This window comes from Rossellomorea orangium (genome assembly GCF_019334305.1).
Taxonomy (GTDB): domain Bacteria; phylum Bacillota; class Bacilli; order Bacillales; family Bacillaceae_B; genus Rossellomorea.
On record NZ_JAHWGH010000012.1, the window covers coordinates 57,672 to 115,342 of the forward strand.

64 protein-coding genes, 2 pseudogenes, 2 riboswitches and 1 other annotated feature (2 of these 69 cut by a window edge) are annotated in these 57,671 nt (G+C 43.2%); of the genes and pseudogenes, 55 read left to right on the forward strand and 11 right to left on the reverse strand.

Going from position 1 to position 57,671, the window contains the following annotated elements; translation table 11 throughout:
- The 9 genes from KYJ26_RS06700 to KYJ26_RS06740 all read left to right on the forward strand — a co-directional run.
- On the forward strand, positions 1-551 hold the 3' portion of the coding sequence (locus KYJ26_RS06700) for an ABC transporter ATP-binding protein (RefSeq protein WP_219166514.1). 223 nt of this gene lie to the left of the window's left edge; 551 of the gene's 774 nt are visible here — the last part of the coding sequence; the start codon falls outside the window, past its left edge; the stop codon is at positions 549-551.
- Complete coding sequence (locus KYJ26_RS06705) at positions 541-1,290, forward strand: ABC transporter permease (RefSeq protein ID WP_219166515.1); 750 nt, start codon at positions 541-543, stop codon at positions 1,288-1,290. The genes KYJ26_RS06700 and KYJ26_RS06705 overlap by 11 nt, the downstream gene beginning before the upstream one ends.
- A gap of 196 nt (positions 1,291-1,486) precedes the next feature.
- Positions 1,487-2,023 carry a DinB family protein gene (locus tag KYJ26_RS06710; protein ID WP_219166516.1) on the forward strand — a complete coding sequence of 179 codons (537 nt, stop codon included), beginning with the start codon at positions 1,487-1,489 and terminating at the stop codon, positions 2,021-2,023.
- Positions 2,024-2,091: 68 nt separating this feature from the next.
- Positions 2,092-2,616, forward strand: coding sequence for an RDD family protein (locus KYJ26_RS06715; protein WP_219166517.1), 525 nt, complete (start codon positions 2,092-2,094; stop codon positions 2,614-2,616).
- A 224-nt stretch (positions 2,617-2,840) separates the two neighbouring features.
- Positions 2,841-3,305, forward strand: coding sequence for a DUF3291 domain-containing protein (locus KYJ26_RS06720; protein ID WP_219166518.1), 465 nt, complete (start codon positions 2,841-2,843; stop codon positions 3,303-3,305).
- A gap of 25 nt (positions 3,306-3,330) precedes the next feature.
- Entirely contained in the window at positions 3,331-3,678 is a 348-nt protein-coding gene (locus KYJ26_RS06725) for a YciI family protein (RefSeq protein ID WP_219166519.1), read from the forward strand.
- 30 nt (positions 3,679-3,708) lie between these two features.
- The gene (locus KYJ26_RS06730; RefSeq protein ID WP_219166520.1) at positions 3,709-4,257 is read left to right on the forward strand and encodes a dihydrofolate reductase family protein; all 549 of its coding nucleotides are present in this window, start codon (positions 3,709-3,711) and stop codon (positions 4,255-4,257) included.
- Positions 4,258-4,286: 29 nt separating this feature from the next.
- Positions 4,287-4,634: a VOC family protein gene (locus tag KYJ26_RS06735; RefSeq protein ID WP_219166521.1), complete on the forward strand. Its 348-nt coding sequence runs from the start codon at positions 4,287-4,289 to the stop codon at positions 4,632-4,634.
- A gap of 37 nt (positions 4,635-4,671) precedes the next feature.
- Positions 4,672-5,748, forward strand: a complete 1,077-nt coding sequence (locus tag KYJ26_RS06740) for a DUF3626 domain-containing protein (RefSeq protein ID WP_219166522.1) — start codon at positions 4,672-4,674, stop codon at positions 5,746-5,748.
- Between the two features lie 327 nt (positions 5,749-6,075).
- Here the strand turns inward: KYJ26_RS06740 and KYJ26_RS06745 are convergent, their stop codons facing one another.
- Positions 6,076-6,228 (reverse strand): hypothetical protein, encoded by a 153-nt coding sequence (locus KYJ26_RS06745; RefSeq protein WP_219166523.1) that lies wholly within the window; start codon positions 6,226-6,228, stop codon positions 6,076-6,078.
- 319 nt (positions 6,229-6,547) lie between these two features.
- On the opposite strand from KYJ26_RS06745, the gene KYJ26_RS23915 reads away from it, so the two are divergent.
- The 6 genes from KYJ26_RS23915 (at position 6,548) to KYJ26_RS06775 (ending at position 12,725) form a co-directional block, all read left to right on the forward strand.
- On the forward strand, positions 6,548-6,637 hold the full coding sequence (locus KYJ26_RS23915) for a putative holin-like toxin (RefSeq protein ID WP_219927342.1): 90 nt from the start codon (positions 6,548-6,550) through the stop codon (positions 6,635-6,637).
- 271 nt (positions 6,638-6,908) lie between these two features.
- Positions 6,909-7,166: a binding site (T-box leader), on the forward strand.
- A gap of 49 nt (positions 7,167-7,215) precedes the next feature.
- Positions 7,216-10,308: an isoleucine--tRNA ligase gene (gene ileS, locus KYJ26_RS06755; protein WP_219166525.1), complete on the forward strand. Its 3,093-nt coding sequence runs from the start codon at positions 7,216-7,218 to the stop codon at positions 10,306-10,308.
- Between the two features lie 110 nt (positions 10,309-10,418).
- The gene (locus KYJ26_RS06760; protein ID WP_219166526.1) at positions 10,419-11,102 is read left to right on the forward strand and encodes an HAD family hydrolase; all 684 of its coding nucleotides are present in this window, start codon (positions 10,419-10,421) and stop codon (positions 11,100-11,102) included.
- Positions 11,103-11,117: 15 nt separating this feature from the next.
- Complete coding sequence (locus KYJ26_RS06765; RefSeq protein ID WP_219166527.1) at positions 11,118-11,558, forward strand: GNAT family N-acetyltransferase; 441 nt, start codon at positions 11,118-11,120, stop codon at positions 11,556-11,558.
- An 18-nt stretch (positions 11,559-11,576) separates the two neighbouring features.
- A complete protein-coding gene (locus KYJ26_RS06770) occupies positions 11,577-12,254 on the forward strand; it encodes a CPBP family intramembrane glutamic endopeptidase (protein WP_219166528.1) in 678 nt (225 codons plus the stop codon).
- 21 nt (positions 12,255-12,275) lie between these two features.
- Positions 12,276-12,725 (forward strand): hypothetical protein, encoded by a 450-nt coding sequence (locus KYJ26_RS06775; RefSeq protein ID WP_219166529.1) that lies wholly within the window; start codon positions 12,276-12,278, stop codon positions 12,723-12,725.
- Positions 12,726-12,759: 34 nt separating this feature from the next.
- Here KYJ26_RS06775 and KYJ26_RS06780 read toward each other — a convergent pair whose 3' ends face one another.
- Positions 12,760-13,119, reverse strand: coding sequence for a GIY-YIG nuclease family protein (locus tag KYJ26_RS06780; protein ID WP_219166530.1), 360 nt, complete (start codon positions 13,117-13,119; stop codon positions 12,760-12,762).
- 16 nt (positions 13,120-13,135) lie between these two features.
- Positions 13,136-13,882 (reverse strand): DUF2087 domain-containing protein, encoded by a 747-nt coding sequence (locus KYJ26_RS06785; protein ID WP_219166531.1) that lies wholly within the window; start codon positions 13,880-13,882, stop codon positions 13,136-13,138.
- Between the two features lie 154 nt (positions 13,883-14,036).
- On the opposite strand from KYJ26_RS06785, the gene KYJ26_RS06790 reads away from it, so the two are divergent.
- The 14 genes from KYJ26_RS06790 (at position 14,037) to nhaC (ending at position 29,234) form a co-directional block, all read left to right on the forward strand.
- The gene (locus KYJ26_RS06790; protein ID WP_219166532.1) at positions 14,037-14,855 is read left to right on the forward strand and encodes a nucleotidyltransferase domain-containing protein; all 819 of its coding nucleotides are present in this window, start codon (positions 14,037-14,039) and stop codon (positions 14,853-14,855) included.
- Positions 14,856-15,385: 530 nt separating this feature from the next.
- Positions 15,386-16,576 (forward strand): sensor histidine kinase, encoded by a 1,191-nt coding sequence (locus KYJ26_RS06795; RefSeq protein ID WP_219166533.1) that lies wholly within the window; start codon positions 15,386-15,388, stop codon positions 16,574-16,576.
- Positions 16,576-17,232, forward strand: coding sequence for a response regulator (locus KYJ26_RS06800; RefSeq protein WP_219166534.1), 657 nt, complete (start codon positions 16,576-16,578; stop codon positions 17,230-17,232). Before KYJ26_RS06795 ends, KYJ26_RS06800 begins: the two co-directional genes overlap by 1 nt.
- 147 nt (positions 17,233-17,379) lie before the next feature.
- Positions 17,380-18,312: an ABC transporter ATP-binding protein gene (locus KYJ26_RS06805; RefSeq protein WP_219166535.1), complete on the forward strand. Its 933-nt coding sequence runs from the start codon at positions 17,380-17,382 to the stop codon at positions 18,310-18,312.
- 12 nt (positions 18,313-18,324) lie between these two features.
- Positions 18,325-19,539, forward strand: a complete 1,215-nt coding sequence (locus tag KYJ26_RS06810; protein WP_219166536.1) for an ABC transporter permease — start codon at positions 18,325-18,327, stop codon at positions 19,537-19,539.
- Between the two features lie 13 nt (positions 19,540-19,552).
- Complete coding sequence (locus KYJ26_RS06815) at positions 19,553-20,710, forward strand: ABC transporter permease (RefSeq protein WP_219166537.1); 1,158 nt, start codon at positions 19,553-19,555, stop codon at positions 20,708-20,710.
- 391 nt (positions 20,711-21,101) lie between these two features.
- The gene (locus tag KYJ26_RS06820) at positions 21,102-21,620 is read left to right on the forward strand and encodes a hypothetical protein (RefSeq protein ID WP_219166538.1); all 519 of its coding nucleotides are present in this window, start codon (positions 21,102-21,104) and stop codon (positions 21,618-21,620) included.
- A 309-nt stretch (positions 21,621-21,929) separates the two neighbouring features.
- Positions 21,930-22,541 (forward strand): CPBP family intramembrane glutamic endopeptidase, encoded by a 612-nt coding sequence (locus KYJ26_RS24280; RefSeq protein WP_219166539.1) that lies wholly within the window; start codon positions 21,930-21,932, stop codon positions 22,539-22,541.
- Between the two features lie 132 nt (positions 22,542-22,673).
- Positions 22,674-24,590 (forward strand): S9 family peptidase, encoded by a 1,917-nt coding sequence (locus KYJ26_RS06830; RefSeq protein WP_219166540.1) that lies wholly within the window; start codon positions 22,674-22,676, stop codon positions 24,588-24,590.
- Positions 24,587-25,399 carry a sugar nucleotide-binding protein gene (locus KYJ26_RS06835; RefSeq protein ID WP_219166541.1) on the forward strand — a complete coding sequence of 271 codons (813 nt, stop codon included), beginning with the start codon at positions 24,587-24,589 and terminating at the stop codon, positions 25,397-25,399. The genes KYJ26_RS06830 and KYJ26_RS06835 overlap by 4 nt, the downstream gene beginning before the upstream one ends.
- Before the next feature lie 30 nt (positions 25,400-25,429).
- A complete protein-coding gene (locus KYJ26_RS06840; protein ID WP_219166542.1) occupies positions 25,430-25,957 on the forward strand; it encodes a P-loop nucleotide/nucleoside kinase family protein in 528 nt (175 codons plus the stop codon).
- 40 nt (positions 25,958-25,997) lie between these two features.
- On the forward strand, positions 25,998-26,483 hold the full coding sequence (locus tag KYJ26_RS06845) for a class I SAM-dependent methyltransferase (RefSeq protein WP_219166543.1): 486 nt from the start codon (positions 25,998-26,000) through the stop codon (positions 26,481-26,483).
- A 108-nt stretch (positions 26,484-26,591) separates the two neighbouring features.
- Positions 26,592-27,686 carry an amidohydrolase gene (locus tag KYJ26_RS06850; protein WP_219166544.1) on the forward strand — a complete coding sequence of 365 codons (1,095 nt, stop codon included), beginning with the start codon at positions 26,592-26,594 and terminating at the stop codon, positions 27,684-27,686.
- Positions 27,687-27,815: 129 nt separating this feature from the next.
- Positions 27,816-29,234 carry a Na+/H+ antiporter NhaC gene (nhaC, locus tag KYJ26_RS06855; RefSeq protein WP_219166545.1) on the forward strand — a complete coding sequence of 473 codons (1,419 nt, stop codon included), beginning with the start codon at positions 27,816-27,818 and terminating at the stop codon, positions 29,232-29,234.
- A 5-nt stretch (positions 29,235-29,239) separates the two neighbouring features.
- Here nhaC and KYJ26_RS06860 read toward each other — a convergent pair whose 3' ends face one another.
- Positions 29,240-30,505, reverse strand: a complete 1,266-nt coding sequence (locus KYJ26_RS06860) for a transcriptional regulator (RefSeq protein ID WP_219166546.1) — start codon at positions 30,503-30,505, stop codon at positions 29,240-29,242.
- Between the two features lie 88 nt (positions 30,506-30,593).
- On the opposite strand from KYJ26_RS06860, the gene KYJ26_RS06865 reads away from it, so the two are divergent.
- From KYJ26_RS06865 to KYJ26_RS06880, 4 genes are all read left to right on the forward strand, one after another.
- Positions 30,594-31,703: a mandelate racemase/muconate lactonizing enzyme family protein gene (locus KYJ26_RS06865; protein ID WP_219166547.1), complete on the forward strand. Its 1,110-nt coding sequence runs from the start codon at positions 30,594-30,596 to the stop codon at positions 31,701-31,703.
- Between the two features lie 13 nt (positions 31,704-31,716).
- Positions 31,717-32,415, forward strand: a complete 699-nt coding sequence (locus KYJ26_RS06870) for an N-acetyltransferase (protein ID WP_219166548.1) — start codon at positions 31,717-31,719, stop codon at positions 32,413-32,415.
- A gap of 209 nt (positions 32,416-32,624) precedes the next feature.
- Positions 32,625-33,107 (forward strand): hypothetical protein, encoded by a 483-nt coding sequence (locus KYJ26_RS06875; RefSeq protein WP_219166549.1) that lies wholly within the window; start codon positions 32,625-32,627, stop codon positions 33,105-33,107.
- Positions 33,100-33,651 carry a hypothetical protein gene (locus KYJ26_RS06880; RefSeq protein WP_219166550.1) on the forward strand — a complete coding sequence of 184 codons (552 nt, stop codon included), beginning with the start codon at positions 33,100-33,102 and terminating at the stop codon, positions 33,649-33,651. The genes KYJ26_RS06875 and KYJ26_RS06880 overlap by 8 nt, the downstream gene beginning before the upstream one ends.
- A gap of 16 nt (positions 33,652-33,667) precedes the next feature.
- Here KYJ26_RS06880 and KYJ26_RS06885 read toward each other — a convergent pair whose 3' ends face one another.
- Complete coding sequence (locus KYJ26_RS06885) at positions 33,668-34,594, reverse strand: DMT family transporter (RefSeq protein ID WP_219166551.1); 927 nt, start codon at positions 34,592-34,594, stop codon at positions 33,668-33,670.
- A gap of 212 nt (positions 34,595-34,806) precedes the next feature.
- Here KYJ26_RS06885 and KYJ26_RS06890 point away from each other — a divergent pair, with 212 nt between their 5' ends.
- Positions 34,807-35,286 (forward strand): Lrp/AsnC family transcriptional regulator, encoded by a 480-nt coding sequence (locus KYJ26_RS06890; protein WP_219166552.1) that lies wholly within the window; start codon positions 34,807-34,809, stop codon positions 35,284-35,286.
- A gap of 147 nt (positions 35,287-35,433) precedes the next feature.
- On the opposite strand, the gene KYJ26_RS06895 is transcribed toward KYJ26_RS06890, so the two are convergent.
- The 3 genes from KYJ26_RS06895 to KYJ26_RS06905 form a co-directional block, all read right to left on the reverse strand.
- Entirely contained in the window at positions 35,434-35,898 is a 465-nt protein-coding gene (locus tag KYJ26_RS06895; RefSeq protein ID WP_219166553.1) for a GNAT family N-acetyltransferase, read from the reverse strand.
- 512 nt (positions 35,899-36,410) lie between these two features.
- The gene (locus KYJ26_RS06900; RefSeq protein WP_219166554.1) at positions 36,411-36,875 is read right to left on the reverse strand and encodes a phage tail protein; all 465 of its coding nucleotides are present in this window, start codon (positions 36,873-36,875) and stop codon (positions 36,411-36,413) included.
- 14 nt (positions 36,876-36,889) lie between these two features.
- Positions 36,890-37,372, reverse strand: a complete 483-nt coding sequence (locus KYJ26_RS06905; RefSeq protein WP_219166555.1) for a GyrI-like domain-containing protein — start codon at positions 37,370-37,372, stop codon at positions 36,890-36,892.
- A gap of 101 nt (positions 37,373-37,473) precedes the next feature.
- Between KYJ26_RS06905 and KYJ26_RS06910 the strand changes: the two genes are divergently transcribed.
- From KYJ26_RS06910 to KYJ26_RS24345, 4 genes and pseudogenes are all read left to right on the forward strand, one after another.
- Positions 37,474-38,445, forward strand: a complete 972-nt coding sequence (locus KYJ26_RS06910) for a helix-turn-helix transcriptional regulator (protein WP_219166556.1) — start codon at positions 37,474-37,476, stop codon at positions 38,443-38,445.
- 116 nt (positions 38,446-38,561) lie between these two features.
- Positions 38,562-39,089: an AAA family ATPase gene (locus tag KYJ26_RS06915; protein ID WP_219166557.1), complete on the forward strand. Its 528-nt coding sequence runs from the start codon at positions 38,562-38,564 to the stop codon at positions 39,087-39,089.
- A gap of 67 nt (positions 39,090-39,156) precedes the next feature.
- Positions 39,157-39,241, forward strand: a riboswitch (cyclic di-GMP riboswitch).
- 62 nt (positions 39,242-39,303) lie between these two features.
- A pseudogene (locus KYJ26_RS24340) lies at positions 39,304-39,693 on the forward strand (PAS domain-containing protein); the annotation flags it as partial.
- Between the two features lie 66 nt (positions 39,694-39,759).
- Positions 39,760-40,134, forward strand: a complete 375-nt coding sequence (locus KYJ26_RS24345) for a methyl-accepting chemotaxis protein (protein WP_374939760.1) — start codon at positions 39,760-39,762, stop codon at positions 40,132-40,134.
- 302 nt (positions 40,135-40,436) lie between these two features.
- Here the strand turns inward: KYJ26_RS24345 and KYJ26_RS06925 are convergent, their stop codons facing one another.
- On the reverse strand, positions 40,437-40,727 hold the full coding sequence (locus tag KYJ26_RS06925) for a 3-isopropylmalate dehydrogenase (RefSeq protein ID WP_219166559.1): 291 nt from the start codon (positions 40,725-40,727) through the stop codon (positions 40,437-40,439).
- Between the two features lie 28 nt (positions 40,728-40,755).
- The gene (locus tag KYJ26_RS06930) at positions 40,756-40,971 is read right to left on the reverse strand and encodes a hypothetical protein (protein ID WP_219166560.1); all 216 of its coding nucleotides are present in this window, start codon (positions 40,969-40,971) and stop codon (positions 40,756-40,758) included.
- A gap of 169 nt (positions 40,972-41,140) precedes the next feature.
- On the opposite strand from KYJ26_RS06930, the gene KYJ26_RS06935 reads away from it, so the two are divergent.
- From KYJ26_RS06935 to KYJ26_RS06955, 5 genes are all read left to right on the forward strand, one after another.
- A complete protein-coding gene (locus KYJ26_RS06935; protein ID WP_219166561.1) occupies positions 41,141-42,058 on the forward strand; it encodes a proline dehydrogenase family protein in 918 nt (305 codons plus the stop codon).
- 39 nt (positions 42,059-42,097) lie between these two features.
- Positions 42,098-43,729: an L-glutamate gamma-semialdehyde dehydrogenase gene (pruA, locus tag KYJ26_RS06940; protein WP_219166562.1), complete on the forward strand. Its 1,632-nt coding sequence runs from the start codon at positions 42,098-42,100 to the stop codon at positions 43,727-43,729.
- A 106-nt stretch (positions 43,730-43,835) separates the two neighbouring features.
- Entirely contained in the window at positions 43,836-45,107 is a 1,272-nt protein-coding gene (locus KYJ26_RS06945) for a PucR family transcriptional regulator (RefSeq protein WP_219166563.1), read from the forward strand.
- Positions 45,108-45,251: 144 nt separating this feature from the next.
- Positions 45,252-46,727: an amidase family protein gene (locus tag KYJ26_RS06950; RefSeq protein WP_219166901.1), complete on the forward strand. Its 1,476-nt coding sequence runs from the start codon at positions 45,252-45,254 to the stop codon at positions 46,725-46,727.
- A gap of 529 nt (positions 46,728-47,256) precedes the next feature.
- Entirely contained in the window at positions 47,257-47,760 is a 504-nt protein-coding gene (locus KYJ26_RS06955) for an MgtC/SapB family protein (RefSeq protein WP_219166902.1), read from the forward strand.
- Between the two features lie 148 nt (positions 47,761-47,908).
- Here the strand turns inward: KYJ26_RS06955 and KYJ26_RS06960 are convergent, their stop codons facing one another.
- Entirely contained in the window at positions 47,909-48,430 is a 522-nt protein-coding gene (locus KYJ26_RS06960; protein ID WP_219166564.1) for a hypothetical protein, read from the reverse strand.
- Positions 48,431-48,716: 286 nt separating this feature from the next.
- Positions 48,717-48,821: riboswitch (SAM riboswitch) on the forward strand.
- 111 nt (positions 48,822-48,932) lie between these two features.
- On the opposite strand from KYJ26_RS06960, the gene KYJ26_RS06965 reads away from it, so the two are divergent.
- The 12 genes and pseudogenes from KYJ26_RS06965 to KYJ26_RS07025 all read left to right on the forward strand — a co-directional run.
- A complete protein-coding gene (locus KYJ26_RS06965; protein WP_219166565.1) occupies positions 48,933-49,958 on the forward strand; it encodes a methionine ABC transporter ATP-binding protein in 1,026 nt (341 codons plus the stop codon).
- On the forward strand, positions 49,948-50,610 hold the full coding sequence (locus tag KYJ26_RS06970; RefSeq protein WP_219166566.1) for a methionine ABC transporter permease: 663 nt from the start codon (positions 49,948-49,950) through the stop codon (positions 50,608-50,610). The genes KYJ26_RS06965 and KYJ26_RS06970 overlap by 11 nt, the downstream gene beginning before the upstream one ends.
- 11 nt (positions 50,611-50,621) lie before the next feature.
- Entirely contained in the window at positions 50,622-51,458 is an 837-nt protein-coding gene (locus KYJ26_RS06975) for a MetQ/NlpA family ABC transporter substrate-binding protein (RefSeq protein WP_219166567.1), read from the forward strand.
- Positions 51,459-51,470: 12 nt separating this feature from the next.
- Complete coding sequence (locus KYJ26_RS06980) at positions 51,471-52,667, forward strand: M20 family metallopeptidase (protein ID WP_219166568.1); 1,197 nt, start codon at positions 51,471-51,473, stop codon at positions 52,665-52,667.
- A 130-nt stretch (positions 52,668-52,797) separates the two neighbouring features.
- Complete coding sequence (locus KYJ26_RS06985; RefSeq protein WP_219166569.1) at positions 52,798-53,238, forward strand: hypothetical protein; 441 nt, start codon at positions 52,798-52,800, stop codon at positions 53,236-53,238.
- Positions 53,239-53,574: 336 nt separating this feature from the next.
- The gene (locus KYJ26_RS06990) at positions 53,575-54,381 is read left to right on the forward strand and encodes an aldo/keto reductase (protein WP_219166570.1); all 807 of its coding nucleotides are present in this window, start codon (positions 53,575-53,577) and stop codon (positions 54,379-54,381) included.
- Between the two features lie 41 nt (positions 54,382-54,422).
- A pseudogene (locus tag KYJ26_RS06995) lies at positions 54,423-54,629 on the forward strand (2-thiouracil desulfurase family protein); the annotation flags it as partial.
- A 282-nt stretch (positions 54,630-54,911) separates the two neighbouring features.
- Positions 54,912-55,241, forward strand: a complete 330-nt coding sequence (locus tag KYJ26_RS07005) for a DUF6678 family protein (protein WP_219166571.1) — start codon at positions 54,912-54,914, stop codon at positions 55,239-55,241.
- A gap of 30 nt (positions 55,242-55,271) precedes the next feature.
- Complete coding sequence (locus KYJ26_RS07010) at positions 55,272-55,520, forward strand: hypothetical protein (RefSeq protein ID WP_257474915.1); 249 nt, start codon at positions 55,272-55,274, stop codon at positions 55,518-55,520.
- Positions 55,521-55,661: 141 nt separating this feature from the next.
- A complete protein-coding gene (locus tag KYJ26_RS07015) occupies positions 55,662-55,844 on the forward strand; it encodes a PspC domain-containing protein (RefSeq protein WP_219166572.1) in 183 nt (60 codons plus the stop codon).
- 358 nt (positions 55,845-56,202) lie between these two features.
- Positions 56,203-57,165, forward strand: a complete 963-nt coding sequence (locus tag KYJ26_RS07020; RefSeq protein WP_219166573.1) for a helix-turn-helix transcriptional regulator — start codon at positions 56,203-56,205, stop codon at positions 57,163-57,165.
- Positions 57,166-57,385: 220 nt separating this feature from the next.
- Positions 57,386-57,671: the 5' portion of a sigma-70 family RNA polymerase sigma factor gene (locus KYJ26_RS07025; protein WP_219166574.1), read on the forward strand. 245 nt of this gene lie beyond the right edge of the window; 286 of the gene's 531 nt are visible here — the first part of the coding sequence; its start codon is at positions 57,386-57,388; the stop codon falls past the right edge of the window.

The following is a 57,671-nucleotide window of genomic DNA, read 5'->3' on the forward strand; positions in this document are numbered from 1 at the left end:
AGGTTCGCCGGAGCATCAGTTTGACGGGACAGTTTGCTGCACTGGACGGTATCCAGACAGGGAGGGAAAATTTGATCATGATGGCGAAGTTACGGGGAGTGTCCAATCCGTCTCGAATCGCAGATGATCTCTTAACGCGATTCAGTCTAACGGACGCGGCCCATAGACGAGCGGATACGTATTCAGGCGGGATGAAGCGCCGGCTTGATATCGCTATGAGCTTGATTGGGGCGCCTCCAGTCATCTTCCTTGATGAGCCCACGACAGGGCTGGACCCGGAAGCCCGGATGGAAGTCTGGGAAACCGTCAAGGAGCTAGCTGTTGGCGGAACGACCATCTTGCTGACAACCCAGTACCTGGAGGAAGCGGAACAGCTGGCGGACCGTATCGCCATCCTCCATGGAGGGAAAATCATTACGACAGGTACTCTTACTGAACTGAAGGAAATGTTCCCGCCTGCTGAAGTGGAGTATATCGAGAAGCAGCCGACGCTAGAGGAAATCTTCCTCGCGTTCATTGGCAAAAAAGGAGGAAATGAAAATGAACAGTAACACAGGGGTATTATTTGGACGCTTGATGCGCGGTATATTACGGAGTCCTGATACGATCATCACGGTTGCCGTTACTCCGATTATGATGCTATTGTTGTTCGTTTATGTATTTGGCGGTGCCATCGAGACAGGGACGGACAGCTACGTGAATTACCTGTTACCCGGAATTTTGCTCATTACGATTGCGTCAGGTGTCGCTTATACCTCGCACCGGCTCTTTACGGATGTGAAGAGCGGGCTGATGGCGCGTTTTAGTACGATGCCGATCAAGCGCTCCTCGATATTATGGGCACACGTACTGACTTCCCTTGTATCAAATCTGCTTGCCGTCATTGTGGTCATTCTCGTTGCGCTGTTGATGGGATTTCGTTCAGGTGCTGATATGTTGGAGTGGCTCGCGGTCATCGGGGTACTGGTATTGTTTACGCTGGCCCTGACATGGCTTGCGGTTATTCCGGGATTGACTGCAGACTCGATGGAAGGGGCGACGGCTTATTCATACCCATTGATTTTCCTGCCGTTTATCAGCTCGGCCTTTGTTCCAACGGAAACGATGCCAACCATTGTGCGTGTGTTTGCTGAAAATCAGCCCGTGACTTCGATCGTGAATGCGATTCGTGCCCTTTTATATGGTGGGACGGTCGGCAGTGAGATTTGGATTTCCCTTGCCTGGTGCGTTGGTATCATGGGCTTCGCTTATTTAATTGCCAGTAAGATTTTTAAACGCCAGTTAGGATAGGGGCAACAGAATAATCATGAACCGATCCGTACTATGAATCGGCTATGGTGAATCAAGAGTCTGTTGATTAATAATAGAAATTAATGGATAATAAAAACTGAATGTTCAGAATTATGATGTTGTTTGGTGAGCAAATGACTACAAAGGGTCGCGATGTAAGCTATTTGTATAATCTTAACCAGAGGTGAAAAAGCACATGAAACTGGGACTGATGGATACTTTTCGCATGGAATTTGATTTTTGCTGGAACACGGAGGCATGGTTTTTACCCCTGGAACCGGCCCTTGAAGGTTTAAGTTCCCTAGATGCAAGCTGGCAACCTCCGGGGGGAGGGAATAGCATTTGGCAAACGGTGAACCATCTTAATTATTACAACTCTCTACTCGTTAGGCAGGTCAATGATTTAAGGTCTGGAAAACGGGTATCTCATAAAAAAACTTCATTTGGAGATATCGGTAGACCAGCAGATCCTATATGGAAGTCAATCCTTGAGGAGAACACCTTTGGAGATACAGGGGACAGTGCAGATTCAGAGAATTGGAAAGAAGTCCTTGCAGAAACACATCTGATTTGTGAAAATGTGCATAAATCATTATCAAAAGTTGATGAGAGTCAAATTCAAGAGGAGCTCGTTGGGATTCTGGCCCGTCAAGTTTTGCACAATGCTTACCATATAGGGCAAATTGTACTCTTACGCAAACAACAAGGATCGTGGCCAAAGGAGCGGGATTAGTTGGTGATGAAAGGACTGCCTAATAGAGGCATAGAAGAAAAGCTGGATATTTGAAGGAGGGTTGTCATTTGGATATTATCTTCAGTTTCATCATTTTGTTGATCATGGTATATTTTCTCCGTCTTCAGATTCGATCGGAATATGAGTTGGAATCTATCAGGACGTTTCATCATCATGATGATACTTTTATTAGGGCAGGTCTGATAAGGAAGTTGTTGTCGAGTGGAATCGATTTGATTCCACTGTTTTGTTTATATTCCATACTCGATCATCTTGGAATTTCTACACCAGTAAAGCTACTATCTACTTTGTGCTTCGTTATAGCCTACTATATTTTATTCATCAACATTTTTACACAAACCCCTGGTCATAAACTATTGAAAATAAAAGTGATTTCACTGAAAAAAGATCAAAACCTTACCATGAACCAAATTGTAAAGAGAATTTTTTTTCATATTGTGTTGTTTCCAATGATGATTTTTCAAATACCTTTTCTTAGAAGTCAAAAGAAGCCGTTCTTGGCAGACAAATTCTCAAATACGGAATTAGTACAAATAGAAAGTGGTCTTGGTGAAAAGTGGGTCAATCGATGAAACGATCGTATTCTCTATTCATCGAAATGAATGCTAGAGAGTTTGGTATTTCAGATAGTAGCCACGGACTTTTATGTGTGCTTTTGGTTGTATTGTGGTGAATTGTTAATGTTTCATAGTATTTTTCGCTGAATGGAGGAAGAATCTTGATTGAAATGGAATACCTTTAGTATGGTATTTTACATGAATTTAACGGAGTAAAGACTGTAATTGGAGAGATGTGTATGGCATTTGTTTCAATTTATACGGTTGGAAGGTTAATTCATCCTTATGACCACCCGGTATCTCGTGAGTTTTATGAAATGGGATATAAAGTGATGCGTCAGGCTACTTTATCAGGACATCTTATTGAAGAGTTTTCATCAGATGGAGTCACTTTACCTGTAGAAGTGGAAGGTAAGGGATACCCGGTCCTGACACTAACGGTATGGAAAAACCTGCAATCCTTATATCGCTTTACATATGCGGGGAAGCACAGTCAGGCACTGCGGAACCGGAACAAATGGATGGAGCCTGAAGATGGGAAGCATTCTTCGTATGTAGTCTGGTGGACAGAGAAGGTGAAGGATGTCTCATGGAAGGAAGCTTCCAATAGATACGATTATTATATTGAACATAAAGCTACTGCTTATGCGTTTGACTTAAAGCAAGCATTTGATGAGGATGGAAAGCCGTGTATTCTGAAGTGAAGATAACCGGAAGGAGGAAGTATTTATGCTGTTTATGATGATCGTCAAAGCCTCAAAAAACTCGGAAGCTGGAAATCTACCAAGTCCTGAGCTTATGGAGGCCATGTCCACCTACAATGAGGAATTGGTTTCAGCAGGCGTCCGGGTGACGGCGAAGGGACTTCATCCAAGCTCAAACGGTATCCGCGTTTCATATCCGGATCCAGGGGCAGAGCCGGTTGTAACCGAAGGACCTTTTGAAGTTGACGGGTTAGTGGCAGGGTTCTTCCTCATCGATGTTAAGTCGAGGGAAGAAGCCATCGAGTGGGACATGCGCGTGCCCGATCCTCAAGGGTATGGGGAAGGCGAGGTAGAATTGCGTCAGGTGTTCTAAGTAAACGATTTATGATGGGAGGAAAGAAAAATGGGCGAACTGATTTATCATGTGGCCGTCTCTCTAGACCATTTTATCGCAGATCAAGCATTGATAGACGGGGATATCGAACGCTCTCTTTTTCTATTTGATGGCGATCATGTAGCCGATTTCATGGAAGACTTGAAGGACTATGATGCCGTATTAATGGGCAGGAAAACATATGAGTTCGGATTCCTGCTAGGGGCAAAGCCTGGTGAACCCGGCTATAAGGGAATCAAGCATTACATATTTTCAAAGTCCCTTCAATTTGACTCTAACGAAGAAGTAGAACTCATAAAAGAAGATGCCGTCCCATTTATTCAGAAACTAAAGCAGCAAGAAAAGGGCAAAATCTGGCTCTGCGGCGGTGGGGAGCTGGCTGGGACGTTGCTCGAACACCAACTCTTAGACCGCTTAGTCCTAAAGGTCAATCCCATCCTAGTCGGGAAGGGCACTCCATTATTCGGAAGCGAAGAGCCGAGTGTAAACCTGAAGTTATTGAACGTGAAATCATATTCCAGTGGCGTCATCAAATCGGAATATACGTTTAGTTATTAAATGAAAAATAGAATAGGAGAGAACATATCATGATCAAAGGTTTCGGAGGAATCTTCTGGAGAACCAAAAATCTGGATGAGATAAAGAAGTGGTACAGCGAAGTGTTAAAGCTTGGGATAGAAGGCTGGAATGGGACCATTATTAAACCTGATCCAGAAAATGAAACGATCTTTTCTTTCTTTAAGGAAGATGACCCATACTTCCCGACAGAACAGCAGGTTATGTTGAATTTCCAAGTACACGATCTTAATGAAACCATCGAGCATCTGAATCAAATCGGAGTACCCCTTGTAAAAGAAAAAGAGGTCAGTGAATTCGGTCAGTTTATTTGGATTAAAGATCCTGAAGGCAGACTGATCGAGCTTTGGGAGAAATAATGGGTTGGAGTCATACGGTTAGGAGAGTCGGATTTTTATGGGATTAAAACCGTCACAGCGTCAGGCAATCGATTATTTTACCGCCTTTGCCTTAAAGCATAGAGCGGAAGCGAGGTCTACCATCCAGCATGTCCTGCACATGTCCAATATTTCAGCTGAAGTGTTTGATCAGGTCGTTCACCATATGAAAACATACGCACAGATCGGTCTACATTTTCATCCGGATCGACCTGTGTCCGGAACCAAGATTGTGGCAGAATCACTCCTGGAACACGGGGAATATAAAAGTCAGTTCGAAACATTCATATCGAATGGGAAAGTGTCCCCTAATTCAGGTGGTGACCGCGATCTGTGGGAGGAGAATATGTTTGGGGGAGCCTATCAATCGGAAGGTACGTTGATGAGTGAACGGCCAAAGTACGGGGCATTGAACCTGATGTTACATCCGGACGGACCTTCCCCACGGTTCGGCTCATGCTATTTTCTGCTATCCCCTGACGTCTCATCCCGTTCTACCTTCACATACCTGGACTCTCATCAAAACCCTCATGAGAAGGGAACATATCAAGAATTTGATATGATTATGGCTGCGCTTTTGGAAGAAATGTTTTTAAGAGATTTTGCATTGGGAGAGAAGGATCTGACACCGACGAGGTTTATTCAGCACGTATTGAAAGATCTTGAGCATGGCAGGAAGGAACGAGTGGCCCATCGAAATCTCAATCATTATATCGAATCCCAGATTCATGGGCCGATTTCATTGGAAAAAGATGTAGAAGTACTTGTTGCCGATCCATCTTATAAGGATAAAACAGTCGGTAAAACACTGGAACAAATGTGTTCCAAGTATACCATCGAACTTCAATGGCATATGGGTTTTAACCTTCATGTGGATGATGTCCCTTCTGATTTCAGAGGGCCATCCATGCCTTCTTTGGCCAGGAGGATTTCTCAAAAAAATAAGATTGATGCGCACACAATCGGGTTGGCGGCCCTTGATGTGAAGAAGAATCCGGGAGACTGGAAAGACTGGGGAACATATGAAGACGTACTGCAGGAATTAAAGCTTTTGTGGCATGTCCTGGTGAAGTACGGAGAGCCAAATGAGAAGTAATTGAGGTGGTTTCGGGTGAAAAAAACATTCGTGACTGCAATAGCGTTAAGTATGATGTTGATCTGTGTTCTATCAAATGAATACTCTTTTCATCAAGCCAAACAGTCTTGTATAAAAAATGATAAAACGCCAACGGTAGAAAAGTCCTTTCTATCTTTTCGTTGGAGTGTCTCCTGTAAATAAACAGGTCTGACTTTCATACTGAGAGTCAGACCTGTTTTATAGAACATATGAATACAGTCCGTCCGAACCCAGTTCTCTGCCGGACGGGTTATGATCGTACACTGAGATGGATGACCTCCGTAAATAGTGCTTTTTAAATCATTTTCACTTCGCTTTAATCAACCTGATTTCTTCCGCTTTCGCCAACACACATTGCTTGTCTTCCGAACTCAATTCTACATATTCAGAATCATAGATCCAGAATATGGTGTACAACTCATCTTCATATTCTACAATATCGCCGAGATTATATTTCATTTTCTCTCCTTGAAGGAGATCGATCCATTCTCAGTGAACGGAGTATATTTTACCATTACTTTAGAACTAAAAATGTTTCCTGGGGCTCAATGAGAGGCAATTTAGATTGAATTTCTCTATAAAATCATGCCTGTACGCTGAGATTCACAATAAATTATTCTTCTAAGAATGTATGAAGTATACCCCCTCCAAATTTTCAGACTGGTCCATTCGGAAGGGAGTAAACGCACGTTTGCCTATGATATAATGGAAGTACACAACATAATACGGAAGATGGGGTAGCGGCTCACACTCCCAAGTGAAGGGAGGTGATACGCTAGTGATTGCTGTAGGAGATGTATTACAAATCATGATTGCCTTTGGAACATTGATTGTAGCAATTGTCGCGGTTACACAAAAAAAGAAGTAACCATCGTCCCCACCGCTCATGAGGATCATTGATGATTACTTCTGTTTCGATTGACTCTAAGTGAGCCGCTGCACATTCCATGCAGTTTATGTTGTGGAGGAGTCCTGATTGCCGTCAGGCTCCTTTTTTAGTGTACTTAACTATCTTTATTATATACATAATGTGATTCGTTAGTAAAGAATAGTGAATAAATGGATCACTTACAGCCCAAAATAAAATAAAGTATTGACAAAATTAACCTGTATCGTATAGATTATTTGTAACATAACACTTACATTCCATGACGAGAACGAGTAGGTATGAAGTCTGTTCTACAGAGAGTTGGCAATTCGGTGGAAGTCAACGTTCAGATCATATTGAATATCCTCTCCGAGAAGCAAAGCTGAAGGTACTTTAAGCTTTGACGGGTTTCCGCCGTTACAAGGAACGCGTATGATTGTACGTTGCATGAGCGCTGTTAAAGTAAACTTGAAATCCAGTTTGCGGACAGAATCAGGGTGGTATCGCGGGTTATAAACTCGTCCCTAACTTAGGTTAGGGGCGGGTTTTTTTATTTATATAAAAGAAGGTGTGATGACATGGAGAAGGTAAATGTAAACGAAAAGTCGGTCGAAAGGGAGCAGCGGATCCAGGATTACTGGCATTCGAATCATATTTTTGAAAAATCAGTGGCAAATCGTGAAGGGGAAAAGACATTCGTCTTCTACGAAGGTCCCCCGACAGCCAATGGTCTTCCGCATGCCGGGCATGTTCTCGGACGTGTAATCAAAGATTTCGTCGCCAGGTATCAAACGATGCGTGGATATCAAGTGAAACGAAAGGCAGGCTGGGATACCCATGGCCTCCCTGTGGAACTGGGCGTCGAAAAGAAAATCGGCGTCTCAGGTAAACAGGAAATCGAGGAATACGGCGTAGAGAAATTCATTGATGAATGTAAAAAGAGTGTGTTCGATTATGAGAGGCAGTGGCGTACGTTCACCGAAGCCATCGGATACTGGGTGGATATGGATGATCCTTATGTGACCCTTGAAAATGACTATATCGAAAGCGTCTGGCACATCCTTTCGAACATCCATAAGAAAGGGTTGCTCTATCAGGGACACCGGGTCGTCCCTTACTGCCCGAGCTGCCAAACGTCCCTCAGCTCCCATGAGGTAGCTCAAGGATATAAAGATGTAAAAGATCTTTCCGCAACGGCCAAATTCAAAGTGGTAGGAAAAGAGGATGAGTACTTTCTAGGTTGGACGACGACACCGTGGACGCTTCCGTCAAATGTGGCACTTGCCGTCCATGAAGATGTGGATTACGTGAAAGCGAGACGTGGAGAAGAGACGTTTATCCTTGCGAAAAACCTTGTGAACGAGGTGTTGGGAGAAGAAGTTGAAGTGGTCAGTGAGCATAAAGGACGCGAATTTGTTGGCGTTTCGTATCAGCCGCCTTTCGACAATCTTACGCTTGAGCGCGGCCATGAAGTCATTTCGGCAGGGTTTGTAACAGACGACAGCGGAACCGGTATCGTTCATCTGGCTCCCGCTCACGGGGAAGATGACTATAATGCCATCCAAGAAAGCGGATTGGATTTTGTGAATATCGTCGATGAAAAAGGCTGTTACACCAGTGATTTCAAGCCTCTCCAAGGGGGATTCACTAAGGACAGTGATGTGAAGATCATCAAGATGCTGGCAGACTGTAACCTTCTTTTCTCAAAAGAAAAATATGAACATAGCTATCCGCACTGCTGGCGCTGTGACTCACCGCTCATCTACTACGCGATGGAAGGGTGGTTCATCAAGACAACGGCTATAAAAGACACGATCATCAAGAACAACCAATCCGTCGAGTGGTACCCGGATCACATGAAAGAGGGCCGCTTCGGGAAGTTCCTCGACAATATGGTCGATTGGAACCTGGGAAGGAACCGCTACTGGGGAACGCCTCTGAACGTCTGGGTGTGCGGGGATTGTGACCATCAGTTCGTCCCGGGGAGCGTTGCCGAGCTGAAAGAGCATGCGAAAAGCGGGTGGGATGACAACCTCGAGCTTCATAAACCGTATGTCGACGAAGTGACCGTGGAATGTCCGTCCTGCTCACATGAAATGAAAAGGACGAAAGAAGTGATCGATGTCTGGTTCGACAGCGGCTCGATGCCGTTTGCCCAGTATCATTATCCATTTGAAAATAAAGAGTTATTCCAGCAGCAATTTCCAGCGGATGTGATCGCGGAAGGAGTGGACCAGACGAGGGGATGGTTCTACAGCTTGTTGACGGTATCCTCTCTCTTTACCGGCAAAGCTCCTTATAAGCGTGTCTTATCACTTGGGCATATCCTCGATGAAGACGGACGGAAGATGTCCAAGAGTAAAGGGAATGTCATGAATCCAATGGAACTCGTGGAGAAATTCGGAGCCGATGCCCTCAGATGGGCTTTGCTCGCAGACAGCGCTCCCTGGAATAATAAACGCTTCTCGGAAAACGTCGTCAGCCAGGCAAAATCGAAGCTTGTAGACACACTGAATAACGTTCACTCCTTTTACACCCTGTATGCGGTGATCGATGGATTCGATCCTGAAAAGCACGAAGCCGGAACGCCTTCCCTGCTTGATCAGTGGGTGGTATCACGATTGAATTCGGTGACCAGACTTGTCACGGAACATTTAGATGGGTATGACTTTACGGCAGGAGCAAGAGAGTTATCCATCCTGGTGGATCAGGTGAGTAACTGGTATATCCGGAGGTCCCGTGAACGCTTCTGGAGTGAAGGATTGAATGAAGATAAATTGGCGGCGTATCACACGTTACATCGGGTATTGGTCAGTGTTAGCCGGCTGCTTGCACCTTTCACGCCATTCATCGCAGAAGATATCCATATGAACCTGACGGGTGAAAGTGTGCATCTGGCTGATTTCCCGAAAGCTGAACATGAGGAGGTCAACCGAGTCCTTGAACTTGAAATGGACCATGTGTTACAAGTTGTCGAGCTTGCCCGGTCCGCCCGGAATATGACAAGCATCAAAACGAAGCAGCCACTATCCGAGCTGACGGTGGTTGGGGCCAAACAAGATACAGAACCTCTACGGAAATATGAATACATCATCAAAGAGGAAATCAACGTGAAGAACGTTCAACTACAGGACACCGCAGGAGATTCTGTACAGTATGAAGTGAAGCTGAATTTCCCGACTGCCGGTCCGAAACTCGGTAAACTCGTGGGTGTCGCTCAGAAGCATTTACAAACGTTATCTTCCGAAGAAGCGAAGAAGGCTGTGGAACAAGGGTATGTTGAATTTGAATCTCCAAACGGGGAAAAGGTTTCGGTTGAGAAGGATGACCTGATCGTTCATCAAAAGACCCATCAAGGGTTTGAGATGGCATCAAACGCTCAGTTCAGCGTATTCCTCGATACAACCATCACAGAAGATCTGCGAAAAGAAGGGAAAGCCCGGGAGCTGGTCCGTGCCGTTCAGCAATACCGTAAAGAGTTGAATCTGCCGGTGGAACAGCGAGTGCATTTGGTGTTGGATGTGGATGAATCGATGAAAGAGGTTGTGGATCAATTTGAAGGTTTACTGCAGGGCAGTCTCTTGATCAAGAACCTAACGTTTGAGAAACGAGAAAGCATGAAGACCGTCGATCTGGATGGAGATCGTTTAGGGATATATGTAGAAGCATAATGTGACGAAGGGCTTACCCAAACGAGGGTGAGCCCTTTTTCTGGGGAAATTTATCTTGAGTAAATGAATCTAATTTGAAATAATTGGTAGTAAGAAAGGTGTGATGACGTATGAAGGAATACAAAGCCATGCTATTTGATTTAGACGATACCTTACTCGATCGAAATCAGGCAGTGGATAACCTATTTATTATTTTATTGGAAGAGTGTTATGGGAATGTGGAGGAAACGTTGAAAGCGGAAATGCTTCGGAAGTTCAAGGAGTACGACAAGAAATCCTATGGCATTAGTGATAAAACAGCTGTCATTGAGTCGTTTTATAATGAATTTCCACCGTTGTACCGGTTAACACAGATTCAAGACTTCTGGAATCATCACTTTCCACAATGTTTTTCAATCAGTGAGCATACCCTCGATCTGTTGAAAGACATCCAGGAGCATATGAAGGTAGCCATCATCACAAACGGCACGATACATAGACAAAAAGCGAAAATCATGAATACCAGTTTACAAGAATATTTTAATGTCATTGTGATTTCCGAGGAAGTGGCGCTGGAGAAACCGGATCCGCGCATATTCGAATACACGCTGAATAAGCTTCAAGTACAGCCGGAAGACGCATTATTCGTCGGGGATAATCTGGAGAAGGATGTTAAAGGGCCTCAGGGTGCAGGTCTCAAGGGGATATGGTTCAATCCAAATGGAGTGGAAAATGATTCTGATATAAAACCAGATGACGAGATTCAATCGTTGGATGAATTGGTACATTATCTGACTCCTAAACAAGTAACTTGATGAGGAGGCGCCATTTTGAGTATTCATTACAGTCAGTTTCGTTCCTTACCAGAAAATCAGGTCGTAAATGGGTTGGTGACATTACATCAATCCATATTTGGAGCTTCGGACGATTTGATCACCAACATGGCCAGTAAGCCTGAAATATTAATAGATATGGCGATGGACGATTCCACTGTCATTGGATATAAAATAGGCTACGAACTGGACCCACACACCTTTTACAGCTGGTTGGGAGGTGTGGATCCGGAATATCGAAAACAGGGCATTGCCGCAGAGTTGATGAAACGGCAGCATCACACATTGAAGGAACTCCGGTATACGGTGGTGCAAACCAAAACCATGAATAAATGGCGCAGTATGCTGATTCTCAATATCAAGAATGGTTTTGATGTCATGGATACGTATACGAATGAGAAAGGCTTACATAAGATCATTCTGGAAAAAAAGTTATAGCAGAGCGGGGGAGTTTTCTTGCAAAATAGCTTATCCACAAATGAACCGATTGTTGTGAAGGAAGAAGGATCGGCCATTACATTAAAAACTCTATGTATCTATTTGCTCCTACTGGCGGTGCCCGGTTTCTTCATAAATAAGTTGCCTCTTTCGGGTGTTGCGTATGAAGGAGTCAAGGGATTCATATGGTTTACGTATTTTATGGTGGTGACCCTTAGTTACAAGGAAATCAGAACCTTCATCAGTCCATTCTTGAACGTCAAAGCCTTCAAGAAGCCGGTAACCTGGCTATGGATTTTTCTATCCTTCATGCTTCCTTACACGTTGTTGCACCTTTGCCTTTACTTCGAAGTGTTACTCGATAAATATTATATTTTCTACTTCAACAACCATATGTTTCATGCAGGCAGCTGGGGGCAGACCATTGATGGAGCAATCCTTACGCCAATCTCTGAAGAAATCCTGTTCAGGGGTATTTTGCTGACGCTCCTATTAAGGATGATAAAACCGTTCTGGGCAATCACCATCACGTCCCTATTGTTTGGACTGATCCACCCTTCGGACATTTGGGTGTTTACAATATTGGGTGGCTTCCTTTTAACGATAACCGCTTATAAAACCAAATCCATCCTGCCCGCGATGGTCGCTCATTCACTCTGGAATTTATATATGGTGCAGCTATTCCTTTATTTTTAGATGACAGGAGGGAAGCGATTCATGAAAAAAGTAAGTATTGTACTGGGTGTGATCCTTTTCCTCGCCATACTGGCCAATCTCCATACGATCATTGCTTCAGCCAAATGGTATTCGTTTGAACACAACAAAATCGTTTCAACTGAAACAAAGATCATAACGTACGATGACATATTGGAGAGGTTATACCACCAGAGAAAAATGGCATCAGAATTAGAGGACTCGATTGTTTATTCAAGGATTGGGGATGAAGTACGAAAAGGGGCTGATGACGCTTCTGATTACGAAATAGTATTATCTCATAACGATCACCTTGCTTCTTTGAAAGTGAAACTGCCCATCACCACGTACAAAGACGCCGATAAGACCATTGAGTTTATATCTGGGAAAGGGGAAGTGTTAGAAATATTGGAGGACGGTCAGTGGAAGGAGTTTAATGGTTCAGTGCAGGAGTTAATGAAAAAAGCCAATTAAAAACGCTCAGAAAATACTCTGAGCGTTTTGGTGTTCATCTTGCCTGCTTCTGATTATACCCCTGTTCCCCATAAGGCTGCATTTTCTCCAGCCATTTTTCCTCCAACTCTGATAGAGCTTCTTTCTCAGTAACGAATGGGTCATCATTCTTTTTCAGTTTCTCCAGCAGTTCAAAGGTAAAAGCGTCCTTCCCGAATTGGTTCCATTCGGTTTGTAACGATTTGCTGGTGGTGAATCCGTTGTTTTCAAGCATGAATTTGATCCCGTTCAGGGTCTTCAGGTTTTTCGTGCTGCTGATGTAGATTTTATTGTTTCGCTTGTTTTTGATTTGAAAGACACCGGCTTCAACCGGTGTTTCTTTGTATTGTTGTTTTAACTCCCGTTTTCGGTCCATGGTTTAGACCTCCCGTTTATTTTTTTACCCAATACTGGCTTCCGTCGGATTTCCGGTCGAGTAAGCCGTATTCAATGAGATATCTTCTGATGAGGGCATAATCTTCATAAATGCCTTTTAGCACCTGATTTAATTCTTTTTCGTCGTACACATGATCTTTCTTCAGCTGTTTAGATATCTCACGAAGGACGACCAGCCTTTGTTTTTCCTTAGGCGGAAATTTCGTCAATGTCCCATCGGAGACGAATTTCTTCAGTATTTGATTCTGTTCGTCCTGAGTAACATTGTATCGTTCGTCTATCATAGTGGCGGTTTGATGAACGGGTACGAATGTCGGGGCGTTCTCATCTTTTTCTTTCAGTAATTCCATCATGGTCAGGAACGTCTTCGCCTGGCGCTCCTTTTCTTTTAACGCAAACCGGTGATGGCGAATCGTGGACGCACTGCCGATCTCCAATTCTTCTTGAATATCTTTGTCATTTTTCCCTTGGAAAAAGAGAGTCAATAACCGTTTTTGGTGATCGGTCAGACCGGTAAGCTTTTTATCCATTCCGATTAGATAGTCGAATACAGATATGTGGGTACGTTCAATATGAACACCCATATATTTTTCGGCGAGGTAAAATTGGTCATTGTAAGGATAGACCATGCCCTTTTCAATGGTCTCTCCGCATATAAGACAAATAAGGCAATCTTCTTGTTCAATATAGCCCCTCTTCATCTCTTCCAGAGAGGCGCTCCAAAACAGGTTGGAAAGTTCCATTTCAATTCACTTCCTATTTTTAAACATAATCATTATTTGTTTGTTATTTTATAAACATATTATAATTATGTTTGTTGTTTGTCAAATGTGTTCTTTGTCGAAAATAAATGGAGAGCGTAGAATGTACATTCAATTTTAATGGAGGACATCACACATGAAAAAGCATATCATCGACGTCATCAAACAAATCGAAATCGATTATGACGTAAAAGTATTATTCGCCTGCGAATCTGGAAGCAGGGCGTGGGGATTTCCTTCAAAGGACAGTGACTATGACGTCCGTTTCATTTATATACATAAGCCAGAGTGGTATTTGTCCATTGATCAGAAGAGGGATGTGATGGAGATTCCTGCGAAGCATTCCATCTCCATACCGGTTGATCCGTTGTTGGATATGAGCGGATGGGAGCTGACGAAGGCACTGAGATTACTCAGGAAATCAAACCCGTCTATTCTCGAGTGGTTTGCCTCACCCATTGTGTATGATCAATCCTTTTCTGTTGTTGATCGAATGAAGGAACTGGAACAAAAGTTATTTTCACCGGTCGCAAGTCTACATCATTATGTAAATATGGCAAAGGGCAACTTTCGCCATCATGAAGAAGGCGGGATCAAGGACTATTTGAATGTGCTTCGTCCCTTGCTGGCTGCTCTGTGGATCGAGAAATATCATGCGAGCCCTCAGCTCGAATTTCAGAAACTGGTTGAAGACCTGCTCCCGCCGGGTGAAGTGAAAGATGTAGTCGCTTTGTTGGTAAAACGGAAGATAGCGGGGGAGGAGAAGAACCTTGAGCCATGGCCTGGTGTGATGAATGGATATGTTTCTGAAACGATCCAGCATTTAGAAACGTATGTGAAGTCGCTTAAGATCGATCGTCCTGACCCGACGGAGGAGTTGGACAGATTGTTCAGAAATGTGTTGAGAGAGGTATGGAATGAAGAGTGGGCGGATTTTGTTGGTGGTACCTGCTGATTGTCGTATGATTATGGACTGTTTGTTGGGAAAATCAGGTACGAAGTGATCTAAATTACGTTAAGAGCCAAGAGTTTCAAGCAGGATATGGGCTTGTGGCTCTTTTTTAATCGACTTTGTACCTTCAGTAGAGGACGGATGGCGATTAATTGCGTCATTTTCGGGCATGATTGCGTCATGTTTTAATTAATTGCGTCATTTTCCAGATAATTGCGTCATTATTTTATTTATTGCGTCTTTTTCCAATTAGTACCATTAACCCACGTCCCATAACTACAGATTTCGCCCTGCCACCTTTTCATTGCCCCTATTAAGCCAATACATAAGAAAAAATACCAATGTAATGTCACTGCTTAAGCATAGAATGAACGTCAAACAATGAATGGAAAGTACCATCCATTCACAAAAAACTCTCCCCTTATTGGACTAAGTCACAATCAAAATGGTTTAACTCAATCCTTACCAAACCACCAAACTAAGCTTATAATGGAAATATATTCTACACTCATATTTAAGATAGGAGTGCTCGCATGAAGTTTACATTCTTAAGCATTCTCCGCCTGGTCATGTTCACCATGATCAGTTACATTTATTATTCTTCTGTGTCTACACCTACAACGTCTCAAATCATCTATGTAATCATAGCGGTAATTGGATTCATACTGAATCATTTTCTATTGGTATCCACCCGGAATCAAACCTATTATCCTCTTGCCATTGATTTCATCCTGATTACGGGCTTTGTGTTTTTTTACCCTGGATCGTCTCTGTATTTAATCTTGTTCGGGGTAAATGCAGTGACACTGTTTTTGTCTGCTAAAGATAACCGGATTCTTTGGGGTTTCAGCTTAGCCTTTTTCATCATTTGGTTTGGGTCTATGTACTATACGTATCAGGTAACGGGAACCTTTTCACTTTTGGAAAATCTCATCAATTTCAGCTTAATCGTATTCGAAGCTGTGGTTGGAAGGCTCATACATAAACTGTTCCATGCACGGGCCAAAATTGAAACCCAGTACGGGGAACTGCAGGAAACGCATACGGCGTTAACCGCGGCTCATGAGCAATTGCATCACTACTCAAAACAGGTGGAAGAGCTGACGCTGATTCGTGAACGGAACAGGATATCAGGTGAAATCCATGATACGGTCGGCCATAAGATGACAGCGCTCCTCGTTCAGCTTCAGGTGGCGAAAGAGCTGATGGAATCCAGGCCGGAAAATAGTAAAGAGAAAATCGAACTCTGTGAGGGTCTGGCGAGGGAAACACTTCAGGAAATCCGCCTGTCTGTGAGGACGCTAAAGGATCATGATCAGCCGAAGTCGTTCGTCACCACAATACGAAAACTACTGGAAGATTATCAGGTGATGACAGGTCTCACATCCACCTTTACGGTCAAAGGGGATGTGTCCACCATCCCAATCTCCATCCAGCTTGACCTGACCCGGGTCATCCAGGAGTCGATCACCAATGCCGTCCGACATGGGGAGGCGAAGGAGTGCAGCGTCATCCTCGACGTTTCGGGATCTGAGGTAGAGATCAGTATCAAGGACGACGGGAAAGGTGCGGCGGACATCAAGCACGGATTCGGCTTAAAGCATATGAGGGACAGAATCCATGAACATGGAGGAACCACCCTATTCGAAAGCACGAAAGAGGGGTTCCTGGTGAAAGCAACGGTACCGCTCATCGAAATGAAATGGCAAATGGGGGAATCATAATGGTCAACATATTAATCGTTGATGATCAGGAATTAATGAGGGACGGACTTGCCACGATATTAGACTTAAGAGAAGAAATCGATGTGGCAGGGGTGGCGTCGAATGGTAAGGAAGCATTCGAGAAAGCGGGAGAGCTCCGACCTGACATCGTCCTGATGGATATCCGAATGCCTGTTGCGAGCGGAGTGGAGGGAACGAAGCTGATCACCTCCACATATCCCGATATCAAGGTGCTCATGCTCACGACCTTCAACGACAGTGAGCTCATTTTTAAAGCTTTGGAAGAAGGGGCGAGCGGATACTTACTGAAAGATATGCCGACGGACGCCATCGTTCAGGCGATCATGACCGTACAATCAGGCGGCATGGTCCTCCCGAAAGAGCTGACTTCGGATATCGTAAAAGAGATGAGGAAAAATCAGTCCACTGAACAAATCAACACAGTCCCGGAAATCGTAAAGGAACTGACGGAGCGGGAACTTGAGGTCCTGAATAAGCTCGGACTAGGCTTGAACAATAAGGAAATTGCCGAGAAACTGTATATATCCGAGGGGACAGTGAAGAATCATGTCTCCAACCTCATCAGCAAGCTTCAACTGAGGGACAGGACTCAGGCGGCAATCTTTGCCGTCCGTTACCACATCACGCATTATTGAACCATGACTTTTAGCATAGGACGACTATGAAATACAGCTATCAAAGCTGTATTTTTTTATGTTCAAATTCTATCGCTGGAGGGATTTGGAAGGAGAAGATTCACGCTATACTTTACATACAGTCAAAGAAAAAGGGTGTGGAGATAGATGTTAGAGGTAAAAGAGCTGAAGAAAAGCTATGGAAAAAAAGAGGTCGTGAAGAATGTGTCCTTTACGATCGAGAAGGGGGAGTCGTTCGGATTGCTTGGACCTAACGGAGCGGGAAAATCCACGACAATCTCGATGATTTGCGGACTTGTGCCGTACGACCATGGGGAAGTGCTGGTGGCGAGTCAATCGGTGAAGCAATTTCCGGTGCTCATCAAGAAGAAAATTGGGGTGGTCCCTCAGGAAATCGCCCTGTACCCAACCATGTCTGCGAGGGATAATCTGCTGTTCTGGGGTAAGATGTACGGTCTGACGGGAGCTCAGGCAAAGAAGCGTGTGGAAGAAGTACTCGGAATCGTCGGATTGAAAGACAGGGGAAAGGACCGCATTGAAACCTTCTCGGGAGGCATGAAGCGGAGAATCAACATCGGAGCTGCCCTCATGCACGAACCGGAATTACTAATCATGGATGAACCGACGGTGGGAATTGATCCTCAGTCACGAAATCATATATTAGAAACGGTCAAAGGATTGAATGAAAAAGGCATGACCATTATCTATACGAGTCATTACATGGAAGAAGTCGAGTTCCTTTGTAACCGCGTCGGCATCATCGACCACGGGGAAGTGATCGCCCTCGGCACGAAGGCGGAGCTATGCAGCCGACTTGCGGGTAGCAGCTTCATCCAGTTGAAGGTGGAAAGCTTATCGGATACGGCGATGAAAGTATTGGAAAATACAGCAAATGTACAGATCACCTTTCAGCAAGAAGCTGGCATCATAGAAGTGTTTGCCCCAAATCCGCAGGAAGCCGTCGCCACCATTATCACGTCATCCGTTCAAGCAGGATTGAAAATCGAATCCGTTGAAATCAAAGAATCGAATCTTGAGACGCTTTTCCTGCAGCTGACAGGACGAACCTTACGGGATTAGGAGGAGAAAGAGATGAGCATGTTCACCATTGCATGGAAAGATATCAAGATCCGCCTCAAGGATCGCAAGTCCTTTATCACATTGCTACTTATGCCAATTATCCTGACAGCCATCCTCGGATCTGCCTTAAGCGGTGTGTTCAATGAGAACGGATCGCTCCCTGACCTGACCGCGGGTGTCGTCGCAAACTCACAGGATGAACTGACAGACCAATTCCTTCAGGACACCCTGCAGGGAAAAGAATTGAAAGAAAGCATTGCCGTTAAGAAGTTCTCTTCAGAACCCGACTTGAAAAAAGCCATTGAGGATGGAAAAGTGGATGCCGGTCTTGTCTTCCCTGACCGTTGGGGAGAAGCGTTATTAAAAGGCGAGATTGAACCGGTCAAAATGCTAAAAGACCCCGGCAAGGACATTCAATTCTCTATTCTGTCCACCATTACTCAATCATTCACTAACCGGGTAACGACCGTATCGGCAGCTTCACGGGTTGTAGGGAATGAACTGACCTCGGCTGTACCCGTATCCAACCAGAATCTCGAGTCCGCCGGTACCATGAAGGACCTTTCAGGAAAATTAACTGAGATTGCCGATTCAAAGGAAAACGGAATCACCTCAGAAAAAGACGGGAAGGAACCCTTATCAGGCATGCAGTACTACGCAGCCGCCATGGGAGCCATGTTCATCCTGTTTAACACCACCATGGGAGCAAAAACGATCATTCAGGAGCGGAACACAGACACATTGGCGAGACTCATGATCAGTCCCATCCGCCACTCATCCATCATAGGAGGGAAATTCCTCGGGACCTTTTCGTTCACGGTCCTTCAGTTCACGGTGTTTGTGATTGCCACCCACTTTTTATTCGGAGTCAACTGGGGCAGTGATGTTGCACAGCTCGTTCTTCTTGGCATCGCTTACTCCATTTCGGTTTCAGGCCTTGCGATGTTGCTTGCCGGTTTCATGACCGAAGAAAAGACCGTCGACTCCATCGGGGGAATTGGCGTTCAGGTTCTCGCACTGCTTGGAGGTTCGATGATCCCATTGGCTTCTTTTCCAGAGGCTATGCAGCAATTCGCGGGTATCGCGCCGAATAAATGGGCACTCGGCGGATTACTAGACATTATGAACGGAACATCCTGGGACACACTCACGCTTCCAGTCACAGTACTAGTACTGATCGGCCTTGCCTCATTGTGGATCGGTTCACTGAAATTAAAGCTTAGATAAGGAGAGAAATCGAATGAGGAAAATCATCAGCATCGCTAGCTTTGAGATTAAACGACTCTTTCAGAAGCGCAGGACACTTCTGCTTTTGTTCGGAATGCCTTTATTATTCACCTTCATCTTCGGCGGGGCCGTTACCGGAAATGGGGAGTATAAGCCGGAGATTTTTGTGGTCGACGGGGATCAGTCCAATTTGTCACAGCAATGGATCAACGATATGAAAGCATCTGACGCTTTCGCTTTTAAAATGGGGAGTGTAAAGTCCGTTGCTGAACAATTTGATAACCAGGAAATAACGGGGTACATCTCTGTGGAAAAAGGGTTTGAAGATAAACTCCAAAGCGAGGAAACACCAGAAGTCGTCTTTGTATCCGCTCCTTCCTTTGAAGGGGCAGCACTAGTCGAACAACTCATCAATGATAGCCTCGTAAAAATGAAGATCAGTACAGCGGCCGCGGGATTTTATCATGATGCTACGGGAGGGAGTTCTGGCGCTATCCAAGAGAAAATCTCAGATGAATTGAATACTCTACCGACAGTAGTTGAAACCGTCTCAGTCACCAAAAATGAAAATCTCCAAACGATGAACAACCTGACCGCACGCTCAGCCGGTTTCACCATCATGTTCGTCATGATCGCCATGCTATCGAGCACAGGAATACTACTCGAAGCACGACAAACCGGCGTCTGGTACCGGATGATGTCCACACCTGCGACCAAGGTGGAACTTTTATGCGGATACATGCTGGCCTTCTTTCTCATCGGCTGGATCCAGTTCGGAATCTTAATGACACTGTCAGAGAAAATCTTTCACATCGAATGGGGTAATCCGTTTGCCAACATGATTCTCGTTTCAAGCCTGCTCCTTTGCACGATCGGACTCGGCCTCTTCATCGCCGGTTTCGTCAAAACGTCAGAACAGCAAACGGTCTTCGGGAACCTGATCATCATCTCCACCTGCATGCTTGCCGGTGTTTACTGGCCGGTTGAAATTATGCCGGACGCCATCCAGAACGTTGCGAAATTCCTTCCGCAGTATTGGGGGATGGAGGGGTTTGCTGAGTTGACGGTGAGAGGCGGCGGAATCATAGACATCATAACACCGGTTGGGATCCTGCTTGGGTTTGGGGCTGTGTTTTTATTGGTGGGGTTGAGGAGGGTAAGGTTTGAATAACATTGAATGGAGGCTTTACACGAGTACATAAATGCTCGTGTAAAGCCTCGTATATTAGTGCTCTTGTTTTTCCAATTTACTAGGAAGATGTCAACAAAGATTAACAATCTTTCCAGGACCAGGGTTGCTTCAAATGATTACTCAAATAGGAGAGCAGAATATTTAGAAGTTATACGCACATACAAGGAAATCCCTAACGAATGACTCATTCGTTAGGGATATTTTTTTTGTATTTTCTACTCGGGTTTTCATAAAGAAGAGTAAAACGGATAGGTCAAGTGCCGAAGCATAATCGATTCTATCAAATACTATATATTATGGGGATATACGGCATGAAAGCTTATACTGCTGACATTATTCTCAAAGCTTAATAGTAGAAAGGAGGAATTTGATGATGGATAAGAGATGCAGTAAACGACATTGTGATAATATTTGTTCGGCATTTAGGGCGATTTCAGAAGATTCCCAGAGTGTAGCGGGTTTTACAGGACAGAAGCTAGAATTTCCGGTGGTGGTCTTTGATTTAAACAAGGAGTATGATCAAGAAAATTCTCTATTTATCCCTAAACAAGATGGAGTGTATGTGATTACGGCATCTACATTATTTTTCCCTGGAGAGGATGTTGCTCCTCAGGACTTTGTTGTCAACCTTACCATCAATGTAAATGATGAGGTTGCTCTCGCAGGACAGAACAGTCTTCCTCAAGGTTTGTTTTCTTTCGACGGTTTAGGGACGACGGTAACCGGAATCCTTCAGCTGAAGAAGTGTGACAAAGTGGAAGTATCTGCTAATCCTACCATTAATGGAGCGGTATTCCCGAAGTCATATTTTACACATTTTGAAGCAGCAAGAGTGTCGTCACCGCTATATTCCCCCCGTTCACACAGAAGACCCCACTCATCTCGATAAACTTTCTAAATCTAAAATCGTATGATGGAAATCACTCTATCCTAAATATGAATTGAATGGAAAAAGAAAAGGCCAAAATGGTCTTTTTTTTGAGGTGAAAGTGAGTAATTATTATTTAGATATGGATAAGTACAAAAGAATTTGTATGCGTGATTTAAGCGAGTAGAATTCAACAAGAATGGGGATAAAGTGTGCCCCGCCCTTTCTATTCAAATAAAGAAGTGATTTCTAAATATTTCCTTATTATGTGATAAACTATATTTATATGTCTTGAAATTTAAGGTAGGGGAATCGGAGGAGGAACGGCCGGTGTTTAAAAAAACAGTCATGTTTTTAACCATATTCTTCATTGCTTTTGGATTGGAAAACGTAAAGCTGCCGGATGATGTTTACTTTATCCAGGGTATCCCCAGGACATTGATGTATAAATTGGAAAATCGACTTTTTGTCCTCACCTTTTTTATCATACTTTTACTGATCTACAGAAGAAAATACCACCATGTATTCAGCTTGGATGTACTGAAGGACAGGAAGATGTACGTGTGGGTCATCATCACCTTGATGTGCGTGACTTTCTTGAAACAGGCTTCAATAGGCTTCGAGGATACGTTTGGACTGATACGATTGCCTCAGCTCTCTACCTTTCATCTGTTTTTTCTAATACTCCATGTTTGCCTCATTGTTCCGATCCAAGAGGAACTTCTGTATAGAGGTCTTTTGATCATCGTTCCCTCCAAGCGATGGAAGGTGGTCATGTTGATCTCATCATCCATCACTTTTGCCCTCCTGCATACGTATCCACTGCAAATCATCTGGTTAGGGCTCGGCTTGGGCGTTCTTGCACTTAGATTTAATAATCTTTGGGTACCAATCATAGCCCACTCGCTCTGGAATCTGCTCGTTACATATATCAATCTATAAAAATGACATGAGGTGCCGCTATTCTTCAAATTAGGAAATATAGATTACCGAGCTAAAGGGAGTGTTGATTCATGAAGGGATCTATGCTCTTTTTGTTGAAGTTAATACTAACAAAAGCTAAGGAGTTTAAACATGAATAGCACTATAGAAAACTATCCAACCATTAAAGAACTACTCTCACTACCAATCACCTCAAACACCACCATAAGTGAAGGCGGCCACTACACAGCTTTCATCAAACAAACACCCGACTGGCAAGACAATATATATCGGCATCACATATGGATCTATGAAAAAGGTAAGGATCAATGTTCGTTAATCGGCGAAGGGACAGCCCCATCTTGGTCTCCAGATTCCAGACAAATCGCTTACCTTCGATCAATTGATGAGAAAAATCAAATCTTTGTTCAGTCATTGAATGGCTCTGTCGGTGTTCAGGTAACGAATGACAGAGAAGGAGTCAGCCACTTCAAATGGGATCCTTCGGGGAAAGGTTTTTATTATGTTGCCCAGTCAGAAGAATCGGAGATCATCAAGAAACGAAGGGTAACGTATGGAGACTTCCATTACAGGGGTAAGGAATACCGAAATCACTGTTTGTATTACAAAGACATAAACCATCCCAGTCAAAAAGCGCGGACTCTAACGGATAGTCAGGCATTTCATATCCTTGAATTTGATATTTCAAACGATGGGAAAAAGATTATTCTATTGACTACGCCAAGCCCTGATCCAGAAGATATTTTTTATCGAAACCTATACATACTCCATGTCGAAAATGGCGAGCTGCAACAGCTGAAGATTGATAGGCTGCTGGGAGGGAGCGCCTGCTTTTCTTTCGACGGCACCCAAATCTGTTACACAGCAGGCATAGAGGAAAAGGATTACTATAAAACTCATATACAGGACAATACGTTGGAGATCTATAATCTGAAAACGGGGGAGTTCACCAGACCTCTGACCAATTTTGATAGTACAATAATGCCGATACGTTGGACGTCTAAAGGGATCTTTATCACGTGGCAGGAAAAAACGAACTATCGTATCGGGTTGTTATCTGAAAGTGGCTTAGTGCTGATGGATAAAGAAGATGGCTTTGTAAAGGATGCCTCGATCTCAAGGGATGGAAATCATCTTTCTTTTTGTAAAGCCGTACCAAATGAAACCTTTGAAGTCTACTTAAATGATCAAAAACTCACTGAGGAAAATCACATTTTTAAAGAAAAGCGTAAGAGTCACAGGCAAGTCTTCTCATGGAAAAGCACGGATGATCTTGAAATAGAAGGGATTTTAACAACTCCTGCAGACTTTGATTTAAATAAAAAGTACCCATTACTGGTACTTATCCATGGCGGTCCGAATTGGGCCTCCTTCCCCATCCATTCCGGCTGCTTTAATGAAAAATACCCTGTTGAGCCATTTGTGGAAAAAGGATTTATCATCTTGGAACCAAACTACAGAGGAAGCTCAGGATATGGCAATGCCTTTTTAAAAGCAAACTACCGAAACGTTGGGCTCGGTGACTACGAGGATGTGATATCCGGAGTGGGTGCACTCGTTGATAAGGGAATCGCTGATAAGGAACGGGTTGGGGTGATGGGCTGGAGTCAGGGAGGATTTATTTCAGCTTTCTGCTCGGTCTACAGCGATCGGTTTAAGGCAGCTTCCGTCGGTGGAGCCATAACGAATTGGAGAAATCATTATGTAAATACCGATATACCTTACTTCTTTCGGATGCATTTAGGTGATACGCCTTGGAATGACCCGGAGGTGTATGCCAAGACTTCGCCCATGAACTATATTCAATCAGCATGCACTCCCATCTTGATTCAACACGGCGACATGGATGCACGGGTTCCGATTTCGAATGCTTATGAGCTATACCAGGGGTTAAAGGATATGGACGTGGAGACAGAATTCGTTATGTTCAAAGGGATGGCCTATAGCCCTGACCAGCCGGGGATGAAGGTCGCAATAATGAAACAGAATTTGATGTGGTTTTCACATTATATTCTTGGAGAAAGCAACAACGGGAGGGATTCAATATGAAGAAGATGCTACTCTTGGGTGCAAGCGGATTAGTAGGGAAAGCATTGGTGAAGGAGTGTGGAGATTCCTTTGATGTGTATGGGACCTATGCAACGCGACCACTTGATTTACCGGGGGACAAGCAATATCAATTAGATATCAGTGATAAGGAAAAGATGAAGGATATCGTCCAAGATATTAAACCCCATGTAATCATCTCATGTCTACGTGGTGACTTCGATCAACAGCTAGAATTTCACAGGGAACTGGCAAAGGAAATCGAACATACAGAAAGCACACTCTACTACTTTTCCACGGCCAATGTGTTCGATGGGGACTTCACGAGGCATCATGCAGAAGAAGATAAACCTAACGCTGCATCTCCCTATGGCAAGTTCAAGGTAGAGTGTGAAAACTTGTTGCAGGAATTATTACAGGAACGGGCCGTCACGATACGCATTCCACAAATATGGGGCAGGAATTCTCCGAGACTGGATCAGATCAAAAGTGGGATTAAAGAAGGCTCGATGGATGTATACAGCAATTTGGAGTGTAATCATCTCACGGATGAATGGTTGGCAAAACAATTGAAATACATCATTTTGCATGAACGTAAGGGGATTTTTCACTTGGGTGCGGTGGACATGATGACACAGGCTCAATTCGTCGAGGAATTAGTTGGATGTCTTACGAATAAAGATATTACGTTTCATGATTGTTTGCTTGAAGATAAACCGGAGACATTTTATTTCGGGCTGAAGAGCATTCGAAAGGATCTTCCGGAGCATTTGGTGAAGACGAATAGGGAATTCATAAGGGATTTATTGTAGTCAGTTTATGTTCAAATAGGGGGCTAACCATTGTTTGATACGTTTAATTTTGACCTGATTTATCGTGAACGAAATGATGTAACTCCTTTAGTGGTCATGATGTGTGGTGTGGCGGGTTCCGGTAAAACGACTTTTTCAAAAATAATAGAGCAGGAAGGTTTTGTGCGCCTTTCAATTGATGAAGAAATATGGGCAACGAATGGCCGTTGGGGGATTGATTTCCCAATGGAAAAGTTTGAGGAATACAGAAAAGAAGCAGAAGGGAAATTACGGAATCTTCTAATAGAGTTAATTCACGATAAACAACAGGTGGTCATTGACTTTAGTTTCTGGGATCGGATAAGAAGAGACCAATATAAGAAACTGATCGAAGATTCCGGCGGTAAATGGAAACTGGTTTATTTAAACGTTCAACATCAGGATTTACGTGAACGCCTTACGTTACGTAACCAGCGTTTTGATGCAAATTCCTTTCCTATTTCCGAAGAGCTTTTAACATCCTATCTGAAGGGTTTCGAAATACCTCATGGTGAAGGGGAAATCGTAATAGATAACTAGAATGAAAAGATGGTAAGTAACAGAAAAGGGGGGGATTCATTTGAAAGTGAGATTGTTCCCACTAGTATTGATCTTTACCATTCTAGTTACTGCTTGTAGCGGCGGAGAAAATCCCAAGGACCACCTGGGCGAAATATACACCCTTGCAATGGATGCTCTCATGGAAGAGGATAAAGCGTTGAACAGTGATATGAAATTCATTGCCATTGATATGAGTGATCTTGATGGCGTGGACGAGGAACAGAAAAAAACAATATTACGCCATTTCAAGGATCAATATAAGGTGGAGATCATGAATGCCACGATGGTTGAACTGGAGAGGAAAGGGTATTACGACCCCGACACAAATGCGTTGGAGGGTGTACTTATTCAGATTGAGAAGGTGGATTTCACATTAAATGATCATGTATTGATTGAAGGCACTAAATTCAAGTCGGGAAAAGGGGCAATTGGATTAAGGATGGAAGTAGAGCATGAAGATGGAGAATGGCAGTTAAAGGAGTCGGAGTTAAGCTGGATAAGCTAAAGTAGGTGTGAATCTCCGTTATTCTTCTCCAGCCGGATTTGAACAGAAGCAGGATTTCCATTCTCCATCTGAGAATACATAGTGAAAAGGCATGGAAGGAGCATAAATATGAATGTGGAGAAACAAATTTTAGAATTGTTCACTCATTTCCACGCTCACCCGGAAGTGAGCTGGAAGGAAGTTGAAACGACGAATACGATTGCGGGGATCCTCGATGAATTGAATGTGAGCTACAGGAGATTTTCTGATGTGACAGGTTTGATTGCTGAGATAGGAGAAGGGAAGGAAGTGACGGCTGTTCGCGCGGATATCGATGCCCTATGGCAAGAGGTGAACAGGGTGATGAAGGCAAATCATTCCTGTGGTCATGATGCCAATATGTCAATGGTTCTCGGGGCGCTTCTTTATTGCCTTCAGGATCCTCCGAAAGATAAGCGGATCCGCTTCATTTTTCAACCTGCAGAGGAGAAGGGGAATGGATCGCTGACCATGATTGAGAAAGGGGCTCTTGATGATGTCCGTTATTTATTCGGGGTTCATCTGAGGCCGAAGGAAGAATTGGATCATGGTTCTTTTTCACCCTCGGTTCATCATGGGGCAGGGATTTACATGGAAGGGAAAATCAAAGGGATTGATGCCCATGGTGCAAGACCCCATCAGGGGAAGAATAGCATCGATGTGTTGATGGCCATCCATTCCTTTTTAAAAACGATCTATTTGTCTCCATTTGAATCGTATTCTGCGAAACTGACTAAGCTCACTGCAGGAGGGGAGAATCTAAACATCATTCCCGGAAATGCGGAGTTTGCCATCGATGTGCGTGCCCAGAAGAATGAGGTGATGGAAGAAATACAGCGCCGTCTGAATGATGGGGTCGAAGCTATTGCCAAGCTGTACGGAGTCACGATTGAGTATGAGTGGACTGACTATACACCCGGGGCGGAAGTGTCGAAAGATGCCGAGTCCATCGCGAGAGAAGTAATTACATCCATCGCGGGTGAAGAAACATTGGCACCTCCGGTCATTACATCGGGCAGTGATGATTTTCATTTCTACACGATCAAGCATCCGGAAGTGAAGGCGGCGATGATCGGGGTTGGGGCGGATTTGACTCCCGGGCTGCATCATCCGGACATGACATTCAATGTTTCAGCGCTGAATCAAGCGGCAAAAATACTAGCGGAGACATTAAAGAAGGCATAAAGCTGATTGTGAACGGTACCAAAAACGGATTGACGACTTCGGCTTCTGCCCTTATGATACTCATATAGCGACTATTTAACGACAATTAGGAATAGTCAAAAAACAAAGGGGTATCAAGGGGGAATTTGGATGAAGAAAGAAATGTCGTTTTGGCTGGCAATCATACCATTGCTTGTCATGATTACTGTAATGGCCATTACCATTGTCGTATTGGAGCAGGGGCCGCACATTCCTCTGATCATCGGCACAGTCACGGCTGCACTTGTGGCCTGGTTTGCGGGGTACAAGTGGAAGGATATAGAGGAGGCGATGTATAAGGGGATCCGTCTTGCTCTGCCTGCCGTCATCATCATTATGCTGGTGGGATTGACAATCGGAGCGTGGATCGGCGGTGGAATCGTGGCGACGATGATCTATTATGGTCTGAAGATGATCACACCTTCGCTTTTCCTTTTATCGATTAGCGTCATCTGTGCCGTTGTGTCGCTGGCAATCGGAAGTTCCTGGTCAACGATGGGGACTATCGGTGTTGCGGGCATGGGAATCGGCATTAGTATGGGGATTCCGGCTCCGATGATTGCGGGGGCCATTATCTCCGGGGCTTATTTCGGTGATAAGATGTCGCCGCTGTCAGATACAACGAACCTGGCTTCGGGGCTGACCAACACGGATCTTTTTGTACATATCCGCCATATGCTTTACACGACCATTCCGGGATTTGTAATTGCGCTGGCTGTATATGCATATTTAGGAAGGAACTTTGGAAAAAGCGGGGTCAATACGGAGGACATCGAAAAAACGATCGGTGTTCTGCAGGATAGCTTTATCCTGTCACCATTTTTACTGATCGTTCCGCTGCTTGTCATTGTGCTCGTTGCGAAGAAAGTGCCTGCCATCCCGGCACTTATCGTGGGGATTATTCTTGGGTTTGGAGCTCAGGTATTCATTCAGCATGATTCGTTTGCGGATGCTGTGTCTGCTCTTCAAAGCGGTTACGTGATCGAAACGGGTAATACGATGGTGGATGATCTGTTTTCTCGTGGAGGTCTCGATTCCATGATGTACACGGTCTCAATGACGATCGTAGCGATGACCTTCGGGGGGATCCTTGAGCACACAGGCATGCTTAAAGCCATCGTCAACCAGATCCTTAAGGTGACAAAAACAGCGAAAGGTTTGGTTGCTTCCACTGTAGTGTCTTGTTTTGCCACAAATGCATCATGCTCTGAGCAGTATATTTCAGTTGTGGTGCCTTCAAGGATGTATGCGAATGCCTACAAGGAAAAAGGGCTGCATTCAAAGAATCTGTCCCGTGCCCTTGAAGATGGAGGGACGTTGACATCCGTCTTTATCCCATGGAATACATGCGGCGTCTTTATTTTAGGAACGCTCGGCGTCCATGCATTTGAGTATGCTCCATATGCGGTGTTGAATTTCATCGTGCCGATCATTTCCATCATCTATGCCTTCACTGGCTTCAGTATCACCAAACTGACTGAAACCGAAATGAAGGCAATGGAGCAGGAGGATGCCACCCTTTCCTCCTGAACCGGTCAATGGATGGGGAAGGTCAGTTCATAAACCGCACGTGGCCTTCCTTGTGCATAGGTCATTTCTTCTCCAATGATCTTGGCCGAACCGTTGTCCACCAGTTTCTTCAAGATCCTTTCCGTGGAGCGCCGTGTGATTTGCATATAGTCAGAAAGCTCTGCTGCTGTAAAATCACGGGCCGAACGGGATTTGTGGAATTGAACGAGTTTGGATAAGTTCGCTGGACTTAACTTTAATTGTTTGGCAAGGGACAGCATGTCGGGAGTATCATTCTTCAGATGCTGTTTCTTGCTTTTATCAGGATAAGGTCCAGATAACTCTTTTTCTTCATTTAGGATAAAGGCGCAGCCATCAGCATCAACCTTTTGGGCAAATGCCAACGCGGTCTGTGCGTTAGCTTCTGCCTCCGCTGCCGTGGGACCGTATCCGAAGCCTCCAAGCACGGGGTGTTCAAGCTGAAACAGGGAATGGAAGTCGGTGCTTTCCATGAAATGTTCAATGCTTCCCCTGTTGCTGTAGATCGTGTAGGAAGCATCGTCCTCATTTTTTTGAAGGGTCCCGTTCATCAAGCGGCTAAGCTCATGAAGAAGTTCAAGTTCACCATCCCATTCTTGAAAGGAAAGACGGGCAGCAGCGATCGTGGCCGCTTTTCGTTTCGCAAGAAGGGATTGGGCATGAGCTTCATGAATGGTCCGTATAAGTGACTTGGCAGGGTCGATCATTCTCATGCAAGGGATGTGCAATTCGACAAGCCGGTCATAAACAGCATGGATGCTCGTTAAGGCCATATCTGTTTGACCACCATGAAATGATTGCCGGTGGAAATCTGTAAAGTCATCGATGTGAAAGTGGTGGGGCAGGCGCTCTTTATAATCCATCGCATATCGTGGCGGATTCTTGAGGTGTAAGTCTGACTGGGCGTGATCGATGAAAGAAAGATCCATTAAGTCGATGGACACGCGGTCCGGTTCAATCCCATGATGGTGAAGGATATAAAGCAGTGATGTCACAAGGGCCGTTTCATCCTGTTCCAGGTAAAGGACCGGGACGGATAGTGTGCTGCATTCTTGTTTGGAAAAAAAGTAAGGCAGTGCTCCGGAAAACAATACGGCATCACAAGGTGTCAGGTTTTTAATATGCAAGCTTGCTTCCTGGGGCTCACCGTAAATATAGGGGACCAGTTCAATATTGTTCAAGTTATAAGGAATGGACGTTTCGACACGTTGTATGAACTCCCTGGACCCGATCAAGGCGATTTTCGTTTTCATGACAATCTCCTCTCTGAATTAACGACTATATAACGACATTATACCAATAAGAAATGAAATTTGGTAAATTTTAAAGGAGTGCTTAGAAATGATCATCAAAAAAATCAATCTGTATGCCATTCGATTACCACTGAAACAGCCTTTTATCATCAGTTACCATACCTATGAGGATATGCCTTCAATCATTTTGGAAATGGAGACGGACGAAGGAATCATTGGATACGGTGAAGCGGTGGCGGATGAACATGTGACAGGGGAAACGTGGGAAAGCACATTTCAGGTACTTCAGCACACCCTAGCACCGAAACTGATCGGGGAGAATCCGTTTCATATTGAAAAAATCCATGAGCTGATGGATCAAGCCATTTACAATGCCCCGACGGCCAAGGCGGCCATCGATATTGCTTGCTATGATGTCATCGGAAAAAAAGTGAGTCAACCCGTTTATCAGCTGCTCGGCGGCCGGTATCATGACGAATTCCAGATCACCCATGTCCTGAGCATAACAGACCCGGATACGATGGCAAAAGAAGCAGCCGGTATGATCGAGAAAGGTTTTGAATCGTTTAAAATGAAGGTTGGAACCGATGTCGACCAGGACATTGAACGAATACGGAAGGTCAGGGAACGTGTCGGATTGGACGTGCCGATCCGGGTGGATGTGAATCAGGGCTGGAAGAACAGCAGTCAGACGTTGAAGGCTCTGCGGCATCTTCAAACCCTGAACATTGATTGGCTGGAGCAGCCCGTTTTGGCAGATGATGTAGATGGAATGGTCCGGATTAAATCGAAGACAGATATCCCCCTCATGATCGATGAAGGGCTGAAAGGCGTACGTGACATGCGTGAAATCATCGGGAAGCAGGCAGCGGATAAAGTGAACATTAAATTGATGAAGAGCGGAGGGATCTATCCGGCAGTGAAACTTGCCCACATGGCTGAGATGGCAGGGATGGAATGCCAGGTCGGTTCGATGGTCGAATCCTCGATCGCGTCAGCAGCCGGCTTCCATGTGGCTTTTTCCAAAAGGGTCATCACTAGTGTAGAATTGACGGGACCGATTAAGTTTTCGAAGGACATCGGAGATCTGCATTATGACATCCCATTTATCCGACTGTCGGACAAAGCGGGCCTCGGTGTTAACGTAGATAAAGATATTCTGGAAGAGTTGACTGAGTTTAAGAGTATCGTAGAGTAAGGAGCATAGAATCATGGATAATCTATTTGAAGGGTTTATTGACAGTGAATCATACACTGTTCGTTTGTTAAGTAAAGAGGATATAAGTCAAGTACAGCAGCTGCAGGGGATTGTAGTGGAGACATTAACAGAAAAAAAGAACCTGCAGCCCCTGACGTATGAGGAATTGGATTATATCTTAACCGGAAACGGACTGATGATCGGAGCCTTTACAGAGATGGGATTAATCGCATTCAGAGCATTATTGATCCCGCCTATTGACGAAGAGCATCTGGGGCTGGATGTTGGACTCGAGGCAGAAGAACTGGCACAGGTCATCTATCAGGAAATTTCGAACGTACACCCGGATTACAGAGGCAACCGCCTTCAGCAAACACTGGCCCATTTGATCATGCAAGAGCAGGCGAAGCTGGATCAAGGGTTCACCTATGTGGCGTGCACCGTCGCTCCCTTTAATATTCCCAGTTTAAAAGATAAGTTCAAGCAGGGAATGGAAATTGCTGCCCTTAAGATCAAGTACGTCGATCAATTGCGCTATGTATTCATTAAGCGCCTTGACGGAGAGGGAAGCGGTGGAGAGATTTCAGAGATTGCCAGAGTTCCGATGGGGGATGTCGAGGGACAGCAGGCGTTATTGGATGAAGGCTGGAGCGGGATTTCGATGGAGGAAGATGATGGTGGGTATCGGGTGTTGTATGTAAGAAGGAGTTAGTTCAGTAATAAACTGAAACAAATTGGCGTCCTAAAGGGCGCTATTTTGTTTGGAGGAACAGGTTTGAATTCAGATAGATTCGTTTCGATCTGGAACATCCGATTTATTGCCCCTTGCCGTCATAGTCGTTGCAAGGGGCTTTTTGTTTTTGTCGGTTGAGTATGATTTCGGGAAAATGGGAACGCTGACTCATAAAGGGGTGAAAGAAGATGTTGCTACTATTCACGGCTTTATTTTCACTTATGTTGCTTTTATCTGCAAATGGGTTATTGAAACGACTGGGGACGACTGAGACAGTGGTATGCACATTGTTTAACTCCTTTTTATGCCAACATATCAATTTTAAGATTTTTTCTGCATATGATCGGCTTTCCATTAAAGAGGAGTGGATTCCGAGAATCGTGAGCAATCTTCATTTTGGTCTACTATTGCCTCTTTTGTTAACGTGGGTGGCTTATTTGTTCTGTTCTGGGATTCCAACGATATACAGGTTGGCCATTGCCATGTGCTGGGTTGGGATTGATGTAGTAGGGAAATATGTATTATTAAAAGAAGAAACGTTACTATCCGGAGCTTCGGGCTGGTATCCGATCATCGATGTGAGCATTTCTGTTGGAATTGTTCTGTTGGCATTTATCTTTATGAATCGTTTTTCCTCTATTTTGAGGAAGGAGATCGGTTTTATTGAATAATATACTAAATCTGTTAGAGCCTCTTTTACCGAAAACGTTTGATCAAAATGAGATTTTTGTATTGTTGATCATGGTCTTGTGCATTTGTATCTTCGTTATTGTGCATCATTTGGATCCGCAATTACTGCAAACTGAAATAATCGCATTATTTGTTTTTAATATACTATTTTCCACCGTTGGGGATCGTATGCTGGCTGAACCACCACTGGATTTGTATGACACACTTGATTATGGACATGGAGAACTATTTGATTCTGTATTACAGATTCTCGTATATCCTATCCCCGTCATTCTGTATATTCATTTCTATCAGAAATATAATCCCAACAAAATCGTCTCTATAGTTTTATACGCTTTTGTCCTTGTGTTACTTGAATGGACTTCGGAGAAATTCTTCAATGTCTTTCAATATAAGGAGTGGAAGATTGTGTATTCTTATGGATTCTATTGTTTTGCATTGGCACTAAACTTGTTGTTTGCGGGATTGATAAAGAGGCTTATAGGAAGAGAGCAATCTAAAAAAAGAAGCAGTGCCAATTCATAACTGGCTCTGCTTCTTTTTATGAAGTCTTTACAGGCTCGTTGGACAGGCCGCCTGATGGAACTTTCCTCAACATCCGAGGCTTCGTCTTCCATAACGAAAACAACACACATCCCGCCAGAACAATCATACTCCCAACAGCCTGAAGACTATTCATCTTTTCTCCTAAAAAGAAGAACGCCAACAAAGCTGTGAACACAGGATTAAAGTTCAAGAACAACCCTGATGTACTAGGCCCGAGCCTATTCACCCCGACATTCCAAAGCACCATGCAGACAACCGTGGAAATAACACCGGTATACAGGATTGACTGCACGAAGGAAGCATCGACATTGGTCACACGGAAATCATGAAGATTGAAAGGCAGCAGGATAAGAAGTCCGAATATCCCTGAATAAAGAATCGACATCATTGGAGTGACGCTTTTCATCGCCCACTTGCTGCAAACGGAATAGAAACCCCACATGACAACGGCAGAGAGCATATACAAATCCCCATCATTAAACTGCATGGAATAAATCATTTCCATGTTTCCTTTCGACAGGACAAGGAGCACGCCAAAGAGTGATAAGAACATGGATGACAGTTGAAAGGCGTTCACCTGTTCCTTCAGAAAAATAAAAGAAATTCCTGCGATTGAAAACATATTTAACGTGGAAATCAGTCCAACATTGGTGGCAGAGGTCTTCTCAAGTGCCATGAATTGAAGTGCCTGAAAGAGGGCCACCCCTGTCAGCCCCATTAAACATAATGGCAGAATGGATCGTACGGGTGGAACGAGCTTCTTTTCCTTCCACCAAACAATCGGGAACAGGCAGACGATGGCGATGGCCCATCTTAATATCGTCAACGTTCCCGGGGATGCATGCTCTACAAGCGTTTTCCCCACGATGAAATTGCCTCCCCAGAGAAGACTGGTCAGTAACAATAGATAATGATATTTCACGTCATTTTAGCCCCTTTTCACAGAGCCACTGTGCACAATGACATTTATTATAAGAATAATTTTAACATTTTATCCGATTTACAAAAGAACATATTGTATAATGATGATAAAACGAAATAATTGAAAGTGTGACAGATTGTTAGATTATTATAATTCATTTATGCATCATTTTATAAGTGGTTTTTGGAACAATTGAAAAGGGTGGTTGAATCATGGAATCGATTGTAAGCAGGGTCTTGGACCAAATGGATCTTCAGCTTTTGGATTTGCTGCAAAAGGACGGGCAGTTGAGCAATCTTGAATTATCAAAACGGGTCAATTTGTCGGCACCGGCTGTTCATGCACGAATCAAGCGGCTCGAGACGGAAGGATATATCAAGAAACAGGTAGCCATCCTGAACCATGAAAAACTGGGATTTGACTTACTATGCTTCGTGTTTATGAGTACGAATGAGCACCGGACAGAAAAGCTTGAAGCAGTGGAAGGGACGCTCGAATCGATGGAGGAAGTCCTGGAATGTCATTGTTTGACCGGGGAATATGATTATCTTCTGAAAGTGGCATGTAAGGATCGCAAGGGATTGGAGCTTTTTATCAGAAGGTTGAATGAGATGGGGATTACGAAGATCCAGACAAGTTTGGCTTTAAGGGAGATTAAGGATTCTACGGTGTTGCCGATAGTGGGGGAGTGAGTGGAGTTAAATCCTATAATTTAGAAACTTAAATTTTGTTAGGCTTTTAATTGAAGGAAGAGAACATGAGTTAGCGGGGACTCTAGTAAAGTAGGATGAACGATGATCAGGCAATGGCTGTGGTGAAAACCATTGCTCATCCATTAATCAAAAGGAGACTCTATTCTTCTTTCTCATCCACACCCATCTACTATTAAAAGACAATCGCAGACTGGGATCTTCCACAAATTCAGCTCCCTTATAGCATTGAATTGCTTGTAGATTTCCAGGCTCTATTCTCATATACACCCATTCATAAGGATAGTCTTTGCATAATTCAAGAAGTTCTTGAATCAATCGCTTACCTATGCCTTTATTTCGTAAAGAAGGTGCAACAACCAAATGGGCAAGTTCCAGATCTTCTTCTTCAGCGTCCACCCATATCTCCCCATAGGCAACGGCTTTTGAGTCATCCTCAAATATATATCCGAATTGATCATGTGCTTCGTACCAGCTATGGAACATATCCGGTGAATAGGTTTGCCTACCAGTGACAAGCATACAGTCCTCTGGATGGTTTAACCATTCTTTAAGAACAGGTTCATCTTCTTGTGTTACCTTTCGTATGTTCATGGTATCTACTCCTACTGTCTGAATTATCTACTAATTATATCAGATGGGAAAATAAAAAAGGAGTCGTGAGGGAATTGTACATGTTGAAAAGAGGGGAAAGTCGTTTTGGTTACTCATTTTGCTGATTCCAGCATCTTGGTTCGGTTGGGAGATCAGGTTAAGCACCAGAGCTGATCAATAGAAGGAAAAATTCCGCTTAATTTGTCATTACTATTAAAAAACGCTGAAATAGACGGAAAAATTCCGCCTATCAACTCAAAAAATACAAATTTGGGTGGTTATTCTGGGCTTAAGCGGAAAACCTCCGCTTATTTACCCCGAAACATGTTCCATTATGAATATAACCGGAAAATCTCCGCTTATTTTAGTTTTGCTGGTTCTTCGATAAAGGGTAAGTGAAAAGAGTACCATGAACCGCAACTTTGTATTCCTAATATCAAAATCAATAGTAGAATGGCAATGAACCAAGGAGACAGGTACTCCGGTCCCCTTGGTTACATCGATTGATTATTCTAATACTCTCCCTTAATCACAAAATAAGATCCCCGAATGATGCCGGCCAGTTTAGACTTCTGCCTCGCAAATTTAAACTTTTCCTCCAGCTCCTTTGGTATCTCCATTCCTTCAGAAAGCTTAAACCCAACTGCCCTTTTCTTTGGATCATCAACGGTATACATAGCATTGACCGTAAGACCATCCTCATAAAAGACGTAAGTGAACTGTATGTTTTCCACTTGAAAGCGCGATGTTTCCAAGGCCCTGGCCGCAAATACAATTTCACGTTCTTCTTTTAATATTCTGTTCAAATAATCAAGAGTCTCCCGGCTTTCGCTGGCCGGTACAACGGTAAACGCATGTTTATATTTGTTCATAAAATAACGGGCTTCATGAGCACGTAAACCAGCCAGTGCTTCTGCTACAGGCGATGATTCTAAACCAATCGTAGACACATTTTTAAAATCTACCGTATAAGGCATGTTCATTTCTCCTTTTATTTCATTACAACAGGAATCCACATTTCTCCATAAACCATTCCGTTTCGCTGCCCCGTTTCAACCACTGTATTCGGCCCTCCGACATAGGCAAAGTCCTTTGCTTCCGGAAGGACACGTCCGAATGCAATGCCGGAAACCGTATGATCCAGTTCCTCTGCCGTATTTCCTTCTCCTTTTACAACCAAATAATTTCCCTTTGGAAACTGAATGGCTTTGGCTTCTTCCGGTGCGGCCGATGCTTCAGCCATGACCCCGCCATGATGCATCATCTTTCCATTTATCGCTTCATTCACTGCGAAAATGTAGTCATTGGAAGCAATGGATTGTAACTTTTGCAGTGTTCCATTTTCATTTATTTCTTTCCAAAAATCGGCCTTTTCCCTATTTAAGCCTGCCATATCCGTGTAATGGCTCGTCAATTCGGTTCCCACACCCACAACGGTGAAGGAGTCTTTTTCTTCTAACTGATAATTTGACATCGTCAAAACCTGCCTCTTCATAAATTTGTTGTCTTCAACACTTGATATGTATATACTAACGTTAAATTGTGTCAAAAAGTGATACTGTTTAGGAGGTCCCCATGAAAAAAGTTGAACGGATTAACGTGATCATGCGTTACATCAATAATCGTGCCCACTTTACGATTTCTGAAATCATGCGTGAATTTGACATTTCACGGTCGACGGCGATGAGGGATATCCGTGAGATTGAGTCCATGGGGATGCCCCTCGTTTCTGAAGTTGGACGGGACGGCGGTTATTTTGTCATGCACAATTCTGTCCTGCCCGAGGTCCGTTTTACCGATAATGAGGTCAAAGCTCTATTTATCGCCTTTATGGCGACAAGAAATCTTCAGCTTCCTTATTTGAAGAGTCGCCAGTCCCTGGCAGAGAAACTCCTCAGCCTCATTTCAGAACAACAACAAGATACCCTCGTTCTGTTAAATCAGATCCTGCTCTTTGAAGGGACCAATCCCCATAATCCCGATATTCTTGATCTTTCAGACCTCCCCCATCCCATGTTGGATAAACTGATTCAAACCTTCCTGTTGGATAGGTATTTATTGATTACGATCGAGGAGAAGGCCAAAGAAACCCATCCCATTTATCTCTTGCAGCTCTATCGGGAAAAGAGCCATTGGCATATTGAAGGGTTCAATTTGGATGATGAAAAGAAACAGATCTTTTCAGTAGACCACCTCACCGGTGTAGTGCCGTATCCCAATCGAAAAAGGAAGAGTGAACAAGAAATCCTGGATAAACTAAAAAAGCAGGAAGAAGTCATCAACTTAGTCATTGAACTGGGTCCGGGAGCCATAGCTCAGTTCAAAAAATACCATCCTAAAAACGTTTCCCTTTCTTATACGAATCCATACCACAGTACTGGGGTTCTAAAGACTTTTATTGATGTGACTAAACGCGAAGAAGTAAAGGAAATGGCCAATTGGATCATGTTCCTTGGTGAGGATATCAGTATAAAGGCAGTGCCGGAAGAAGTATTGGACGTTTTACAAGGGAGAAGCGGTTTATTTTTGAACAAAAGTGATGAATGACGAAATAGTTATCGGTGGATGCTTCATCTTATTGGAATGGGGGTTGTCGGAAAATGTATTTCGGTTGAAAAATTGGAATAACGGTAAAGTAGATTGAGATTGGAGTTGAAATAATCATGATTATCATGATAAACGGGGCGTTCGGAGTCGGTAAGACCACTATTTCTAATGAACTCCTGAAAGTCGTTGAAAACAGCATGTTATTTGATCCTGAAGAAGTCGGGTACATGTTAAGGAATGTATTGCCCCAAGAAATAAAACAGCGTGAATCTCAAACAGGAGATTTTCAAGATTTACAACTATGGAAAGAGTTGACGGTTAAGATGGCAGGAGAGCTCATCTCCAGGTATCATGTGAACCTGATTGTCCCTATGACGATTAGGAAACTCGAATACTTTGACTATATTAATTATGGATTCAAAGGTTTAGATCCACACACTTACCACTTCTGTTTAACAGCAGATAGGGAGACGATCTATAAGAGGTTGCGGGAGCGGGGAGAAGATGAAGGGAATTGGTGTTTTCAACAAACGGATAAGTGCTTGAAGGCATATTCTGAAAACGATTTTGGGGAATACATAAGTACTGAGAATGTGACCGTTGAAGATATAGTTGAAAACATAAAGAGAAAGGTAAGTAGCTGATTATTAGCCGGACCCAAGTTGATCGCTCAATCTAAACATATCTTAGAAACTGCCGATATAGCAAATATATTAATTTAGATGCTATGAATGATTATCTGTATTTGGGCGCTTGGATAATCGGGGAGCAACTAGCGCAACCGGCTAATTGAACTTTATTGTTTAATTGGCTTTTTTATTTTTAAAACGAAAAGCTATAAATGAAAGGGATATGTATATGAACCAATTAACTAGTAAGACTAGCACCCAAGTGTTAGATATAAAGGATGTTTTATTAGCTCTTGAAACAAATTTGGCGATGATTGAATTCTCTTTAGACAGAAAGGTTATTTGGGTAAATGATCACTTCGCTGATGCGATGAACTACAGTGTGAAGGAAATGGAAGGGATGGATCACAAACAGTTCTGCACGATGGAATATAGCCAAAGCAAGGAATATACTGAGTTATGGGATAATCTTCGGAGTGGGAAAAAGTCTCAAGAGAAAATTGAAAGAGTCGATAAACATGGAAACAAACTTTGGCTGGAAGCAACATATATTCCGATTTTAGATGGACATGGTTCTGTCCATGCCGTACTGAAGATTGCCACAGACATTACAAAAAGGGAAAATACCACGGTAGAGATCATTTCCCAATTAAAGAGCATGCCGAACAATCTAGTTCAATCAGTTATGGCCAATTCCAATGAAAAAGTAGAAGCATTAGAGTCTTTAAGAGAGCAAATTAATCGAATTGATGAAACATCAAAATCGATAAAAAATATTTCTTCTCAAACCAATCTTCTTGCTTTAAATGCTGCGATTGAAGCAGCCAGAGCGGGTGAACACGGAAGGGGATTCAACGTAGTCGCCCAGGAAGTCAGAAAGCTTTCTGTGAATGCGGATGAAGCCATTAAAGAGGTTAATGCCAACATTGAGAATATTACAAATGAACTCCTGAAAGTTAATCGGATATCAGATGACTTACAAAGAATCGTTACAGAATCTAAAAATGAAATTGATCAAACCATTAATAAGTTAGAAAACCTTACTACTAATAAAGAGTAAGGGTAGGTAGAGGATTAAAATGGTTCTTGAAATGTAAACCGGGGACGGTCAAAAAGGAAAAGGTAGAGGCGTACCGTTCCCAGACCCTATAAAGTAGGACTGCCTTTTGCTTAATTGCGTCATTTACAGGGGTGATTGCGTCATTTTCCGGATAATTGCGTCGTTTTCCATCATAATTGCGTCTTTTAGTAAAAATAGGAATTTAATCCCACTCTACTTTTCTGCTAGTCTCGAAAAAAATCCAAAAGGAAAAGGCAGAGACAATTCAGTCCCCACCTTTTGGCTTCTTCTCAATCTAGACTTCAATTTTCAATGTTGTATTTTCTTATGACACTTACAACTACTGCAACTAACAAAACAATCAGGCTATTAATAAGTAAATAGTATCCAACCTGCAGACCATAAAACACGGCAAAGGCATCCCGAATAATGAACAGTGCTAATAGTCCACCGATTGCTGCAAATAAAGCCGCCAGAAGAAGAATGGTAAAGGCAGCGGAATATAAACTTTTCTTTTTCTTATATGAAAAATACCCAAAAATATTTGAAGCGACAATGAAAAACCCCATAAGGATAATAAAGAAATGTGTCATTTCATTCTCCCCCTGCGACGAACTTTTGTTAATCTTGAACCTTTATGGAAACATCATCCGTGAATCCATCATTAATACACTCAAGAAAGGATTCCCCATTAAGGATAAATAAGGTCAACGCCAGAACAGACAACAAAATAATCGAACCGAAGGTACCATTCCTTTTTTCTTTTCCATTTTCTACTCCCCTTACCATATGTTTATTGATTAGACGTAAACGTAAACCGATAACAGGAAGTTTCAATTTACCCCTCTCTTTTGTGCTCCCACCATAACTCCACCCACAAATATTTGTGTCCCGAGCACGTTGTTTCCGAACCTCTTTTCCAGCTATAATTTTCTTAAGATTTACATTTCTTCGTTTAATCACTCCAGTCTTGAGGTAACAGTCACTATAAGGAGGTGTTGTAATCATGGAAGCAATCAGTAAACGTTTTTTCCTGTTTCTTTCGCACAATAAGGCATTGGATAAAATGGCTAAACGGTGGGGATCGAAATTTGGGGCTAACAATCTTGTGGGGGGAGAAACCTTTGCACAGGCGATTCCATTGATTACGCAATTGAACGAAGAGGGATTCCAGGTAACAGTCGATCATCTTGGTGAGTTCGTCGATTCCACAGAAGTGGTGCGGGAGAATGTCCAACGATGTATCGAGAGTATCAGTGCCATTGCCTATCATGGGTTGGAGACTGAGATCTCTGTGAAGCTGACTTCCCTGGGATTGGATATCAGTCAAGATCTTGTCATGGAAAGTATGGAGTTGATTCTGTCGAAGGCAAAAGAAAGCGGAATCACGGTCACTCTCGATATGGAGGATTCCTCGAGGTGCCATGCCATCCTTGACGTTTACAAGAAGCTCTGTCAAAAGTACGACAATGTGGGGACGGTGATCCAATCCTATCTTTATGTTTCAGAGAAGGATGTGGATGACCTCAATCAGTGTTCCCCTTATTTGAGGCTTGTGAAGGGTGCATATAATGAATCGGGTAAAGTGGCGTTCCAGGAGAAGAAGAAGGTGGATGAGAATCTGAAGCATCTCATCAAGAAACAGCTCTTGAACGGCCATTATACAGCGATCGCAAGCCATGATGAAGCGATTATCAATTACACCATCGGATTAGTGAAAGAACACAATATTCCGAATGACCGCTTCGAGTTCCAAATGCTTTACGGCATGCGGAACCAACTGCAGTCCGAGTTACTGAAAAAAGGATATACCGTCCGCATTTACCTGCCATATGGCGAGGACTGGTTCGGGTATTTCATGCGACGTCTGGCGGAACGGCCGGCAAACATCGCATTCGCATTAAAAGGAATCTTCAGCAAGTAACATCCAGACAGAATGAAATCAGAAAGGAACGTGAAGAGAATGAGTAACGGAATTTACAACATCCCAAAACCTACAAATGAGCCTGGTAATACATATGCCCCAGGTACGAAAGAAAGAGAAACGTTAAAAGCTGAATTAGAGCGCCAAGCTGGTATCGAGGTTGAGATCCCGGTCATCATCAATGGCGAGAAAATTAAAACAGATACAGTGAAGCAAGTGGTCATGCCACATGATCACAAACATGTATTGGCTACCTATTCACAAGCAGGTGAAAAAGAGCTTCGCGATGCAGTGGAAGCGGCAATGGATGCGAAAGAATCTTGGTCCAATATGCCATGGCAGCACAGAGCATCCATCTTCCTGAAAGCGGCTGATTTGATTTCTGGTCCATACCGTGACGTCATCAATGCAGCTACGATGTTAGGTCAATCCAAAACAGCTTATCAAACGGAAATCGATGCGGCACAAGAATTAGCCGATTTCTTACGCTTTGGCGTGGATTATGCAAACCAAATCTATCAAATGCAGCCCGACAGCATGAAAAACATCTGGAATCGCCTGGAGTACCGTGCATTGGACGGTTTCGTACTGGCAATCTCTCCATTTAACTTCACGGCGATCGGTGGTAACCTGCCATCAGCTCCTGCGATCATGGGGAACGTAGTTGTGTGGAAACCAGCCACAACGGCTTTACTATCAAACTACTACTTCATGCGTATCCTGGAAGAAGCTGGACTGCCTAAAGGCGTTATCAACTTTGTTCCTTCACGTGGTTCACAAGTGTCAGAAGTTGTATTAACGGATCCACGCATGTCAGGATTCCACTTCACTGGATCAACAAGCGTGTTCCAGACGATCTGGAAAACAGTAGGGGAAAACATCACAAACTACAAATCGTATCCTCGTTTAGTTGGGGAAACAGGCGGTAAAGACTTTGTCTTCGCTCACGAAACGGCTCAAGCAGACAAAGTAGTCGCTGCACTTGTTCGTGGTGCATTCGAATACCAAGGTCAAAAATGTTCAGCAGCTTCACGTGCCTACATCCCAGCAAGCATGTGGGAAGAAGTGAAAAATGGTGTCGTGGAAGAAACGGCTAAGCTTAAAGTTGGGGATGTTAGAGACTTCAGGAACTTCATGGGTGCGGTCATTGATAAACCTGCCTTTGATTCCATCACAAGCTACATCGACTATGCGGCTGATTCTGAAGAAGCGGAAATCATTGCCGGCGGTACGTATGATGATTCTGTTGGATACTTCGTTCAACCGACTGTCATCGTCACAACGAATCCAAACTTCAAAACGATGACCGAAGAAATTTTCGGACCTGTCTTAACGATCTATGTATATGAAAACGATCAATTAGAAGAAACACTGACTTCAGTGGATACAGCTTCTATGTATGCCTTAACGGGTGCGATCTTCGCACAGGACCGTGAAGCGATCATGCACTTGGAACGCCGCCTATCCGGTGCAGCTGGTAACTTCTACATCAACGATAAACCAACAGGTGCCGTGATTAACCAACAACCATTCGGCGGTTCACGCGGTTCAGGTACAAACGATAAAGCAGGCTCAATCTTCAACATGATTCGCTGGACCAGTCCTCGTATCATCAAAGAAAACTTTGCGCCAACAACAGATATTACCTATCCGTTTATGGATGAAGAATAAATCGAACACGAAAAGCTCTCCCGACAAGGGGGAGCTTTTCATTTTTTATTGGGGGATTTAACGCTATAATAGGAATCACAAACATTCGTGGAAAGGTAAGATTCCTATGGAAGCAATAGATATCATCCTCCAAACAGAAGACATTCATAAAGCAACGGAATTGATCAGCTCAAAACTGGGCAACCCCGTCATCATAGAAAACAAAAATTTTGAACTGATTTCATACAGTTCCTCTTCAAATAAGTTCGATCAAACACAGCTAAAAACGATCCTTACGAAAAAATGTCCGGTCTTCATCATCGATCGACTGAAAAAAGAGGGCATCGTCCACCAGCTCGAGAAACATACGGATCCGATCCGGGTGCAGGCGATGGAAGAGTTAGGATTCCACCAGCGTGTCGTCATTGCCGCCAAGTACCTGGGTAACACGATGGGATACATCTGGGTTCAGGAATCCAACCGTCTCTTGGAAAACGAAGAGCTCGCGTTCCTTGAAGAAATCTCAGCACATCTTGGAAATCTGATCAATGATATGTACGCAAAGGTCAATATCAAGAAGGATAGAAAAGAAGAAGTACTGTGGCATCTCCTGCAGCACGAGTACGGAAGTGAAAGTCAGCTCCGCCATGATGCATCCCTCGTCAAGCTGACCTTGCCGGAAAGGTTCACGGTAGCGGTTTATTCGATTGCATCGTCAGACTATAAGCCTATGCTCGACCAACTCGAGAAGCTCGTCCAGGAATCCAGCTTCAACTCAAAGATTTATTCACTGCGGACGGAATACCAGGTGATCCTCGTTCTCTACGGCAAAGCAGACACACCGTCTTCTTCCCTGGAACTAGCGAGAGATCTCGTTGAAAAGGTGAAAGAACAAACAGGGGAAGAAGAATTCTACAACTTTCTGATCGGGATCGGGAAGGAATACACCACGTTATATCAAATGAGAAAAAGCTTCCTGGAAGCATCCGAAGTCATTGAAACGGCTAACTTCATCAGTCCGCGTCCTGAATCCATGCCTCGGGAATTCGCTCATCTGGGTATTTACAGGTATTTGCCAACCCTTTATGAGAAAAACACATCCAAGGATTATTACAGCGATGATCTGCTCGTATTGATCAAGAATGATGTGAAAAAACAGACAGATCTCCTGAAAACACTTGAAGTGTACCTGGCGAATGATGGGAAGGGGAAACAGACCGCCAATGAGCTGTTCATCCATCCCAATACGTTGAATTACCGGATTAAGAAAATACAGGAACTGACTGCAATTGATTTTAATGATTTTAATATGAAGGTGTATTTGTATACGGAGTTGTTGTTGTTGAATAATGTGGAAGCTTATTATCAGCGGTATAAGGATGCTTTGAAAGGTCTGTAGGGACTATGAAGAGTGTCCAATGGTGGGTGTCCCACTCAAGGAATAAATTCAGACTATAAATGTCGGTTTTTAAGTTGACCATGACAAAATGTGGTAAAATCATACTGGATATAATTACGCTAAGTGAATGGGTGAATGAATTTAATGGAGATAATCTTTAATGAAATCCTCAAGGATGAGCTAACAATTAAAGAAATCCAAGCAGCACTTGAAACGGAAGTATTAACCTCAAAAGAACTTGTTATGTACTATTTGGACAGAATCGCGAAGTATGATCAAAGCGGGCCCACATTGAATTCCATATTGGAGATCAATCCGGACGCTATTTTTATCGCAGAGGGTTTAGATCATGAACGTATGACGAAAGGAGCTAGAGGTCCACTGCACGGCATCCCCGTTTTGCTTAAGGACAATATTGAAACGAAGGATAACATGCATACAAGTGCAGGAACCTTGGCATTAGAGGCTCATTTCAGTACAAAAGATGCATTTTTAGTGGGAAAACTTCGGGAAGCAGGCGCTATTATCCTTGGTAAAACCAATATGACCGAATTAGCGAACGGAATGTCCACTACGATGTGGGCAGGTTATAGTTCGAGAGGTGGGCAAACGGTAAATCCTTATGGGCCTGGTGAATTGTTTGTTGGAGGTTCAAGTACAGGGTCCGCTGTGGCTGTCGCATCCAACTTAACCGTCGTGTCCATAGGGACAGAAACAGACGCATCCATTCTTAGTCCGGCCGTCCAGAACTCGGTAGTGGGGATCAAACCAACAGTAGGATTAATCAGCCGTAGCGGAATTGTCCCATTTACGTATACACAAGATACCCCGGGTCCTTTTGCAAGGACTGTCACTGACGCAGCTACATTACTAGGTGCTTTAACGGATGTTGATCAGTCCGATCCAGCAACATACAAAAGTGAAGGTGTTTCTTGTCAAGATTATACTGGCTTTTTAGATGCAGAAGGACTAAATGGGGCAAGAATCGGTGTCTACAGTAATGCGCCTGATGAATTTTACAGCGATTCAGGTGAATACGATGAAGAACTCTTTAAAAATGCTATAGAGACTTTGAGAAATAAAGGAGCAGAAGTGATCGAGGAAATAGATATTCCATCTTTTCATAGAGAGTGGAGTTGGGGTGTGCCTATCTATGAAATGAAACATGCATTAGGGAATTACCTTGCCAAATTGCCTTCACACCTGCCTGTTCATTCTGGTAAAGAATTAATTGAATTTAATAAAACGAATGAAGAAAAAGCCTTAAAATACGGACAGAACATGCTCGAATATCGAGAGGGGTTAACACGCAACACATTAGCTAATCCTGAGTATTTACAAGCAAAACTAGAAGATTTATATTTTTCTCAAGATAAAGGTATTGATTATGCTTTGAGAAAATATAAGCTAGATGCGATATTATTTCCATCCTATATCGGATCTACGATTAGTGCAAAAGCTGGCTACCCTTCGATCGCACTCCCAGCAGGTTATATGGGAAGCGGAAGACCCTTTGGCATCACTTTCACCGGTAGTGCATTTAGTGAAGGAACATTGATTAAGCTAGGGTATTCTTTTGAGGAAGCTACGCAACTTCGGAAACCTCCGCGATTCCAATAATTTAAAGGGACGGCTCTTTTGTTATGGAAGAATAAGAACCGTTTCTTCATGATTTTGAGGATTAATACAGATTTTTTCATGTTCATTCAAAAGATAGTCATTAATTACAGTATAAAGACTTGCGAATCTAATTTAGGCTAACGATTAAAGGGTTATTTTTGACTTTCAAAAAATTATATTATAGAAAAGTCCCAAGTTATTATCAAAATCCAGCTTTTATTATTTTATCAAAATCTTTAATTTCAGGCTTAGAATATCCGTTAGTGTATCATTTGAATTTCGAGACCGTCCCTCATCACAGTAACAATTTACCTAGTGAGAATTCAAACCACCAAACCTACCATTGCTCAATTGAAAACATTCGTGTAGAATAGAAGGAATATCCAAAAGAACGAAATTGAGTAAATAGCGTAATAGAGATCCACTTACAAAGCGAGCGGTATGTATTCTCACCAAGGGTGGAGAAATCGACTCGTTTTGTGGCGAGATCTCTTTTTCATTTAAGGAGGATGGAGTCATGGCACATTACATGGATGGATTAACGGATTTCTTCTGGCAGCATGATATTTATTTCCGGATCGTGGTGAGTGCGATATTAGGCTTCATCATCGGATGGGACCGGTCATCCAAGAATAAGCCAGCCGGTTTAAAAACCTATACGTACGTATCGGTGGCCTGTACCTTAATCACCATCGTCTCGATCGAAGGTGCAGAAATGCTCAGTCAACCGGACAGTGGGAAAATGATGGATCCCTTCCGACTCGCAGCCCAGATTGTATCAGGGCTCGGTTTCTTAGGTGCTGGGGTGATCTTGAAGGACGGGCTTCGCGTGAAAGGACTGACTTCGGCAGCGATGATTTTCTACGTAGGTGGAGTGGGAATCGGGGTTGGAGCCGGTTTTTACGGCATTGTGATCTTTGCGACTCTGATCACGTTCCTTATGACGAGGATTGGAAACTTCTTTGAAGGACGGGAAATTACGACCGTGCGTTTGCCGAGTATTGGAAAGAAAAAAGAGGATGAGAAGGAATAGAAGAAGGCTGGGATGTAAAGTAAGCAAAGCTCAGCTTCAAAATCAAGATTGACCGAATGTAATTCTAGTGATGGACAGTCATTCAAAGAACCCAGTGACAAAAATCTATGTCACTGGGTTCTTTAGAGTTTAACGTCTAAAAAGGATATTAATCTAAGTAACCAAGGTTAGAAAGAGCATACAAGTAGTCATGGAAATCCCTATTTTCCAGGGTACAATGATCGTGTTCTACTCCAATAAAAACGGTCATTAAATCAAACATTTTCTGACTATGGCCGAGGATTTTCACATCTTGGATTTTCCCTTCATGATCGGTACCGAAGAATACCATGACATAATGTCCTTCTTGAATTCTGGTATATTCTACTTCGCTCTTAGTGGCGATTTCTAAGTTCAGCGGGTTTTGTTTATTTATTTCTTTCAATTCTGTAAGATCTCTTATCTCTTGTTCGGTAAATAAGTTAAACAATACTTCAGGCTCCTGCATTTTAAAACAAGTATCCAGTACTTTCACATTTTCTGGTGATAGGAGGAAAGCTACTTCTTTTATTGGGAAAGAAACTGCAGAATATTCTTTCCTCAAGATTGTTTCAACTTCTTTTATGGTGTATTGATTCGGGATAGATAGGCGCTTATATTTCTTATAAAGCTTTTCAATTGTTGAACTCAAAGTCATATTCCCCCTTTATCGAATAGATGGACGAGTGATTTAATCTATTGCAGATCTTCATCGGGTTCGTAATAGTCGCCAAAAAAGATTATATTTGGATTTATAAGTCTATGTAAACTTAAATAATGGTAAGGTTATAAACTAGAGACTGATTAAAGGGACCCAATTTTTATTACTCCAACTTAATACATTTAATTCAAAAACAGGATTGACAACCCAACTAAAATCCTTTACCATTACCCTAATGCTAAAACGCATCATAACTTTAACTTAATAAAGCGATATCTTCTTATCCAGAGAGGTGGAGGGACTGGCCCTGCGATACCTCGGCAACGGGTTCTTATGAATACCGTGCCAATTCCAACAAGTCATGTGACTTGAAAGATGAGAAGAGCGGGACATATACATATTTTTGTGCCTCTCTTCTTATGAAGGGGGGCACTTTTTATTTGAACCATAACAGGCATCAAGAAGAATACATAGCGAAAGGAGCAAGTCCTGTATGATTAGAGTTCAGAATGTTACAAAAGTTTTTGAGACGAAGGATGGCCCATTCACCGCTTTGAAGGATGTTTCCTTCGAAGTGAAGAAGGGAGAAATTTATGGCGTGATCGGATTCAGCGGAGCGGGAAAAAGCACGCTTGTTCGCTGTCTCAATTTTTTAGAAAAACCATCCTCGGGTGATATTTTCATAGAGGGGCGTAGCCTGAAGGATCAATCGGCAATCGATTTGAGGAAAGAGCGGCACCGCATTGGGATGATCTTTCAGCATTTCAACCTATTTCAATCCCGGACGGTGGCAGGGAATATCGCCTATCCTCTGAAACTGGCAAAATGGCCAAAGGAGAAAATCAACGAAAGAGTAAAGGAGTTGCTCGCGTTTGTCGGACTGGAAGATAAAGCAAAGCATTATCCCGATGAATTGTCAGGAGGGCAGAAGCAACGGGTGGGGATAGCAAGGGCCCTTGCGACGTCGCCTTCGATTCTGCTCTGTGATGAAGCCACATCCGCCCTTGATCCTCAGACGACGGAATCAATTTTGAATCTATTAAAAAAAATCAACGATGAGTATGGCATTACGATTGTGATGATCACCCATGAAATGGGGGTGATCCGGGAAATCTGTGATAAGGTCGCGGTTATGGAAAATGGAGAAATCGTGGAAGAGGGAAGCGTCTTCGATATCTTCTCCAATCCGCAGACCTCGACGACGAGAAACTTTGTGAAGAGTGTCATGAATGATCAGCTGCCGGCATCGGTTCTCAACAAATTGAATGACAGCAAGGAAGGGCGCATCTGCCGCCTTATTTTCAAAGGTGATTCAACGGGAGCGCCGATCCTTTCAGAAACGGCCAAGACATTCAATGCCCATATCAATGTATTATTCGGACAGATCACTGAACTCCAGGGCAAGCCGTTCGGGAATCTTATCGTACAGATCATCGGCAGTAAGAACGAAACAGAAGAAATCCTGGATTATTGGAGAAACAGATTATTCGTAAGCGAGGTGGAGAAGCGTGCAAGTTAACTGGGAATTATTCTGGCCAAGAATTATAGAAGCGACATGGGATACCGTGGCGATGGTGTCATTCTCTCTTCTATTCGCCACGTTGATCGGGCTTCCCCTCGGTATCATCGTCGTGGTGACGAGGAAGGGGCACTTACTTGAACATAAAGCCGTCTTTTCCGTATTGAGTAGCATCATCAACGTGTTTCGTTCGATCCCGTTCATCATTTTGATGGTGGCCATCATCCCTTTTACAAGATTGGTAGTGGGGACGTCGATCGGCACGGCGGCAGCAGTCGTTCCGCTTGTCGTATTTGCGGCACCGTATATTGCGAGATTGGTAGAGAGTTCGCTTCTTGAAGTAAAGCCGGGGGTCATTGAAGCAGCGGAGTCCATGGGGGCCGGGCCGTGGCAGATCATCTTCGGGATCCTCATTCCGGAAGCACTGAGTACACTGGTCCTGAATATCACGATTGCCACCATCGGCCTTGTCGGCGCATCAGCCATGGCCGGGGCAGTCGGAGGCGGTGGCCTCGGGGATCTGGCCATCGCTTACGGATATCAGCGATTCGAAACATCCGTCATGATCGTGACCGTCATCATTTTAGTCGTGATGGTACAGGGACTTCAGACAGCAGGGAATACATTATCAAAAATCATCAGGAGACGATAGGAGAGAGGAATATGAAAAAATCAATCAGTCTAGCAAGCTTAGCCATTCTATTATTTACCCTACTATTGAGCGGTTGCTCGGGAAACAGTGCATCCGGATCAGGTGACAAAGAAGTCGTGAAAGTCGGAGTGAATGGATCTGGGGTGCCGATTTGGGAGTATATGAAAGAGAAAGCAGCAAAGGAAGGAATTGAAATTGAAATTGTGGAGTTTGCCGATTACGTGAGACCGAACCAGGCGCTGGCCGATGGGGATATCGATCTGAACGCCTTCCAGACGATCTCGTATTTTGATTCTTTCGTGGAAGAACATAATCTGGATCTTGTACCGATTGGCTCGACGATCATCGCGCCAATGGGAATCTATTCGGAAAAATATAAATCGGTAGAAGACTTACCGAAAGGCAGTACAGTAGCCGTCCCTCAAGAGGCGACGAACCTTGGTCGTGCCCTTCTCCTACTGGAGGAATCAGGTTTGATCAAACTGAAAGAAGGGTTTGATCAGTCACAGGGACTCGAAGCCATCAAAGAAAATCCTAAAAACCTTGAATTCACACCGGTCGTCGCTGCCCAGACACCGAGGGTTCTGCCGGATGTGGCGGCATCGATCATTAATAATGGTGTGGCGGTTGAAGCAGGGATGGTCCCGGTTGACGACAGCATCTATATCGAAGGGGCGGAATCTAAGCCGTTCATCAATATCATCGCGGCTCAGAAAAAAGATAAAGACAATAAGACTTATCAAAAGATCGTGGAGCTTTACCAGGAAGATGACGTAGCGGAACATATCAAGAAAACATACAAAGATTCCCTGATCCCGACATTCGTGCCGGTCAGTGAATTGCATTAGGAGGGAAAAGAGATGAGTCAACCAGCAACAATTGCCGATCGTAAACACAACATCCTCTCAGCGGTGGATCAATTGGCTGTGAAACTCGTGTCGACCAGCCATCAGATCCACGACCAACCTGAAATCGGAAACGAAGAGTTCTTTGCGTCAGAGACTTTGACCACCTTACTTGCAGCCAACGGATTCTCCATTGAACGGGGAGTCGCAGGCCATGAAACTTCCTTTGTGGCACGCAAACATTCAGGGAAAGAAGGGCCGGTCATCGGCTACCTGGCTGAATATGACGCCCTGCCTGGACTCGGTCACGCCTGCGGTCATAATATCATCGGGACGGCAAGCTGCGGGGCGGCCATCGCCCTGTCGTCCATACTCGAGGAAACAGGAGGGGAAGTGGTCGTGTTCGGAACTCCTGCCGAGGAAGGCGGTCCAAACGGTAGTGCAAAGGGCAGTTTTGTAAAAGCAGGCTTGTTCGAAGGAGTGGACGCCTGCATGATGGTCCATCCCTTCAACCGAACCACACAGACAGGGAAAACCCTTGCGGTGGACCCCCTTGATTTCGAATTCAAAGGAAGATCTGCCCATGCGGCAGCTTCCCCTGAAGACGGAATCAATGCCCTTGACGGTGTGATCCAGCTGTTCAACGGCATAAATGCCCTTCGCCAGCACGTGACCGATGATGTACGGATCCACGGCATCATTACCCACGGAGGCGACGCGCCCAACATCGTCCCTGACTATGCAAAAGCCCGCTTCTATATACGCGCTGCAACCAGGGAAGCGTGCAATGAAGTCACGAAGAAAGTGAAAGCCATTGCTGAGGGATCTGCCCTCGCCACCGGGACGAAACTGAATGTCATCAAGATTCAAAATGAAGTCGACCACTTTCAGCTCAACCGCCGTTTCGATCAAGTATTCCAGCGCTCCATCGAGTCACTGGGGGAATCCTTCGACGATACAGAACGAAAAGGACTCGGCTCATCCGACGCCGGAAACGTCAGCCGGGTGGTCCCGACCATCCACCCCTACATCAAAATCGGGCCAGAATCCCTCGTCGTCCACACGAACGAATTCAGGGAAGCTGCTAAATCCACCGAGGGTGACCGTGCCCTTGTAATCGGGGCGAAGGCACTTGCTCTGACGGGGTATGAACTGCTGACAGATAAGAGGCTTTTGGAAGAAATATGGGGAGAGTTCGAATCAAGTAAATAAGGATGGAAAGACAGCCTCATCAGGGCTGTCTTTTTTTAATATGAGTATGTTCCAATGTTTAACAAAAACTCGAAAAGGATAATGAATAAATGAGAGATTGTATCGTAGAAACGAAAGAAAGGAGAATGACATGAAAAAACTACTGATAGCAGGAAATCTTCTTTTCACACTCTCGATATTGGGAGCATGCGGATCAGAAGAGGCAGAAGATAATACCTCAAACGATACGGCAGAAATGAATGATCAACAGGATTCCCAGGATATGGACGAACCGGCAGCAGAACTCTTCGACAGTGAGAAGCTGCAGGAACGAGTCCAAAAGGGGATGGATCTCGATTCCTATTCTGCTGAACTGACAGCGATGGAGGAAAAAGGAGAAACCACCCTCGTCAAAAAATACAACTTGACCGGGAATGAAGAAATAAAAGCACAAATCCTCCAATCGTCAGACGGGTTTGTCGCAGTTGAAACGGATGGGCTGGAAGTGACAGATGTTTCAAGCTTCAAAACCATGCAGGAAGTGGAGGATCATCTGAACGAGAAGGATATGGAAGAAGATATGAGTGGATAAATGTTCCACAACATTAAAAGATCATTCGATCGTTTTCTGATTGAAATCCGAACTAATTTACCCTAAGGGAGTAAAATTAGCTCGGATTTTTTATTATTTATTTAAAGAAGTAAACCAGGTCGAAATTGGTTTTAATTAATCCAGCACAAGCAAAGATCACGTCACGTTTCGGGAAAGGCTTCTTAAACTGAGTAGCAAGAATACACAATGGGAGAGTGTATTGATCAAAGTAGGATCAATTCCTTCTTTCGTATTTCTTTTTGAAAATTCTAAAATTTGGTATGATGTACTTTGTAAGCAAAAAAATTAAAGTATACAGAGGGAGTGCTTAAACATATGGAATACATCACACTGAATAATGGGCTGAAAATGCCAATTGTAGGGACAGGTACTAATACTTATGGGAAAGAAAACAATGAGTATAACGCGGCGTTAACAAAAGAAATTCCTGAACTTCTATCAGCACTTGAGTTGGGGTACCGTTCAATAGATGCAGCCATCATGTATCGAAATGAAGAACTTGTCGGAAGAGTATTAGCAGAAAGCACAGTGCCTCGGGAAGAGTTATTTATTACGACAAAAATTCCTGCTCATGAAGAATATATTTCTTCAAAGGAAGCTACTCGGGCAGCCATCGATAACAGTCTAAAAAACTTTCAAACCGACTATTTTGACCTGCTTCTTATCCACTTTCCTATCGAAGACAACGTACAACTTAAAAACACGTGGGAAGTCTTTGAAGAATATTACGAAGCGGGCAAACTAAAAGCAATCGGTGTTTCAAACTTTGAAAAAGATCATCTGGAAGAATTGAAAGAATTCGCTAAAGTGAAGCCAGCGGTTAATCAAATACAAATTAACCTAAAAGAAACTAACAAAAATCTCCTTGCTGTATTAAAAGAAGAGGGTATTACACCTGTTGCATGGGGACCGATGAAAGCCGAACCCCATCAAAAAGAGATCTTGGATGAAATTGGTGAATCTTATAAAAAATCTGGCGCACAAGTCTTATTAAAATACCATATCCAACGTGGTGTGATTGTTATTCCTAAATCTCATAACCGCGAAAATCAAGCATCTAATCTAGATCTATTCGATTTCGAATTGTCTGCAGAAGAAATGAATAGAATTGAAAACTTATAATTCGTTTGTCCCTCATCCTAGTGATATAGATAGTATCGCTAGAGTACCATGCTACCGCGGTCGTCCTTAAAGAGTTTAGCCCCTCCTGTGGGAGTTCTATGATCTATAACGGCGAATTTAAGGGCAAGAAAACACCTGGTAATGGTGTCACAACCGCTTTACTTAAAAGAAATGGAATACGAGTGGTATCAGAGGAAGGACTTAGTGATTTACTTCAGGAGGTTGGAATAGAAAGCACGATATTATAGGGGCAATTAATACTGGGATTGACTCTATCGGAGTTACTTATGGGGATGGTTCATTCGAAGAATTAAGTCATTGTAACCCCACTTTTACTGTGGATAAAGTTGACCAGGTGAAAGATATTCTGATGGGGAGCGAAGTGAAGTAAATAGTATTTTGCTTAATAAGCGAAAGGGGGCAATAACTAATGATCAGCGAATTGATCCAGCTATTGCTCTTATTCAATTATCGACCAGTTTAGTTGAATAAGAAAATATTCGAATTAAGCAGCAAAGCGGTGAGGGACGATGAAAAGTAAACAAAAACAACAATTAATGAATAATACAAAGTGGGAAGAAATTAGAATAGCGATATATAGTTGCCCATATAATGTCCAATGGCGAACAAAGGATCTCGAATCGGGATACATATCCAATTGGGATGGTGAATGGTACTATCATTTTAAGGACAGAGAATATATAACAATTGAGTGGTTAGAGATAAAGGTAGAAACCGGGGAGATTAGGGATGAAGTTATTACCATACTCCGTAATATCCACTTTCCTGGTGTGGCTAGCGACAAAGTAATTAGGGTTTATGGGTATGAAGAGGTTGGTAGCTTTATTGACTATCTATAGAATTTTCTTCAACAACTAACGATGGCTATTTTGAAAAATGGTGAGAAAATGACTAAAGATGAATTTAAAGAATTTCAAGAACGGATTGGCTGGGGAGAGGAATTTAATTTTTATTATCAAGATGAGGAATATTGGATAAGCCAGAATTCGGATGGTTGTTACCTAACCAAAGTCAAAGGTCTCTTTACACAAGAGTTCAATACAAAAGAACAACTTTTTCAACGGGGGACAATAAATGGCAAACGCCTGTCTGAACTATATCAGGACATTGATTGGTAAATCCCTTATTCAATAAAAGGGGGCAATAACTGAAGATCAGTTCATTGATCCGGGTATTCCCTTTCTTCAATTAATGGACAGTTAGGTTATTTCTAAACAATATACTACTAAACAATTTGGTGTTATAAGGAGGGGAGTTAATTGAAAAACAAGTTAACAAAATCCCGAACAGATAAGTCAATAAGCGGTGTTTGTGGAGGAATAGCGGAATATTTCGGTATTTCTTCTTTGGGAGTAAGGTTAATATTTCTTTTACTGCCTGCTAATGTCCTTATATATTTAATTCTTGTTAATACAATGCATGACAGTCCCCGATCATTATAATTCCTTACGTAGAGTGGGGACGGTTCCGTTTCTACCTTCTCCTTTCGACAATTCTCAATCTCCCTTAAAGTCAAAAAGTAGAGTAAGAGGCGTCCCCGGTTTGTATATCCTTTGTTCCGTTAATGGACAGGTTTATTAATAAAGAAAATTTTCAAATAATAGGTGTTCAAAGTGTGGAAGTTATTTTTTTATAATAATGGAAAATGATAAAATCCAAATGATAGGTGACATTGTTGTGATTCGTGGACATGAGTAGAGTAGGGGAAGTCCATTGAGTGGTGTATGGGGATTGCTCAATATCAACATATTTGAAAAAATTGATATTCTAAGATGATTATTAATATAGAGGTGGAAGTATATGCCTAAAACTGACAATATGCTAGCGATTCTATGGATGCTTCGTTCTGGTGAAAAAGTAACGGCACAACAAATGGCAGAGAAGCTAGAGATGAATATAAGGACGGTGTATCGTTATATTGATACCATTTCTACAAGTGGCGTACCGATCGTTTCAGAACCGGGACATAACGGTGGATACTCTTTATTGAATCAATTTATTGAGGCTCCGCTTTTTTTTGATGTTGAGGAGCAAACGTCCCTACTTCACGCAGCTGTTTTTGCAGAGGAAGCCGGATATTATGGAGGGGAAGCACTCGATAGGGCCATTTCAAAATTAAGTCACCACTCCAATCAAGAGCAGGAAACAAAGATCAACCAACATGTTAATAGTCTTGAAGTCATAAGTGGATTACGTCCACAAGCTATGGAGCCTTTTTTGAAGGAGTTGGAACAAGCCGTAGCGGACGGGTACTCAGTCAACATTCTTTACCATAAAAGTGGCGAAAAGCCATTACATGAGAGATTGGTAGATCCGTACCGAATGATTTATTGGAATCATAAGTGGTATGTGATTGGATTTTGTCATCTTCGAAATGATATCCGCAGTTTTAGAGTGGATCGAATGGAACGTCTAACGGTAACCGAAACCAAGTTTATCCGGCCGGAGAATTTTTCAGCCTATGACTATTTTATAAATGGCCTTCTTCCACCTACAGAAGATAAGGAAGGGATTATGTCTTTGATTCTTCATGGGGATAAAAGTGCATTGGATGATATATGCCAACATTGGTTTTTAGGACATTATGTACAAGAACGGACGTCAAACCAAGCCATTTTTCTACTTGAGAAAGAGATTATACATACATATGTACCTCACTTACTTTTACCGTACAATACATCGATTAAAGTGATGGAGCCAGTAAGTCTTAAGAAAAGACTAATTGAGGTTCTGGCGGAATTAATAGAATTTCATCAAGTATGATAACTTCCCTGACGCTAGCTGTCAGGGAAGTTTTATTATTTTACCTTCAGGGATTGTAGTTAATGCAGATTTTTCATCGTTAATCGACAAAGGTAAAGAATGACAAGTCTTATATTCTAAAAATCTTCTTTAATATAAAAATTTCCTTAATTATGAAAAAATGAAACTATCTGTCTGACTTAATCGTCAAACAGGTAACTTATACAAGAAGGGAATAAACATGGACAAAAAAAAAAGAGATGACATCCTTGACCAAGCCATGGGTGACTATGGTGATGAATTGGTAAGGCTTGCCTATACTTATGTAAAGGAAGAGCACATGGCAAAAGACCTTGCGCAAAATGCCTTTGTCAAATGCTACAACCAACTAGAGCACTTCCGAAAAGAATCTGAACTTCGGACATGGCTATACAGAATTACTATAAATGAATGTAAAGATTACTTAAAGAGTTGGAAATGTAAGAAGGTTCAACTGGTGCACTATATACAAGAAAATGCGCAAAAAT

Bases quoted from the DNA above. Each gene is read 5' to 3' on its own strand.
- KYJ26_RS06705 (WP_219166515.1), top strand. From the start codon at position 541: ATGAACAGTAACACAGGGGTATTATTTGGACGCTTGATGCGCGGTATA.
- KYJ26_RS06710 (WP_219166516.1), top strand. From the start codon at position 1,487: ATGAAACTGGGACTGATGGATACTTTTCGCATGGAATTTGATTTTTGC.
- KYJ26_RS06720 (WP_219166518.1), top strand. From the start codon at position 2,841: ATGGCATTTGTTTCAATTTATACGGTTGGAAGGTTAATTCATCCTTAT.
- KYJ26_RS06725 (WP_219166519.1), top strand. From the start codon at position 3,331: ATGCTGTTTATGATGATCGTCAAAGCCTCAAAAAACTCGGAAGCTGGA.
- KYJ26_RS06730 (WP_219166520.1), top strand. From the start codon at position 3,709: ATGGGCGAACTGATTTATCATGTGGCCGTCTCTCTAGACCATTTTATC.
- KYJ26_RS06735 (WP_219166521.1), top strand. From the start codon at position 4,287: ATGATCAAAGGTTTCGGAGGAATCTTCTGGAGAACCAAAAATCTGGAT.
- KYJ26_RS06740 (WP_219166522.1), top strand. From the start codon at position 4,672: ATGGGATTAAAACCGTCACAGCGTCAGGCAATCGATTATTTTACCGCC.
- KYJ26_RS06745 (WP_219166523.1), bottom strand. From the start codon at position 6,228: ATGAAATATAATCTCGGCGATATTGTAGAATATGAAGATGAGTTGTAC.
- ileS (WP_219166525.1), top strand. From the start codon at position 7,216: ATGGAGAAGGTAAATGTAAACGAAAAGTCGGTCGAAAGGGAGCAGCGG.
- KYJ26_RS06760 (WP_219166526.1), top strand. From the start codon at position 10,419: ATGAAGGAATACAAAGCCATGCTATTTGATTTAGACGATACCTTACTC.
- KYJ26_RS06775 (WP_219166529.1), top strand. From the start codon at position 12,276: ATGAAAAAAGTAAGTATTGTACTGGGTGTGATCCTTTTCCTCGCCATA.
- KYJ26_RS06780 (WP_219166530.1), bottom strand. From the start codon at position 13,119: ATGGACCGAAAACGGGAGTTAAAACAACAATACAAAGAAACACCGGTT.
- KYJ26_RS06785 (WP_219166531.1), bottom strand. From the start codon at position 13,882: ATGGAACTTTCCAACCTGTTTTGGAGCGCCTCTCTGGAAGAGATGAAG.
- KYJ26_RS06790 (WP_219166532.1), top strand. From the start codon at position 14,037: ATGAAAAAGCATATCATCGACGTCATCAAACAAATCGAAATCGATTAT.
- KYJ26_RS06795 (WP_219166533.1), top strand. From the start codon at position 15,386: ATGAAGTTTACATTCTTAAGCATTCTCCGCCTGGTCATGTTCACCATG.
- KYJ26_RS06800 (WP_219166534.1), top strand. From the start codon at position 16,576: ATGGTCAACATATTAATCGTTGATGATCAGGAATTAATGAGGGACGGA.
- KYJ26_RS06805 (WP_219166535.1), top strand. From the start codon at position 17,380: ATGTTAGAGGTAAAAGAGCTGAAGAAAAGCTATGGAAAAAAAGAGGTC.
- KYJ26_RS06810 (WP_219166536.1), top strand. From the start codon at position 18,325: ATGAGCATGTTCACCATTGCATGGAAAGATATCAAGATCCGCCTCAAG.
- KYJ26_RS06815 (WP_219166537.1), top strand. From the start codon at position 19,553: ATGAGGAAAATCATCAGCATCGCTAGCTTTGAGATTAAACGACTCTTT.
- KYJ26_RS06820 (WP_219166538.1), top strand. From the start codon at position 21,102: ATGATGGATAAGAGATGCAGTAAACGACATTGTGATAATATTTGTTCG.
- KYJ26_RS06830 (WP_219166540.1), top strand. From the start codon at position 22,674: ATGAATAGCACTATAGAAAACTATCCAACCATTAAAGAACTACTCTCA.
- KYJ26_RS06835 (WP_219166541.1), top strand. From the start codon at position 24,587: ATGAAGAAGATGCTACTCTTGGGTGCAAGCGGATTAGTAGGGAAAGCA.
- KYJ26_RS06850 (WP_219166544.1), top strand. From the start codon at position 26,592: ATGAATGTGGAGAAACAAATTTTAGAATTGTTCACTCATTTCCACGCT.
- nhaC (WP_219166545.1), top strand. From the start codon at position 27,816: ATGAAGAAAGAAATGTCGTTTTGGCTGGCAATCATACCATTGCTTGTC.
- KYJ26_RS06860 (WP_219166546.1), bottom strand. From the start codon at position 30,505: ATGAAAACGAAAATCGCCTTGATCGGGTCCAGGGAGTTCATACAACGT.
- KYJ26_RS06865 (WP_219166547.1), top strand. From the start codon at position 30,594: ATGATCATCAAAAAAATCAATCTGTATGCCATTCGATTACCACTGAAA.
- KYJ26_RS06870 (WP_219166548.1), top strand. From the start codon at position 31,717: ATGGATAATCTATTTGAAGGGTTTATTGACAGTGAATCATACACTGTT.
- KYJ26_RS06875 (WP_219166549.1), top strand. From the start codon at position 32,625: ATGTTGCTACTATTCACGGCTTTATTTTCACTTATGTTGCTTTTATCT.
- KYJ26_RS06890 (WP_219166552.1), top strand. From the start codon at position 34,807: ATGGAATCGATTGTAAGCAGGGTCTTGGACCAAATGGATCTTCAGCTT.
- KYJ26_RS06895 (WP_219166553.1), bottom strand. From the start codon at position 35,898: ATGAACATACGAAAGGTAACACAAGAAGATGAACCTGTTCTTAAAGAA.
- KYJ26_RS06900 (WP_219166554.1), bottom strand. From the start codon at position 36,875: ATGCCTTATACGGTAGATTTTAAAAATGTGTCTACGATTGGTTTAGAA.
- KYJ26_RS06905 (WP_219166555.1), bottom strand. From the start codon at position 37,372: ATGTCAAATTATCAGTTAGAAGAAAAAGACTCCTTCACCGTTGTGGGT.
- KYJ26_RS06910 (WP_219166556.1), top strand. From the start codon at position 37,474: ATGAAAAAAGTTGAACGGATTAACGTGATCATGCGTTACATCAATAAT.
- KYJ26_RS06915 (WP_219166557.1), top strand. From the start codon at position 38,562: ATGATTATCATGATAAACGGGGCGTTCGGAGTCGGTAAGACCACTATT.
- KYJ26_RS24345 (WP_374939760.1), top strand. From the start codon at position 39,760: ATGGCCAATTCCAATGAAAAAGTAGAAGCATTAGAGTCTTTAAGAGAG.
- KYJ26_RS06925 (WP_219166559.1), bottom strand. From the start codon at position 40,727: ATGACACATTTCTTTATTATCCTTATGGGGTTTTTCATTGTCGCTTCA.
- KYJ26_RS06935 (WP_219166561.1), top strand. From the start codon at position 41,141: ATGGAAGCAATCAGTAAACGTTTTTTCCTGTTTCTTTCGCACAATAAG.
- pruA (WP_219166562.1), top strand. From the start codon at position 42,098: ATGAGTAACGGAATTTACAACATCCCAAAACCTACAAATGAGCCTGGT.
- KYJ26_RS06945 (WP_219166563.1), top strand. From the start codon at position 43,836: ATGGAAGCAATAGATATCATCCTCCAAACAGAAGACATTCATAAAGCA.
- KYJ26_RS06950 (WP_219166901.1), top strand. From the start codon at position 45,252: ATGGAGATAATCTTTAATGAAATCCTCAAGGATGAGCTAACAATTAAA.
- KYJ26_RS06955 (WP_219166902.1), top strand. From the start codon at position 47,257: ATGGATGGATTAACGGATTTCTTCTGGCAGCATGATATTTATTTCCGG.
- KYJ26_RS06965 (WP_219166565.1), top strand. From the start codon at position 48,933: ATGATTAGAGTTCAGAATGTTACAAAAGTTTTTGAGACGAAGGATGGC.
- KYJ26_RS06975 (WP_219166567.1), top strand. From the start codon at position 50,622: ATGAAAAAATCAATCAGTCTAGCAAGCTTAGCCATTCTATTATTTACC.
- KYJ26_RS06980 (WP_219166568.1), top strand. From the start codon at position 51,471: ATGAGTCAACCAGCAACAATTGCCGATCGTAAACACAACATCCTCTCA.
- KYJ26_RS06985 (WP_219166569.1), top strand. From the start codon at position 52,798: ATGAAAAAACTACTGATAGCAGGAAATCTTCTTTTCACACTCTCGATA.
- KYJ26_RS06990 (WP_219166570.1), top strand. From the start codon at position 53,575: ATGGAATACATCACACTGAATAATGGGCTGAAAATGCCAATTGTAGGG.
- KYJ26_RS07005 (WP_219166571.1), top strand. From the start codon at position 54,912: ATGAAAAGTAAACAAAAACAACAATTAATGAATAATACAAAGTGGGAA.
- KYJ26_RS07020 (WP_219166573.1), top strand. From the start codon at position 56,203: ATGCCTAAAACTGACAATATGCTAGCGATTCTATGGATGCTTCGTTCT.